Raw genomic sequence first — 56,822 nt, forward strand, 5'->3', positions numbered from 1 at the left:
ATGGTCTGGCGCCGACGGATGTGGGCGCGCTGGTCAACGGCAGCAACGTCGTGGTGGCCGAGCAAGTGGGCGACGATGATGGCCCGCTGGGCCGCGACCGTGACTACTTCACCTTCGAAGTGCCGGAAGGCCAGGTGCTGACCGCGATCAACCTGACGGGCTATGTCAACCAGCTCGCCAGCGACACCGCGGGCTTCATCGCCATTCAGGAAGGCACACAGATCGATACCAACCCGGTCACCGGTGAGAACTTCGGCAACCTGCTGGGTGGCCTGATCTACGGCACGGGCGAGCTGAACAACGACATCCTTGCGCTTCTTGCGGATGGTGGCGACGTTCAGGGCTCCAACTTCCCGGGCTTCGATCTGCCGCTCGAGGCGGGCAGCTACACCATCTGGCTGAACCAGGGCGCCGACCTGCCCACCACGGTGACGCTGGACTTCGTGCTGGCGGATCGCCCGGCGGATGTGACCCTGTCGATTGCCGATGCGGGTGACGTGGTCGAGAACGGCGACTTCGGTGTCACCGTGCTGGGCTTTGAGCTCACCGCGAGCGACAGCTTCGACGGCACGCTGACCGTGACCTATGACACCGCCATCGACACCGGGCTCACACAAGATGTGACCTTCGTTGGCGGCGTTGGCACGCTGACTGTGCTGGTGGACAACGACGATGTGGACGACGGGGCCGATCCGGTCACCGTGACGCTCACATCGGCGGTCGATGCCATCGGCACCGAGACCGTGGAAATTGTCAGCGGGTCCGAGAGCGGTGACGGCAGTGTCACCGAAGATGACGGCTCCGGCACGGGCGAGGTGACCAAAGGCGCTGTTGCGCTTGCCGTGAACGTGAATGGACCGGAAGTGACCACCACCGATGGTGTAACCTATGCGGCGGATGACGCCAGCAAATGGGCGAACTTCAACACCTACACCGACAGTGCAGGAGCGGGTGGCAACAACCAGGCGCTGCCAGGCGGTGACTACAACCGCGATGGTGTCACCAACGCCGATGACTCTCTTTACATCGCCGAGCGCTGGGGCGGGGCAAGTACGCCCATGACCTACACCACCGATGGCCTGGCGCCCGGTGAGTACATCATGACCCTGAAGTTTGCCGAGCTGTTTGACGTGAACTTCGTCAACGACAAGCGCATCTTCAGCGTGACCATCAATGGGGACGAGGTAATTACCGATCTCGATCTCTTCGACATCCCAGGTCTGGAAGTCGACCAGGCCTATGATGTGGATGTGCCGGTCACGATTGGCGCCGATGGCATCCTGAACATGAGCTTCTCCGCCTCCGCGGACAACGCCAAGATCAACGCCTTTGCGCTCTATGAAGCTGTGCAGACTACACCGGTCGTCCCGGGTGACGTGCTGTTTGCGGTCAATGTGGGTGGAAATGCGTTCACCGATGAAAGCGGTGTTGCATATGAAGCAGATGTGGCCGGTCAATGGACGGGCTCGGCGGGCACGTTCACCGACAACAACCAGGCAACCGGTGGTGACTACAACGACGACGGCACCGTCGATGCGGATGATACCGTCTATTTGACCGAGCGGTATGGCGGCGAATCTGGTACTCCGCCGTTGCAGTTCACGCGAGACACGGTGCCGGCGGGCGACTATTTCGTCACAATCCAGTTGGCCGAGATCTTCAACGGTGCGAGCAACCGCGTCTTTGATGTCACCGCCAACGGCGTCACCGTCTTTGACGATATCGACCTGCTGAATGATGTCGGCCTTGATCTCGCTACCGAAAACACTGTGCTTGTCACGGTGCCGGATGAAGGTGGCGGTGTCGGCACGCTGACGATCAGTGCAGCCGCCACGGCCGACAATGCGAAGATCAGCGGTATCGTGGTTCGTGAAGCTGTCGCTGACGTCCCGACCACGGATGTCGTGATCTCGGTCGCCGATGTGACCGCCGAGGAAGATGGTGGCGCAGCAAATGTGATCTTCACCCGCGAGGGCGATACCACGTCCGCTGTGACCATCACCTTCGCTCTGGCGGATGGCACGGGTGTTGCAGGCGTCGACTATGAGGTGCCCGCGACCAACACCGTGACCATTCTGGCCGGTGAGACGACGGCGAGCGCCCCGATCACGCTGATCGACAATGATGCGGACACGGAGGTGAAGGACTTCACAGTCACGATCACCGATGTCGACACAGCAGGGGGCGAATCCGCCAGCCTGGGTCAGGGCAGCGCCACCGTCACAATCGACGACGACGAGGACTTCGACCCGGCGGATATCGATGGGGATGGCGTGATCAACTATATCGATCCGCTGGCCTATGATGGCGACAACGGGCTGGGCAATGTGCTGGGTGTCGGAGGGTCGTTCCGTCAGGACTTTGACGTCGATACCACGGATGTCTTTGACGCGGATGGCGGGTTCACCGGCATTCTGGTCAACACTGTTGGCTTTATTCCGCCAGGAACGAGCGAGACCGATCCTTATGGCGATCGGACCACGGAGCCGGTCTTTGACGGCGGTGGCAATCTGATCGAAGGGGCCGAAATCAAGGGCGGCGCGCTGAAAATCGTGGCGACCGAGACAGATACCTTCGGCAGCGGGACACCAGGCAACCAGAGCAACCAGGTCAAGGACAACTATGTCCGCGGTGCGGATGTTTCTGGCGTCGACCTCTTCTCGGTCGAGGCAAAGGCGGCCAACCCGTGGCCAACCATCACAGGCGGTCAGAGCGGATTGCAGTTCGCGTCGCTCGGCATCACGATTGGTGCGGGTGGCACCGACGATTGGGTCAAGCTGGTCTATGGTGTGCGAAACGGTGGCGTGACCGTCGAGTTCGCATCGCAAGGCTCGCTGACCTCGGGCAACCAACTGGTGCCGGTGACCTATCCGGTCGACGCCACCGAAGCGGCGGCGGATCTGGTGTTCCGCTTCGACGTCAACAAGTCCAGCACAACGGTGGGTCTGGAAGGCCTGCCAACGCTGACGGGCTATGTCACATTGCTCGATGGTGCGGGCAATGAACTTCAGACGGTGAGCACCGATGAGAAGGTCATCACCGGGTCGCTTCTGTCCTCGCTCGACGGTCAAAACCCATTGACCGGAGGAACGGGTGGCGTGACCTATGGTGTGTCCGTCACCGAATGGAGTGGCGGTACCGGAAATGGCTTCACCGGCGAGTGGGATTACCTCGAAATCTCGGCGCCAGACAATGCGCCGGAAGTGGATGCGGGGATTGCGGATCAGGTCGCGACCGAGAATTCCGAGCTCGACTTCACCCTGCCGCTGGATGTCTTCAAGGACGACAACGGCGTGGCGAACCTCACGCTGTCGGCGACGCTGGATGATGACAGTCCGCTGCCTGCGTGGCTGAGCTTTGATCCCGACACGGGCCGGTTCCTCGGCACACCTGCGGATGGCGATGGCAGCGTGACCGTCAAGGTCACGGCGGACGACGGGACGAATCCGCCTGTCTCCACGACCTTCGAGCTGACTGTGAATGACATCCCCGGGCCGTTCATCTGGTACGCGGATGCCGACGAAGACGGTGTCGGGACACCAACCGACGAGATCGTGTCCTACGACCAGCCGGACGGCTATGTCTTGGCGGACAACGGGGTCGACAACGACGACGCAGACCCGACCGTCTACGAGGGCGCGCCCGAGATCAACGACCGCAAGGACAATGATCAGGACGGCGATGTCGATGAAGACAACACGCCGCCGGATGCGGTGGGTGACACCAAGGAAGGCTTGCCGTCAGGCGATGTGTTCTTCACCCGCACCGAGCTCATGGCCAATGACAGTGATGTGGATGGAGACGCGCTGACCTTCAGCCTCGTCCCGGACAGCGCCGTCGGTGGGACCGTGTCTTACAACTCCGCCAGCGGCATCATCACCTTCACCCGCACTGCCGGGCCTGATGAACCCGCGAGCTTCGACTATCAGCTGGACGACGGTTTCGACGGTATCTCGACAGCGACAGTGACTGTGACCGTCGACCCGAATGCAGAGCCGGTTGTCGAGCCGGTAGTGCTCTCCAACGACGCCGTCGACAGCTATAACCTTGGCCAGGACGACGCCGAGAGCAACATGATCGTCGACGAGGAGACCCAGGAGGTCACCTTGCAAGGCAATGCCTGGAAGAAGGTCGCTCTGAATACGGTGATCCCGGATGTCGAACCTTTGACGGTTCAACTCTTCGCAGTGCAAGCGGAGCCTGCGTCTGCCATCGGTGAAGACGGTCTGACCATCGTCGAGGGCATGGTGCTGCGGTTCACCGCAAACTCGCCGGAAATCCCCGAGCTGATGGCCATTGGCTTCGACAACGATGGCGCCTTCGGCAACGAGGGCACCGCCATCTTCCAGATCGGCGGGACCCAGACGTTCGGTGGCTGGAGCCAGGAGTTCAACCTCTATGATGAAACCAAGGTCGGCACGGATGTAGAGTTCGAAATCCCGCTCGACGCCTTCGCCGGTCTGCAGTTCGCAGACATGGTGTTCATCAACGACCAGGACGCAGAGCCGCTGACGGCATCGACGATCTACTCGGGTATCGAGATCGTATCGCCGCCGGCTGACCTAAATCGTGCGCCGGTCGCTGCGGAAGACAACCTGTCGATGGAAACCGACCAGCCTCTGGTCATCGGTGCCGCCGACCTGCTGGCCAATGACACCGATACGGATGATGACACCTTCACGCTGACCTCGGTCGGCAACGCGGTGAACGGTCAGGTCTCCGAGCTGAACGGCCTGGTGACCTTCATCTCCGATCCCGACTATGTCGGACCGGCGAGCTTCGAGTACACCATCACGGACAGTGCGGGTGGAACGTCAACCACGACCGTCAACATCACGGTTCTGCCGGAAGGCGGCGGCGATGTGCCGACACCAATCAACTTCAACGACAACCCGATCGAATCCTACGACGGCCAGGACTCCAAGCGGGGCACCGGCTTCACGATCGAGGATGGTGGCGCTGGCATCACGCTGGACGGCAACGTCTGGAAGAAGACGGCGATCACGGGTGGCTATACCATCACCGAAGACACGGTGTTGCGGTTCGACCTGACCATCATCAACCCCACGGGTGAGATTGTCGGCATCGGCCTGGAGAACGACAACTCCTTCCGGACCGATGACGACATCCTGTTCCAGCTCTTCGGGAGCCAGAACTTCTCGACCTGGACCAATCAGGACTACAACGGCGACTATACAGGCGCCGGGGAACCACAGTCCTACGAGATCGATCTGAGCGCCTATGCCGGTCAGTCCTTCTCGACGCTGGCCCTGATCAACGATGACGATGTCAACAACGCCTCCGTGGTCAGCTTCGCCAATGTGGCGCTGGTGGAGGTCGTCGATACCGGCGGCACCAACACCGAAGCGCCGCAGATCTTCGGCGGTGTCCTGCCGGACCAGACGGTCGACGAAGACGCACCGTTCGAGATCGAGCTGCCGTTCTTCGACACGGACACCCCGTTCGAGGATCTGACGTTCAGCTTTGTCACTGTCACGGCAGATGGCGAAGTGCCCGGGCTGCCAGGCTTCCTGATCGAGGAAGATGGCATCCTGACCGGCCAGGCGGACAACGATGATGTGGGCACATACTCCATCACCGTGACGGCAACTGATCCTGAAGGGAATTCGACCGACGGCACGTTCCTGCTGAACGTCGATAACGTGAACGACGCACCAACTGTTGTGGGTGTCTATGAAGATGTCGATCTGATCATCAACAACGAGGTTGTTCTGGCGCTGCCAGACGGGCTCTTTGACGACGTTGATGTGGGCACGGTCTTGATCTACTCCGCCGAAGGTCTTCCGGACGGGGTCACCATTGACCCTGCGACCGGGGAGATCAGCGGCACGCCAACCGAAAGCGGCGACTTCGAGGTGACGATCACCGCCTATGATGGTGAGATCGGCGGCCCGGATACGCTGTCGGCATCCACGACCTTCACCATGGATGTGGCCAGCGGCCCGCCACGTGAAGCGGTGCTGATCGAGGCCGAAGACTTCACGGCCTTCAGCGATCCGAACGAAGCCTTTGACGGGTTCTTCCGCAGCTTCGCGGCGCCCGCCTCCGGCAACCAGGTGATCCGGGTTAAAGTGGGTGGCGAAGGCTTCATCTCGACCGATCTGGATGCAGCAGGCGTTGTGCCCGGCTTCTACGACCTGTCGGTGATCCACTTCGATGAAACCGATGGTGCGGCAACCGTCACGATCAAGCTCGACCTTGGCGACGGTTCCGAACCGACTGAGATCGGCTCCTTCGTGATGGACCGCACGGATCTGCCGGGCCAGGGCACTGGCACGCAGGCTGGCAACATCAACACGGCTGTGTTCCCGACGGTGAATATCCCTGCGGGGGCCAAGCTGGTCATCGAAGGCGAAGCTGAAAGCGGCGAGGTGCTGCGGATCGACGCGGTGCGCTTCGATCCCATCGACAACACGCCGCCGACCATCAGCACACCTGCTGAGGCGACCGTGGATGAGGGCACATTGCTCGTGGCGGATGTGGATGCGACCGACCTTGAAGGTTCGGATGTCACCTACGATATCGTTGGCGGTGCGGATGCGGCCCTCTTCACCATCGATCCGGCGACGGGCGAGGTCTCCTTCCTGGCCGAGCCTGACTTCGAGACACCGCTCGATGCGGATCAGGACAACGTCTATGACGTGGTCGTGTCCGCCTCGGATGGCGATGTCGCCTCAGAGCAGGCGCTGGTCATCACCGTGGCCAATCTCGATGAAGCGCCCGAGTTCAGCAGCGCAACGGAGGTGGATGCGGTGGAAAACGACACCGCCGCCACAACCGTTGCTGCGGTGGATCCGGATGGGTTGACTGTCACCTACGCCCTCGCGGGCACCGGGGCGGATGAGGCGCTCTTTGCGGTTGATCCGACCACAGGTGTGGTGACCTTCCTCGCGGCGCCAGACTTCGAGACTCCGACAGATGCAGATCAGGACGGCGTCTACGAGGTGTCGGTCACCGCGGACGATGGCACATCGCAAACGACCACAGATCTGCAGATCACGGTCACCGATGCCAATGACGCACCCGTCGCCGATCCGGCACCGGAGGCGCAACCGGCGATCATCGATGCGCCTCTGTCGCTCTCGGTCGTGGGTCTCTTCTCGGATCAGGACGTCGGCGACACGCTGACCTACACCCTGATCAGCGGGGCGCCTGCGGGCATCACCGAGGTCGATGCGAACGGCAATCTCGTCGGCACGCCGACCGAGATCGGCCTCTTCAGCGTGGTCATCGAAGCCACAGACGGCACGGAGACGGTGCAGGCAACGCTGCCCCTGAACGTGGACGCGGCCGACAATACCTTCGGCCCGGTGGCACCGTCGCAAGACCTTGATGGCGACCTGGTGATCAACTCGGCGGATGACGACGTCGATGGCGACGGCATCCTCAACGAGGCCGACAGCTTCGCCTATGACGCGGACAACGGCACGTTGATCGCGGATGGCGAAAGCATCGAGCTCACCTTCGACGTGAACGGCACGCCCTATCAGAACGGGTTCACCGGTCTGCTGCAGGCAGGTCTCGTCGGCTCGTCCGATCTGAAGGACTTCAACGAGGACACCGGTGCCACAACTGTCGCTGGTGGTGTGCTGACCACAACCACAACCACGGGCGATACCGGCAACACCGATACGCCCGAGGATGACTTCCAACTGGGTGTGAAGAACGCCGACTTCACGGTCGAGGCACGGGTGCTCAACCCGTTCGAGACCGAGGCGGCGGTCAGCTTCGACCAGATCGGCATCCATGTGGGTGTGGACAGCACCGATTTCGTCAAGTTCGTCTTCGGCAACACCGTCGAGTTCTCCTCGCGGATCGACAACGCCGAGACCAAGGCGGGCGGCGGCAACCAAGACTTGCCTGCGGTGCTGACCGGCACGGAGGACTTCTCGGCGGTGGATATCACCCTGACGGTGAACTCCACCAGCGCGACAGCCGCGACCATCACAGCGGTGGCGACCTTCCTCGACACCAATGGGGACCCGATTGCCGGAGCCTCCGGCGTCAGCTTCGGTTCGCTGAACGTGACCGGGGCGTTGGCAGCCGCACTGGCGGACGAAACGGTTGGGGTCGGCACAGGGTTCACCCATGTGCACGCAGGCTCCAGCACGCCGTTCGATGCGCAGCTCGACAGCTTCAAGGTCACGGCCACCAGCAATGGCACGGCTGATCCGACCAACGCGCTGGCGGTGTTTGACGGCGAAGATGACATCTTCACCGGCAATACCTACGGCAATGACGCGGTGGGTTCGGCTGTCCTCGAAGTGATGACGGGCAACAACAACATCCAAAGCTCGAACTTCGGCGCGAACTCCTTCCAGCTGATCAACACCGGCGACAAGAAGATCGCAGCGGTCTTCATCGACGCGAGCACCGCGCTTTATCCCGACAGTGTCTTTGACCCTGACGGCAAGGGCGGTGACAACGCGGTGAAGGGCTGGGGTGTGAACTCCGGCGGGGCCGAGACGGGCGCCTTCATCACCGGCGGCACGGGCGGCTACTTCCTGCCCGGTCAGGACCCGCTGCCCAACAACACGGGCACGGGCCAGGACTCGAACGGTGGCTTCAAAGGCGCGATCCTCAAGTTCACCGATTTCGACAATGGGGAAACGGTCGGCTTCTCGGGTGACATGGACCCCAACTCCCTTGCCGGGCTCGACAAGGGTGGCACCGATGGTGTGGACACCAATGCGACCAACGGCTGGGATGTGGGCGGGATCTCCGGTCACGAGATCATCGGATCGACCTTCACGGTCCTCTTCGATGACGGCACCACCGCGACCGGCCAGCTGGCCAGCGATGGCAGCGCCTCGGGTTCGCAGGGTCTGGCCTCAGAGGCCGGGTTCACCTCCGACGCACCGAGCCTGCTCGTTAATGGCTTCGCACCGGGCGAGGTGGGCACCTACGGGGTCGATCAGCCGACGATCCTGGTCACCGGCGATCCGGGCGCAACTGTCCGCATCACCCTGACCAAGGGCTTCGATCCTGTCGGGAACACCTCGAACGGCATCGACGCGCTGGTCGCAGACCGGTTGGAGCGCTATGACTTCGACGCCTCCAACTCCTTCGACAACCAGAGCGTGGATGTGGTGCTGGACGAGAACGGCAGCTTCGATGCCACAGGGCTCTTCGACTACGACGACAACCTGGCCTACAACGGCACCTTTGCAGGTGACGATGTTGCAGACATCGGGTTTGTCGCCGCGGTCATCGACCCGTCGCAGGGCAACCTGCCGGTCAGCCCGGTCACCACACCGATCTACCTGGCCAACGAAGGCGGCCCGGTGGAAGGCGACCCGGTCGGCAACGATGGCACCAATGCTCTCGAGGTCTTTGCGGGTGAAACCGACCTGATCACCTCCGCCACCTACGCGGATGGTGTGACCGGATCGGCCGTGCTCGAGATCATGCCCGGCGCGAACGAGATCGACGACTCGAACTTCGGGGCGAACTCGTTCCAGGTGACCAACACCGGTGGCAAGAATATCTCGGCGGTGTTCATCGACGTGAGCGATGCGCTCTACGAGGATGTGGTGTTCGATCCCGACGGGGCCGGCGGCGACAATGTCGCCAAGGCCTGGGCGGTGAACACAGCAGGCGGAACCGGTGCCTTCATCACCGGCGGCACGGGCGGCTACTTCCTGCCTGGCGTCGACCCGCTGGCCAACACCACCGGCACGGGCCAGGCGTCGAACGGCGGCTACAAGGGCGCCATCGTCAAATTCACCGACTTCGGCAACGGCGAGACCGTCGGCTTCTCGGGCGACATGGACCCCAACTCCATCGCCGGGCTGCTCAAGTCCGGTGTGGACGCAGGCGCCACGGACGGCTGGGATGTGGGTGGCGTGTCGGGCCACGAACTCATCGGATCGCGCTTCACCGTGCTCTTCGATGACGGCACCACCGCCTCTGGCCAACTCGGCAGCGATGGCAGCGCCTCGGGCTCGCAAGCGCTCGCCGATCAGGGGCTGCCAACGGTCACAACACCGACCCTCGAGGTCAATGGTGTGGCTGCGGGTGGCACTGGCACCTACGGTGGCACGCAACCCACCATCATCGTCACCGGTGATGTGGGCGATACCGTGCGGATCACCATGACCAAGGGCTTCAACCCGGTGAACAACACCGCGGATGGCATTGCCCAGCTGGTTGAAGATCGTCTTGATCGCTATGACTTCAAGGCGAGCAATAACTTCGACAGCCAGTCGGTCGATGTGGTCATCGGTCCTGATGGAACCTTCGACGCCACGGGCCTCTTTGATTATGACGACGCAGTCGCCAACAATCAGGGAGACGGCACCTTCGCGGGTGACGACGTGGCCCAGATCGGGTTCGTCGCCAGCGTGATCGACACGTCGAACAACGACCTGCCGATCAGCGACGTGACCGCGCCCATCTACCTGACCAACGATGGTGGTCCGGTTGTGGGTGACCCGGTTCTGCCGACCGATGGGTACTTCGAGATCATCAACTCGGGCAGCAACAACGCCCGGTTCAAGATCCAGATCGAAGACACCAATGGCACCGGCGGCACCGATCCGGGCTCCTTCTGGAGCTACGATACGGCGGCGGATGAGTTCGGTAACCACGGTGGGTTCCAGGGTGACGGCTACTATGTCTGGAAAGAAGGCGCCACTGCCGGAACCAACCCGCCACAGGGCATCATCGAGTTCGAAATCTTCATTCCTGAAGGTGACGAAGGGGTCTACTCCTTCCGGGCGCGCGGGTCTCGCGATGAGAACAGACCCGGGGTGACCATTGCGGGCGATCAGGCCAACGATGTCTGGGTCCGGATCGATGATGATGCCGAGGCGTTGCAGGTGAACGAGACCAACTCGGTGTCGAACAACGGCTTCGTCAAGGTCTTCGGGGTCGGCACTGGCGGCTGGGGCAACACGGCCACCATCGACAGCGTGTCGGAAGAAGAACCCAACTTTGCGGCCCAGTTCGAGCTGTCCGCCGGGTTCCACACCATTGCGATTGCCGGTCGGTCGGGTGGCTATGCCATCGACTACTTCGACCTCTACAAGGGCGGTCAGCCGTCCCTGGGCGCGTCGAACTCCACCTTCACCACGGACAACCCGGGCGAGGTGGGCGACCAAATCGCATCGAGCATCAACCAGTCGTCGGACGACTGGGAAGAGTTCGGCGGCGGTGGCAGTGGCGATCTGGAGCTTGGTGTCAACGGGTCGCCCCAATACGTCGGGATGCGGTTCACCAACATCGACATTCCCGCCGACAAGGTGATCGCGGATGCCTACTTCCAGTTCGAAGCCAATGGCAGCCAGTCCGGCAGCGTGTCCTTCCTCATCGAGGTCGAAGCCACGGAAGCCGCGGCCACCTACTCTGCAGGATCGACACCGGATGATCGGACCTATCTGGCCGAGGACTTCGACTGGAACAATGTCGAGGACTGGACCGATGGCGAAACCTACCGGACGCCGGATATCTCAGACCTCATCGAGGCGGCGATCGGAACCGATGGTGTCGTGGACGGTGAACTGGGCTTCCGGATCACCCTCGCGGACGGCTCGGCCCAGAACAAGCGGGCGGCACATACCTTCGACTCCGACGGTGCCGCACCGGAGCTTGTGATTGTCTTCGAGGATGACTCGATCGCCTGATCGGACATCCCACACGACCTGAAGAGAGGCGCTCGTTTGAGCGCCTCTTTTGCATTCGGGCTGGCGCAGCTTGACGCGCATGATTTATGCGCATATATATGCGCATATGGCTGTTGCAAACCGCAAATCGACAAACCTGTCCCTCGATGCCTCTCTGCTGCAAGAGGCGAAGGCGCTGAAGGTCAACCTCTCGCGCGCCGCCGAGCGGGGCGTGCGCGCCGCCGTGGCCGAGGCCCGCACCGCCGCCTGGCAGGCCGAGAACGCCCCGGCCCTCGAAAGCTCCAACAGCTATGTGGAGGCCCACGGCCTGCCGCTCGACCGGCACCGCCAGTTCTAAATGGCGCGCCATGACGTCTACCCCAACCCCGATGGCCCGGGGTATCTGCTTGATCTTCAAAGCGATCTGCTCTCGGCGCTCAACACCCGCGTGGTCGCGCCGCTGATGCCACAGGCCAGCGCCCCGCAGCCCGCGGCCTGGCTGAACCCGATCTTCGAGATCGACGGTGAGGCGGTCGTGCTCGTCACCCAATTCATGGCCGCCGTGCCCTGCACGATCCTGCGCACCCCCGTGGCCAGCCTCGATGCCGAGCACGAGGTGATCATCCGCGCCGTCGATATGGTGATGCAGGGGTTCTGAACCCGCTCACCCCGGCGTGCGCAACAACCCCTCGCGCGCCAACAGGCCACGCTCCTTTTCCGCCAGCGTCCGGGCCCGCGCCGCCCGTGCACGCCGCCCGGCGCGCACCGCCTCCTGACCGGTCCTCTCCAGAAACGCCGTCGCCAGCTGCTGCAAGGCGGGCACCCGCGTGCTCGCATCGACCAGCACCTCGATGATCGCGCAAATCGCCATAACCTCCTCCGCCGTGCCGCGCAAGCGAATATGATCCTGCGCAATCGCCTCCGAAATCTCCATGTAGCCCAGCAACAGCGCCGTCACGGTCTGCCGGTCCGTCGATCCGTTCGGGCTTTTCAGCTGCACCGTGCTCGCCCGCATCCGCCGCACCTGCAACGCCCCGTCGGCAAAGCGCACGGTCACCCGGTCGTCATCCAGCACCATGCGCGCCAGCTGCACCCCGGCCAGCTTGCGGATCGCTGCGGCACTGTGCGGTTCCGCCTCCTCAAGGGCTGCGTAAAGGGCCACGATCCAGTCGCGCAGATGGCGGGGGTTACTCGACATATTCAAACACACCCGACCCCTCCGCGCGCAGCAGGCCCTGATCCAGCGTCGCGACCAAACGGCAGTGCCCCGCCAACTCGTTGATGAACCCCGCGCCCGGGCGCATCGGATCAGACAACAACAGCTGTGCCGCCGTCTCAGCCTCGAACACCAGCTCGAACCGCGCCGCCCGGTTTTCCGCCCGCAAGGTCACGGTGCGCGGCAGATCAGGCGCACGCCGGTCCGGGTGGATTGCGGCCAGCGCGCCCGGCAGTCGCCGTGCCGCGCGGGTGGGTGCGGCCTCGTAGCTCAGGCTGACCTGTCCTGGTAAAAACCCATGCACCTTGTTGCCGTGCACCAGAAAAACATGCGGCGGTTGCCGATTGAAATGTGCCTTGTCGGTGCCGCGTGCCGCGACCACGGTGATGTCCTCGCTCAAGACCCAGGCGCCCCATTCCCAGGCCACATCCTCGCCCCAGAACCACCGGCCCCAGTTGTGATCATGATAGCCGCGCGCATTCTCCAGCGAGATCTCTTCGCCGTCGAGGATCAGCGTGCCCGAGATCGACAGGACCGGCACCGCGCTCCACCCGATCCAGCCGCTGCCGAATTGCGCCGAGAGGTCCAGCGCGCCCGCCGACAGAACCGGGCGCGCAACCAGATCCGCCTCGAACCCGTCCTCGGGCCGCGCCACCTTGGCGTGCAAGGCGGTCCCATCGCGGGTCACCGCCATCGAAACGGTGCTGAGAAACAGCGCCTGCGTGTCCACCTTGCTCTCGGCGAAAGAGGCGATCTCGATCCCGCCGATCCAGTCGCCATTCGGCGCGCTCGCCAGCGCCACACCCACCGCTCGCGCCCGCGCATCCCAAGGCGGCCCATGCAGCGACAGGTTGATCAGCACAACGCGCCCGCTTTCGGGCAGGAAGACGTTGAGGTGAAACCAGTCCTTATAGGCCGCCGCCGTCGGATCGCTCAAAACCGGCGGCCGGAGCACATCAAAGGCTGTCACCGCAGGATCGGGCCGCTGTGCACCGCGTCCCCGGGCTCGATGTCATCGCGCTCCGGTGCGCTGCGCGCCAGCGCTTCGACCGATTGCACGATCTCCCGCGAGTGAATCCACAGCCCCATCAGCGTGTCGATGAAGGTGATCGCAGGCGGCACGGTCTTGCTGCGATGCACCTTGTTCTCCAGCGGGGCAGGGACGTTGTCGATGGTCTCGGCGAGATCATCGGCGAGCAGCAGGGCGAGGTCGTTCCGGATATGGTCGAGCACCGGGGCGGCGGGCATGCCTTCGGTCCAGCCGGTCACGCGCAGCGCGCTCCAGAGCAGTTCGCCGTTGTCCTTCACAGCGCTTGCTTCCAGCGCCCGGCGAATACGCGCGCCCTCCGCGGTCTTCGAAATCTCGCGGCCCGCCTCGGCAAGCCCCGCGAGGGTGGAGCCGATCACGCTGACACCGGAAGTGTAATGCAGGGTGATCAAACGGCTGGCGAGCGAGGAAAAGAGACTTGCGGTGGTGCGCCCCGCGTCCTCCGGCGGATCGATGAGGCGAATGTGTGCGCTGTTGGCCATGGTCGTACTCCTCAGGACGCTTTGGTGGCTTTGCGGGCAGCAGGCTTGCGCGCAGGTGCTTTCTTTGCGGCTGTCTTGGCTTTGGCAGCAGCCGGCGCGGCTTTGCGCTTGGCCGCCGCCTGTTTGGCCACCGTCACCTCCAGCGGCACCACCCCATCGCTGCAGCCATAGATCAGCACCGCCCCGCGATAGACGCCGACGGGCATGTCCTTCGGTGCCTCCAGCACCAGCGCGAACTCCAGCACCTCATCCGTGGCGAGCAGCGCCGTTGGCGGTGTGAAGGCCGTCTGCGCAAACCACGTGGCCCCGGTATCCGAAACAAGCGGCGTGATCATCGGCGTCACCATGGAATGTACGCGCTGGCGGTTCTCCACATTCACGCTGGCCTTCGCCTGTCCGCCCGGGCGCAGTTTGAGCGTGACACCCGCGCCCTCCACCTGCTGCACCACGGTGCCGGGCGTGACCGGGCCAACGATACCCTGCAACTGCCGCAGATACTGCATCGTCGCCTGGCTCAGGCTCTGTTGAAACGCGCTTTGCAACTTCATCAGCTCCTCAAACGGGCTCGAAGGCGTGCTCCCGTGGTCGTGGTCATGTGGCATGTCGGTCCCTCTTACTTCAGTCTTGCAATCACGTATTTCAGCACTTCGCGCAGGAATTGACGGTGACGGGTCTCGGCCATGAAGCGCAGCCCCTCCGCTTCGAAGGTGAGCGCGCGGGTGATGAAATCCTGCGCCAGTTCCCGTCCATGATCGATGGAGCCCGCCTCATGCATCGCCTGCAGAAGCCAGCGCACCTCGTCCGGCTCCTTCTCGGCGCGGGGCTGGGTCAGCAGCTTGATCGCACGCGCGCGTTGGCGCTTGGGCGCGGTGCGCAAGAAATGCAGCAACATGATCGTGCGCTTGCCTTCGTAGAGATCGCCGCTGATCTCCTTGCCATAGAGCACCTCATCCGCGGTGAGGTTCAGCAGGTCATCCTGCACCTGAAAGCCGATGCCCGCGAGATACCCCAGTTCCATCACGTCGATCAGCGCGTCTTCCAGATCGGCCACCATCGACGGGCCAGACCCAGCCACGACGCCAAGCCGCAAGGGCGCGATCATCGTGTACCAACAGGTCTTTTTATACGCCATGCGCAGGTAATCTTCGCTGTCGAGATCAAAGCGCGCGTTATGGATCCAGTCCAGTTCAATGGCCTGCCCTTCAACGGACTCGCGGCTGAGCCGTTCGAAATCCTTGAGAATCCGCATCGCCTTGCGCACGCCCAGTTGTTCAACGTTGTCGAGCAGCAGCGAGAGGCAGAAGACGAAGGTCGCATCCCCGGTGTTGATCGCAATCGGCACCCCGTGGCGACGAAAGAGCGTCTCATCGCCGCGTCGGAAATCCGAGATATCCTCGATGTCGTCATGCACCAGTGCGCCGTTGTGAAAGAGCTCAATGGCCGTCGCGGTGTTCTCCGCCTGCGCTTCGGTGCCGCCCATGCCCTGGCAGGCGGCATAGACCAGCGCGGGCCGCAGACCTTTGCCCACGCGGAACGGATAGTCGCTGATCTGATCGTAGAGCACATCCATCCCCGTCTCGCGCCGCGCATCGAAAAAGCGGGTCATCGCCTTTTCGGTCCGGGTCCGTGCGGTCTTGAGGGCTTGCTCGATGAGGGCCCGGTCGTAGGCTAGCTCGTTCAAAGGGGCTTCTGCGCGCAGGCGATGCCAAAGCCCGGCACGAGGTCAATCCAGCCGGTGTTCTCGAACCCCGCAGCCTCGAAAAGCGCCATGAACTGCTCCGGCGTGTGGAACCCGATCCAGCCCGGATCGGCCCAGAGCGCCAGGCCAGAGGACCGTTTCACGAACCATTCCGGCCCTGCGTCGATTACCGTGTAGTAGCCGCCCGGCCGCAGGGCACGGAAGATTTCGCGCGTTGCGGCAGGCGGGTCGGGGTAGTGGTGATGCGCAAGGCAGGAGTAGACCAGATCGAACCCATCGGTGAACACCTCGGGAAGATCACCCACATCCGATTGGAAAAATGCCGTATGATCGAAGGCCTTGGCGCGCGCCGAGGCATAGGCCGCATTCACCATCCCCGCCGCCAGATCAATGCCGACTGCTTCACCGTCTGGCACCATCTGCGACAACCGACAGAGCTCGCGCCCCGCGCCGCATCCCGCATCGAGCAGCCGGAAGTCCGGCTTGATCCAGGCCGACAGCTCCTCGACAGCGGCATTCATGATCGGGGTCGAAAAGGGCCGCACATAGGCATCGTAAATCTCGCCCATCCGATCAAACTCCGAGACCAGCGCGTCATTCTCTGTCGCGCGGCCCAGCAACACCGGCTTGGGATAGGTCTTCGAAAAATGCGGGCCCAACCCGTTGCGATCCAAGGGTTGGGGCAGGGTGCCCAGCGTCGTCCGCTCGATCAGCCCCGCGTTGCGGCCCTGTTCATAGGGCTTCATCACCAGCGCGGAATAGAGATGCATCGCCTGCACCAGCACGCCCTCGGCCATGATGCCGCCCGGCGCGCTCATGCGGTCTTCGCTTTCGACTTGGCTGGCGCCTTCAACCGCCGCAGCACCACCGGGATTTCACGGTCGCCAAAGGGCCGCACGCTCACGCTGCCATGGATGTCCTGATCCAGCTTCATCTTAGACGTGGGCTTGCCCTTCAGGGTGAAAACCACGTCCTCCCCATGCGCGACCATCCGGCCCGCCGGTTCAGCCACGACGCCCGCCGCCTTCAGGTTCTCCGAGACCTCCGGATCCGCCGCGACCTCCTGCCCGGTGTTGTTGGTCACCGCAAAGCTCGCCACCGCCTCCTTGCCCGCGGGCGCGGCGAGGATCAGCGGCTGGATCGCGGGCACCGCCGGTGGTGCCGTCGGCGGAACAGGCCGCGCCACATCCGTCTCGAGCCCTTGCTCGGCCAGCGTCCGCAGCGCGCCTAGGTAATCCTTCGTGACGTCAAATAATCCGGAATAATACTTCATGTTCAGGCGCATGGCCTGGCTGAAAAGGTCTTTCATCTGTGAGTTCGACATGGGTCACCCTTTGATCCCTGTCCCCGGACGCACCGACCGCCCATAGCAAGGCCGCACGCAATAGAAATGATCATACCAATGATGCTCGTAATCCGGCTGGTCGAAGACCTCCACGTGATGACAGCACGCCCGCTCGGTCTTGCCGACCTCAATGGTCCAGCGCAGGTAATGGCTGTTGCAGCCCACCACCCAGATCAGCGCTTCGAATTCGGCGCAATGCACCCCGTCATCCAGCTTGGTGTCAAACTCCGCACGTACCGTCCGCCGTTCCTTGGGCCCCAGCGTGAAGCTGTTGGGCGTCAGCTTCACCCGCCCCGCATCGGGGCCCGCCGCGGCCAGCGTGAATTTGCGCGGGCGGAAATCGGTGTTCGTGATCCGGATCTCGACAATTCCGGTGCTGCCCACGCAGAGCTGGCAATGCACCTCGCCCAGATCCTTCGGCATCCAGCAGGGCTCGGGGATGTCACAGCAGTTCGAGGACTGTCCCGCCGAGAGCGACGACAGGAACCGCTGCGCCGTACCCGCAAGGGTGTCAACCAACTCACCGGTCAGGTCAATCTGCCGCACCATCACGTCCGACATGGTGTCCATACTGTCGCGTATGTCCCGCGTGGTGATCTTGCTCTTCTTCATCGGCTGTCCCCTTTCTATTTCGGAGCGCTCAGGGTCAATCGGGCCACGAGGCGCAAATGGGCCATGACAATTGTCGTGTGAAAGCGTCGCCCGGCACCCAGCTGCGTCGCAGCGTTGAGCGGTTCGGGCAGTGCAAACTCCGCAGCCAGTGCGCGGCTGGCGCCCGGCGGCAGGTCGCCCTTCTCTTTCGAGGTCAGCTTCAGCCGCATCAGCCCCAGGTAAGACCGGCGCAGCCCCAGAATGAACTCGCCAAACACCTCCAGCGGCGCCTCCGCGTCCGAGGTATAGGCTGCCGAAAACGCGCCCGCCAAACCATCCGAGGCAAAGAGGCCGCCCACACCGCCGCTCGGCACCGGCAGCGCCACGTTCCCACGGTTCACCACGGTCAGCTGCGCCTTGACCCGGTCGCCCGGCCGTCCGCTCAGGCTGATCGACCGCGGTGAGAGCCGCAGCTTTTCCTTCACCGGCACATCCACCGTGACCGGGTATTCGCCGTCTTCCGTGACCAGTGTCGCCTTATGTGTCCCCGGCGGGGCAGACGGGCCGATCCGCGTCGCAATCCGCGTTTGGCCCTTGCGCGGCACCAACCGCGCACGCAGCTCCGCGCCCATTTCTTTCTTCAACGCGCCGCCCAGCTTCAGCACGCCGGATTGCGGCCCGGCAATCTCAAACTCACCCAGGCCGCGCCCCTTGCGCAGGGTGATGCCTTGCGCCAGCTCAGCCATCGTCTTCGATGAGTTCAATGCGGCTCACATTGCCTGCGATCTCGCGCGCGTTGCCGGGCGGGCCGCAAATCTCGCAGGGGTTCGGCACATAGTCTTCGGTGATCACCTGCGCCTCGCCACAGAGGTTGATGGCCAGCAACTCGTTGCCAAGCAGCGAGAGCCCCACCTTGAAATTCGCGGGCAGATGCGCCCGGATCGCGGGGATTTCCTTGATCCGCAGCGAGAAATCAATCGGGTCGACGCCCAGCTGCACCTTCGGCAGTTCGGTCACGCCAATCTTGATTTCGGGCAGTTCGCGCACCCGCAATTCGATGGTCGGCAGTTCCCGGATCCGAAGGTTGGTGTCCATCGACAAATCGCCGTCAATGGTGGTGCCGCCGCTGAGGTTTAGATCGATGTCGAAATCGTCAGGTACATCCACGCCCATGGCAGTCTCCTTCTTCAGGTCGGGCTGAGAGGTTGACGTAAGGTTAACAGATATTTGAGATTCTGCGAAGTCCCGCGCAAAATTGGCTGTTAGAGACTGCCGCGCTGCATGCGGATGGCTGGACCAACTGCCGATGCGCAGGCTGCCTCAAGTCGATTGGACCAACGTCTCACGAGACCCGGCTTGGGTCATAATTTACCATAACCATCCTTACAAATCGCTTGCTCTGGTCCCGGTGTCTTCGCTCGGGTCGCGCTCCTGGAACCGAGGACGCTGCGGCCATGAAAATGCCATCACCGCCCTGTAAAGCGATGTGCGGTCACGCCACTGAAGGGACAGGCAATGGGCACCTGGAGCGCAGGCAATTTCGGAAATGACACCGCCTTGGACTTTGTGTCGGGCCTCAAAAGCGTCTCTGATCTTGAAGCCACATTGAATAGGCTTGGATCGGCAACGGGCGCGCTGGAGGCCGATGACGCCGCAACCGCCCTCGCTGCCTGCGATCTGCTCGCCATCAGCATCGGGCGCGCGCCCTCAGATGCGCCAGACCTGCATGGGCTCGAGCTCGGCGAGGCGCCAGAAAACCTGCTGGAGCTGGCAAAATCCCTCGTCCAGCGCGTCAGACAATCATCCGAACTGGCAGAGCTTTGGGCCAAGGAAGACGCAGACGAGTGGCACGCCATCCTGGACGACCTGGTGATTCGGCTCACACCATCCGCACCCTATGCCCCGCCTCCGAAAGCTGCACAGCCAGAACTCCCCGATGACTTCCTCGGCTACTGCTACATCTGCTACGGCATGGTGATCGAACGCGATGGCATCTATTTCGAGCACACCGAAGACGGGCTGGGCACCTGCGCGACCTATCCACATCGAACCTGTCTTCAGGACAAGATCAACGCGCCCGGGCCCTACTGGACAGCCGATGGCGCCCCAACGCCGGTGACCCGGCAACAGCTGTTGCGCGACATGGGCTACGACGTCTAGCCCGCAACACCCGCGCTCAGTCACCCACCCTCATCGTCCGCCGGTGCCGCCCACAAGGGTGACCGACAGATCATCCCATGCTAAGCAGGCCAGAGACTGACGAGTTTGTATTCTGTGATGACATCGCCCCAACGATTCAACCCGATTAACGCCCTTCGCGGCGTATCGGCCATACCGGTGGATCTGAGGCCCCGTCGCACGCCCCCCAACCCTGACACGCGCGCGCCCGCGCCACCGTCCCATCCACAGGCGTGCCGATGACCGACGCCGCCTCCCCCGCCGCCAAAGCAGCCACGCACCGCCAACTGGTCGAAGCCTCGATCATCTTCGTCGGCAACGTCATCCTCTGCATCGCCTTCTTTCATCCCGACATTCTGGGATACGGCGACGTCGCCAGCGCATGGGACGATTTCAATGCGCTGCTGTCTCCGGATGAACCCTTCTTTGGCCCCGACAACCAGATTATCCTCCGCGTGTTGATGGCGCTCTGCACGGCAGCCCTCGTGGTCATCCTCGCGATGCTGAGGCTGATCGACCAGCGCGTCCTCATCACGTATCTCGCCCTGCCCGCCTCCGCCTATCTCGCCACGAAAATCAAGCTGGAATTCATCTTCTTTCCCTTCGCCCTGATCTCCACACGGTTGGGCTGGAAAAAGGAACTTCTCGTGCTCCTCGCGATCCTGAGCCTGGCACTCGGGCTCGGTGAGAACAACGGCATCGTCCTCTTATTCTTCCGGCTTGGCGTGCTGGTGTTTCGGCTCTTCCAGCCACATACCATCTTCGTGTTCGCGGCCGTGGCACTCATCGTGGTGATGGACGCCAATATCGAGCTGCTCTTTCCAATCTTCCCCCAGTTGAGCGTCTACAACTGGACCCGCAACGTCATAAACCCCGAATTCAGCCATTTAGAGACGCTGGTGGTCTTTGCATCGTCTATGGTGCTCTCGGCCCAACCCCCGCTCGACTTTATGTTCGGCTTGATCTATACCGCGTTTCTGCTCTTCGCGACCTTCGGGTGGCAGCTCTTCTCATTGCGCTTCTATGTCGAGGCACTGCGCCAACCCGAATTCCGCGCAGGCTTCCTCACGGTGATGTTCTTCACCTCGCTCACCCACGCCTTCCAGAGCTCGCGCTACTACTTCTTCTATGTCCCGATGATCGCCTCGGTGAACGCGGCGCGCACCAACCGGCTGCTGATCCTCGCCTCCTGGCCAATGACCACACTCCTGGTCCTCTACTATCGGTTCTATCTGGGATACTGACGCGCCTGAGTGGCGGTCACGCAGCCCCGGAGACCTCATAATGCTCCGCACGACCTGCCTGCCATTCGGGGCAATCGTCAAACGGCAGCGTCGTCACATCCGGCGTGTTCCAGATCAGCCGCCGCCACCCCGCGGGGGCCGCCCCCCGCCTCCACCGATGAAATCGCCCGACACCGTGCCTTTGAAACAGCGCGGGAAAAACGGGTAGGTATCTGTCGCAAAATAGACGTATTGCCCGTCGATCATGGCGCCGTTGCATTCATCCAGAGTGCCCGACCCCGCAACAAATTCGTAATCCTGCACGTAGGTGCCGTCATAGGCGCCACCCGGACCAGACGGGCGCACGCCGCTTTTCAACTGCCAGGACGATTGCACCGCGTCGCCCACATAGTGGATTTCGAACCCGTCCGCCGCATAACCAAAGAGCGTCCCGTCAAGCGCCTCCGTCACCGCAGAAGGAATGCCGTGATAGTGGTACATGCCCTGGCCGTCCACATGCGCGTTCTGCCCGTCCATGATCAGGCCGCCCATACCTTCCACATTCCATCCGGAAGACCGGTCGCGCGAATAGCCGCGCTCGGAGGACGGGTCATAGTATTCCGCCGTGCCCGGTCGCAGTGGGATTCCGGTCACCGTGATGCCCGAGATCCGCGCCCTGTGGGTGATCGATAACCGCCGCGACAGCCTTTTCGCCCTTTCGCGCCGCACCATCGGGCCGCGGGAGCAAGGACGACGCCTCTTGCGAAAGGGCCGAGACACCAACACCAAGCCGCTTACGGCGCTCGCACTCCGCTCTGCGCTCTTCAGCTTCCATCACTTCGAACATCCCGCGATAGTCGCAAATGCGCCGCCGCTCGATCCTCCCGAGCCGCACGTCCTGCCATCAAACCGGTGCCTACTCGCAATGCGGCAACGCTCTCGGGATCTTTGAGAACTCGCCTGGCCATGCGGTCCGCCGCATCGAGCGGTTCTTCGAGCAGCTGACGGAACATCGCCATCGCGGCGCCGGGGTTTCGTAACACCTTGCCAGCTGCCGCCGGCAGGCCGCGCTCGGCCTCTGCCATCTTTGGCGAGACCAAGGCACGGTCACGCGCCAACTTCGCTGCGTCACGATCCGCCTCAACCATCGGAGCGATCAACCATTCGCGCGCTCTGGATACTTCCGGGGCGACAGCTTAAACAGCATCAGCTCATGAGCAACCGATGGGCAAACAGGACTGCTATTGTCACCATCGGATTGCTCTGCTAACGCCGAATAAGTCATGAGCGCTATCTGGAGTGACTTTCGGAATGTGGTTGAGTGAATTGACAGACAATGTTCGTCTGAAACGACTTGCGAGAAGAATGCTCCCGAAAGGTGCGCGAGCGAGACTGAAGGCGGGCATACGCAGTAATCCAACGGATCGAACATCAAGGATGCTCGGCTTCCCGGCATGGGGAAGTCAATTTGGACAGGCGTTCTTCGTTGGTAGTTTCCTTATGCGCGGTAAGTCAGGCTTTTTTGTAGATGTTGGCGCAAAAGATGGTGTTTCAATTTCCAATACTCTCGCACTTGAGAAGCTGGGTTGGTCCGGAATTCTACTGGAACCTCATCCAGAACTGTTTTCTCTTTGTTGCCAACACAGAGCTGCGCAAAGTTTTAATGTTGCAGCCTCGTCAGATCACGGAAGCCTTGATTTTGTAGAAATGTTGGAGGAGCCTTTCGGACATTCCGGTTTGGTAAGCAGTTTTCGCGATCCTGATGTTCTAAAGTCGCAGAAACACAAGATCATCAAAGTCGAAGCAAGGCCACTAACCGAGATCCTCGATGAAGCTGGTGCGCCACATCATATCGACTACCTTGATATTGACGTCGAAGGTCACGAGCTTGAAGTGATAAAAGGAATTGACTTTAGTCGATATACATTCGGAGTGGTCGGTGTTGAGGCGAGAGTAAACACGAAGGAGTATGGAGACATTGCCACTTTTCTGGCCAAGTCTGGTTATGTTTCCGTTTGTAACTTGGGCTCCGATATATTTTTCACAAAGGTCATTGAGGATCCACTAGCCGCTTAGCTCAAAGCAGCGTCAGTTGATACGACGTCCGATCCTCCCCGGTGAAGTGGTCTGCCTTTGGCCGCTGCAGCGAATGGCAGCTTCCCGCCCTGAGTCCCGAGTCCAGGCAGCGCAGGCCTGACTTATCGAGGGTAGTTTTGGGAAACGCAAAAACGCGCCGTCCGAGTAAGGCAGCGGTCCTAAAACTCATCAAAAGTGGTGACAGTCGCGTTCTTACCCGACAAAAGTTGCATCTCTCGCCGGACAAGTTGGGTTTAATACCGGACGACACACATGAAGGGTGTGGCTGGGATGGTAGGATTCGAACCTACGGTACACTGTACCAAAAACAGTTGCCTTACCACTTGGCTACATCCCAACAACGGGCGCTGAATAAGCTGATGGACGCCCGCGTGCAAGACCTGATTTCGAAAAAATCCGCGCGGTGCGCCCTGTCTTGCCCTCATCAAAAATAGACCTTTGTTGGTTAATTTTCAACCAACGGATATACAGTGCGCGTCCAGTCAGAGCGCCACGTAAGGTGAAGCATCGAACGGCCTATTTAGGCACGAACGTCAATCAGGATCGCCCCACTGCGCTGCCCGAGTTCAACTGTTTGATGCGCGGATGCTGTCTCCGAAAGCGGGAACACGGACTGCACCGGGCAGCGTAAGGTCCCTTCAGCCAGTGCCGAGTGAAGCTTCGTGATTGCCAAGTGACGCTCCGTTGGGGGCAGTAGGTAGATCAGCGCGATGTCGATTGTCACCGCCTTGAATAGCAGCGGATAGAAGGGGAGCGCCGGGGTCATGTTCAGCGCGGAGCCATAGGCCGCAATGGTGCCATTGGGCGCGATCACGGATGTGTTTGTTTCGATGTTCTGGCCAAATTCGACGTCTATGATACGCGGGATCAGGTCGCCGCCGGTACTGGCCAATATCTGATCGGCAAGGTCTGGGGCGCTGTAGTTGAGCACCACGTCAGCCCCGGCCTCGGTGCAGCGCGTGACACCCGCGCCGCGGGCGGTGGCGATCACACGCGCGCCGCCCCATTTGGCAAGCTGGACAGCAAGGTGGCCGACGGTTCCCGCCCCGCCATGGATCAGCAGCGTCTGCCCCGCCACGTCACCACCGCCAAAGACTACATGCGAGGCGGTCAGGCCGGGGATGCCAAGCACCGCGCCGGTTTCCAGATCGACGCCATCGGGCAGAGGGACGGCCTGCTCGGCGGGCAGGATGATATGCGTAGCCGCGGTACCAAAGGCGCGCTGCCATTGGCCATTCCAGATCCACACGCGCTTGCCGATCAGCGCTGGATCAACGCCGGGGCCCACCGCAGCGATCACGCCGGATCCGTCGCTGTGTGGCACGATGAGCGGGAAGGGAGGCTTGGTCACCCCAGGCCGGCTGCCGGCGCGGGCCTTAACATCCGACGGGTTCACGCCGGAGAAGGCGAGCTCGACACAGACTTCGCCCGCAGCAGGATCAGGTGTATCAAGATCAAGGATCGAAAGCACATCTGACGCTGCGCCAAAGGTCCGATAGCCGACAGCCCGCATGGTGATCCTCCTCGATTGACTATCCGTGCCAACCATAGGGGTTTGGGGCGGGCCTGCAATCCGCTGCCGGGCGTGTGGGCTCAGTCGCGGATCTCGTCCGGTGCGACACCCCAGAGCCGTGCCTTTGGTGCCCAGCCGCGGTAGCCGCCAGATCGCAGTTGACACCACTCCGGTCCGCATTTGCCCAGCCGGGCGATCACGCCGCTCTCCAGCGCCGCTGTCACAGGGGCTTCCGGATCGGGCCGCATGCGCAGCGACAGCATGTTCTGTTCGACGATCACGGTGCGCACGCCAGACAACAACGAATAGTGAATCCAGCCACCTTGCCCTTCGCGGTCTTCTACGCGGCGCCAGTGGCCGTGCTCGGCGGTGATCTGCAGCGGCATGTCGCGGTGCTTGAACACCCAGTCGATCCGATGGGTGAGCGAAGGGCCGCGCCGGACGTTGCCTTCGGAGGCCTTCATCGAGACGAAACGGGGCAGGGGCAGATTCGTCACCGGGCCGGTGTCACGCGCCACCGGGGCCGGGGCGCTCAAAAGCAATGAGATCGCCGCGGCGAGGGCCCCAAGAAGGAATTTCGTCATGACACTGCCTGTTATTCGCAATTTACCCGATTGAGAACGCGAGGTTCTTGTGCCCCGTCGTCATCTCGGCCACCATGCCACGAAAGGGCGTGCTGCGCCAAGTCCGGGGAGGTGCAAAATGACGAAGCAAAGGTTGAGTGTTGTCGTCACGCGACGGTTGCCGGAGGAGGTCGAGACGCGGCTGTCAGAGCTTTTTGACGTCAAGCTGCGCGACGATGACACGCCGATGAGCCGGGCGGACCTCGCCGAGGCGATGAAAGGGGCGGATGTGCTGGTCCCCACAGTCACGGACGAGATCGATTCCGCGCTGATCAGCCAGGCGGGTGAACGCCTGAAGCTCATCGCCAATTATGGGGCCGGAGTCGATCACATCGATGTCGCCACCGCGCGGCAGCGAGGCGTGCTGGTCTCGAACACGCCCGGTGTCCTGACCGATGATACGGCGGATATGACCATGGCGCTGTTGCTGGCGGTCCTGCGCCGGATTCCCGAAGGGCTCAGCGTCATGCAGGCTGGAGAGTGGGACGGCTGGGCGCCCACGGCTTACCTTGGCGGGCGCGTCGCAGGGCGGCGGCTGGGTATTCTGGGCATGGGACGCATTGGCCAGGCGGTGGCGCGGCGCGCGGCAGCCTTCGGGATGCAGGTGCATTACCATAATCGGCGCCGGCTTCGCCCCGAGGTGGAACAGGCGCTGGAGGCGACCTATTGGGAGAGCCTGGACCAGATGGTTGCGCGGATGGACGTGATCTCGATCAATTGCCCGGCGACGCCCTCGACCTTCCACCTGATGAACGCCCGGCGGCTGAAGCTGATGAAGCCCGAGGCGGTGATCGTGAACACATCCCGCGGCGAGGTCGTGGATGAGGCGGCGCTGACACGGCTGTTGCGCGCGGGCGAGATTGCCGGAGCGGGCCTCGATGTCTACGAACGTGGCACCCATGTGAACCCACGCCTGCGGCAACTCGGCAATGTGGTGCTGTTGCCGCATATGGGCTCGGCCACGCGCGAGGGCCGGATCGAGATGGGCGAGAAAGTTATCATCAATATCAAGACCTTCGACGATGGGCACCGACCGCCAGATCAGGTGGTGCCCTCGATGCTGTGAACCCGGGCGAGAGGAGTGGAGAGACGATGCGACAGCTATGGATGACGGGCGCAGCCCTGTTCCTTGCAACAGGTGTGGCCGCCCAGCAGGCCGCCGACGCCGTGCAGCCCGAGGCAGCCACACAGGGCGCGTTCGAGGCGATCTCGCCAGAAGTGGCAGCGGCGCTCGAGGCCAAGTTTGCGGGGACGCCGGTCACATCTGACACCTGGATGGTCGCGGCCGCGAACCCCTGGGCTGTGAAGGCCGGGGCGGATGTGCTCGCGCAAGGTGGGACAGCCGCGGATGCTTTGGTGGCCGTGCAGGCGATGCTGGGGCTGGTGGAGCCGCAATCCTCCGGCCTCGGGGGTGGCGCCTTCCTTGTCTACTATGACGCCGGCAGCGGGACGCTGACCACGCTCGACGGTCGTGAGACCGCACCTTTGGCCGCAACGCCGCGGCTTTTTCAGGACGGTGCTGGCGAGCCATTGGGGTTCTATGACGCGGTTGTCGGTGGGCTGTCTGTTGGCACGCCCGGCACACCGGCGTTGATGGAGGAGGTGCACTTGCGCTGGGGCGCGCTGGAGTGGGCCGATTTGCTCGCCCCAGCTGCGACGCTCGCAGAGGAGGGATTTGCGGTATCGCCCCGGCTGGCAGGTCTGATCGCGGGTGACATGGACCGGCTTGGGCGCTTTGAGACCACGGCTGAGTATTTCATGCCTGGCGGTACCCCACTCGCAGCGGGTGATGTGCTGAAAAACCCGGACTACGCGGCGACCCTGCGGGCCATGGCCGAGGACGGCGCCCGCGCCTTTTACACCGGTGAAATCGCGCGGGATATCGTTGCAACGGTGCGCGGCGCCGAGGGCAACCCGGGCGTGCTCTCGACCGTTGATCTCAGCATCTACCGGGTGAAAGAGCGCGCGCCGGTCTGCGTGACCTACCGTGCCCATGATGTCTGTGGGATGGGGCCGCCCTCGTCAGGGGCGCTGACCGTAGGGCAGATCCTGGTGATGTTGGAGAGCTATGACCTGTCCGCCGGTCCGATGGATACCGAGGTGCGCCGTCTGATCGGGGATGCCTCACGCCTCGCGTTCGCGGACCGGGGCCGCTATATGGCCGACAGTGATTTTGTGCCCGTACCCACCGAGGGGCTGGTCGATACAAGCTATCTGGCGGAACGGGCGCAGCTGCTGTCGGGCGACGACGCGCTGCCCGAAGTGGCGCCCGGATCGCCCGCCTTTGATCACGCGCTCAACTGGGCCGATGACGCTTCCATCGAGCTGCCCTCGACCTCGCATTTCGTGATCGTCGATAGCGCGGGCAACGTGGCTTCGATGACCACAACCATCGAGAACGGCTTTGGCAGCCGGTTGATGGTGCGCGGGTTTCTGTTGAACAATGAGCTCACGGATTTCTCCTTCCGCTCCCACGCCGATGGGGTGCCGATCGCGAACCGTGTCGAGCCGGGCAAACGCCCTCGGTCCTCCATGGCGCCAACCATTGTCATGCGAGATGGCGCACCGGTTTTAGCCATTGGAAGCCCGGGCGGCAGCCGCATCATCGGCTATGTCGCGGAAAGCATCATTGCGCATCTCGACTGGGGTATGGACGTGCAACAGGCGGTTTCGGTGCCGCATGCGGTGAACCGGTTCGGCACATATGACGTGGAAGAGGGCACGGCGGCGGAAGGTCTGACCGAGGCGCTGACCGGCCTTGGTTATGAGGTCGAGGCGCGGGCGCTGACCTCCGGGTTGCACGCCATCGCCATCGGGGACAGCCTGCAGGGCGGTGCTGATCCGCGGCGCGAAGGTATCGCGCTGGGGCAATAACGGCTGAGACCAGGGAGGGGATCATGGTGCAACACGCAAGCCTGCCGCGCAATGATGCGGGCATCGCGACCGCACTCGGCGTCTTGAAACAGCAATTCGGCGAGCGGTTCCAGACCGGCCAGTCGATCCGCGAGCAGCATGGGCACACCACGACCTGGATCGAGAACCAGCCGCCTGATGCGGTTGTTTTTGCGCATTCGACCGAGGAGGTCTCGGAGATCGTGCGCATCTGTGCCGCGCACCAGGTGCCGATCATCGCCTATGGCACCGGCACCTCGCTGGAGGGGCACATCAACGCGCCTGCAGGCGGGGTGTGCGTCGATCTGAGCCAGATGGACAAGGTGCTGGAGGTCAATCCCGGCGATCTCGATTGCCGTGTACAACCCGGGGTGACGCGCGAGGCCCTGAACACCCATCTGCGCGATCAGGGGCTGTTCTTCCCGATTGACCCGGGCGCCAATGCGTCGCTCGGGGGGATGACGGCGACCAACGCGTCCGGGACCAATGCGGTGCGCTACGGCACGATGAAGGACAACGTGCTGGCGGTGGAAGCTGTGATGGCCGACGGTCGCGTGATCCGCACCGGGACGCGCGCGCGGAAGTCCTCGGCTGGCTACGACCTCACGCGTTTGCTGGTGGGCTCTGAAGGGACGCTCTGCATGATCACCGAGATCACGTTGCAGCTGCAGGGCATTCCCGAGGCGATCAGCTCGGCCAGCTGTTCGTTCCCGTCGGTGGACGCGGCCTGCCAAACCGTGATTTCGGTAATCCAATACGGGCTGCCGGTAGCGCGGATCGAGCTGCTGGACGATGTCATGGTCAAGGCGCTCAATGCCTACTCCAAGCTCGACTTGCCGGAGACCCCGCTCTTGTTGCTCGAGTTTCACGGCACCGAGGCCGGGGTGGTCGAGCAGGCGGAAATCTTCGGCGCCTTGTCCGAAGAGCATGGTGGCGTTGGCTATGCGGCCACGACCACGACCGAGGACCGCAGCCGGCTCTGGCAGGCGCGGCATGACGCCTATTGGGCGATGCTGCAATATCGCCCCGGCGCGCAGGGCATCGCCACGGATGTCTGCGTGCCCATCTCGCGGCTCGCGGATTGCGTCACCGCGGCGCAGGCCCGGGTGGCCGAGTTGGACCTCGTGGCACCCATTGTTGGCCATGCGGGGGACGGCAACTTCCATGTCTCGCCTCTGGTCGACATGTCGAACGCGGATGAGGTGGAAAAAGCCGCCGGGTTCGTCAGCTGGCTCAACGAGTTGGCGATCTCGATGGATGGCACCTGCACGGGTGAACACGGGATTGGGCAGGGCAAACGCCCTTATCTCGTCAAGGAATTGGGCGGCGCAACCGAGGTGATGGGCGCGATCAAGGTCGCGCTGGACCCGCAGAACATCCTGAACCCGGGCAAGGTGATCTAGAGGCGGGCACCGCTGGCGGGCGACCAAGGGTGGCCTGAAAGCCCACCCAACCTGCCAGCACAACCGTCAGCCACCGGCAGGTGAGGTGGGCTTTCAGGCCACCTCGTGCGCCATGTCGCTTTCCCCACATGACCGGTCGGGTGCAGTTTGGCCCGCTGGCGCCGAGGCGCTAATGCTAGCGCAACACCTGCGTGAGGGAGCCTGAGCCATGAAAACCCAAGTCAAAGCCCTTGTTGTCGGCGGGGGCGCTGTTGGCACCTCGATTGCGTACCATCTGGCGAAGGCGGGCTGGGAGGATGTGATGCTGCTTGAGCGGGACGAGCTCACGTCCGGCTCCACATGGCATGCTGCGGGGCTCTTGCCGTACTTCAATATGTCCTACGCGACGACCCATATTCACGACTATTCCATCCGTTTTTACAAGACGCTGGAGGAGGAAACCGGTCTCAACGCGGGCTTTGCCGTCGTCGGCAACCTGCGCATGGCGCAGACGCAGGGGCGGATGGATGAGTATATGCTCTACGCCTCGACCGCCGAGACCTGCGGCGTGCCCTACCAGTGGATGACGCCCGATCAGATCAAGGCGAAATGGCCGCTGATCCGGACCGAGGACCTGAAGGGTGCGCTCTATCACACCACGGATGGCTACATTAACCCCGCGGATGTGACGATGGCGATGGCCAAGGGCGCGCGGCAGCGCGGCGTGACGATCGAGCGGAAATGGCAGGCGGACGCGTTCCACTGGACCGGGACGCATTGGGAGGTCACTGCGACGAAGATGGGCGAGAAGGGTGGCAACCTGGTGCCAACCGACGAGCAGGTCGTGATCACAGCGGAGCATGTGGTGACCGCCTCCGGCAACCACGCGCAGCGTACCGCGCAGATGCTGGGTATCAAGATCCCCGCGATCCCGGTCGAGCACCAGTTTATCGTTATGGATCAGGATCCTGAGCTAGTGAGCTTCCGCAGTGAAGGCAACTTGGAACACCCTGTGATCCGGGACGCGGATGCGCAGTCTTACGTGCGGGAAGAACGCGGCGGGTGGATCCTCGGGGTCTATGAAAAGCACGCGCCCGCGCGGTTTGAATACGGCGTGCCGGACAGTTTCCGCGCCGATCTCTTCCAACTCGATCTCGAGCGCATCGAGGACCAGTACATGGCGATGAACCACCGTATCCCATCCTGCGAGGATTGCGGGCTGAAGGACGACTTCAACGGACCCATTTGCTACACGCCCGACGGCAACCCGCTGGTCGGCCCGGCACCGGGGCTCGATAACATGTGGCTGGCCGAGGGCTTCTCCTTCGGGATCACCGCAGCGGGCGGAACCGGCTATTACCTCGCGCAGATGATGGTCGAGGGTGAGGCGGAGATCGACATGGCCTCGCTCGATCCCAAACGCTATGGGCCGTGGATGACAACGGAGTATGCCGCGCGCAAGAACGAGGAGTGCTACGAGCACGTCTACATCCTGCACCACCCGGATGAAGAGCGGCCCGCCTGTCGGCCCTTGCGGACCTCTCCGGCCTATGACCGGCAGGCCGCGCGGGGTGCGCAGTTCGGACAGGTCAATGGCTGGGAGCGGCCAAATTACTATGCACCAGAGGGGTTTAGCGACCATGACGCGCGCTCGTTCCGGCGCGGAGGCTGGTGGCAATACGCTGTTGAGGAGGCCAAGGCGATCCGCGAGGGGGTGGGGCTCATTGACGCGACGGCTTTCACCAAGCACCGGATCAGCGGGCCGGGGGCGACGGCGTTTCTGGACTGGTTCACCACCAACAAGCTGCCCAAGGTCGGGCGGATCAACCTGACCTATGCGCTCACCGCTCACGGGACCACGCGCACGGAATACACTATCGTGCGGATCGCCGAGGATGATTACTACCTTGTGTCGGCGGGGGCCTGGCATGCCTATGATCAGGATTACCTCTACAAGGCAATCATGGAGAAGGAGCCAGAGTTTGGGCGGATCAACGAGCAGGACGTGACCACGCAATGGGGCGTTTTTGCCATCGCCGGGCCGAAATCGCGCGACGTGCTGAACGAGCTCGTCAAGGATGCAGACCCCACCACCGTGCTGTCGAACACGCGCTTCCCCTGGCTGAGCTATCGCGACATCGAGCTGGGTATGTGCCCGGTGCGGGCGATCCGCGTGGCCTATACGGGCGAGCTGGGATGGGAGCTGCACCACCCCATCGAAATGCAGAACTATCTCTTCGATCAGCTTGAAAAGGCTGGAGAAAAGCACGGAATGAAGCTTGTGGGGGCGCGGGCGCAGAACTGGCTGCGGCAGGAGAAGAGCTATCGCGCCTTCGGCACCGAGTTGGGCCGGGATGCCACGCCGCTGGAGGCGGACCTGCCGCGCTTTGTGGACCTCGGCAAGGACTTCCATGGCAAGGCGCGGATGGAGGCCACGGGCGTGCGCTCCAAATGCGTCACGCTGCTGATCGACGGGCCGGAGGATGCGGACCCCTGGGGTCGCGAGGCGCTCTACCACGGTGAGACGCGGGTGGGGCGGCTGACCTCGGGCGGCTATTCGGTGGCCTTTGAGAAGAGCATCGGGATGGGCTATGTCACCCCTGATCTGGCGGTGCCGGGCACCAAGCTGGAGGTGAAGATGTTCGACCGGCTCTGGCCCGCCGAGGTGGTCGAGGACAGCCCCTATGATCCGACCAACGCGCGCATCCGGGCGGACGGTTAACAGGGCGTTCGCGCAACACCGGCGGGGCCCCGGCGCCCCGCGGGCCAGTTTTGGGCGATGTCCCAGGGAAATAGGCCAAATGTGACGTCGGTATCACGTCGGTGTTGCGTCGGTATTACGTCGGTGCGCACGGCGGTGTTTGCACCCATTTGCGGGGTTAAGGCGGCGCGCGGTCGGGAAAGGTTGACGTTCGGTGAACGGGTGCGCGCGCTGCGGGTTCGGCGCGGATTGTGTCTACCCGGAAAGCACCTACCTGTGAGAGAGCATCCACGGGGCTGAAGGCGCATCTGGTGAAAGTGGGAACTTGGGTGATCATCGGCGCGGCGGTCGTGGCTCTGGCCTCGCTGCTACTCTGGAGGTTGATGGATCATGATCTGGAGCGGCACGAGAGCGCGCCTTTTGCATTTGCGGTGGAAGATCACCGGATTGCCGGAACGCTTTGGCTGCCCTTCACAGCGCCCCGCGCGGCGGTGGTCTTCGTGCATGGCGATGGGCCGCAGGACCGCACCGCTGGGGGTGGTTACGCGCCCCTGATCAACGTCTTTCTCGACCGGGGGATCGCGGTGGCGGCCTGGGACAAGCCGGGGGTGGGCGGGTCAGAGGGCAACTGGCTGCACCAGTCGATGGCCGCGCGTGCGACCGAGACCCGCGCGGCGCTGGCCGCGCTGCGGGCGCGCTTCGGGGCCCTGCCCATTGGCGCGGTTGGGTTTTCCCAGGCGGGGTGGGTCTTGCCCCGGCTCAGCCCGGAAGATGCGGAGTTCCTCGTGCTGGTGGGGCCGGCGGTCTCCTGGCAGGCGCAGGGCGATTACTTCACCCGGACCCGGCTTGCGCTGGAGGGCATGGCGGAGGGGGCGATCACAGAGGCGCTCGCCGATCAGGACCGCGCCGATGCGCGCGCCTTTGGCGCGGCGGCCCGGCCCTCGGATGCGCCGGAGGGCATGTCGCCGGACCGGTGGCGCTTTGTCCGGGAGAACCGCCTTGCGGATGCACGCCCGGCGCTCGCGGGTCTGGAGTTGCCGCTCTTTGCCATCTGGGGCGCGGCGGACCTGAATGTCGATGCCCGGGCGGAGGCCGCGATCTACGAGGCGCTGCTCGGGGCGCGGGATGTGGAGACGCAGGTGGTGCTCTGGCCGGAGGCGACCCACGGGCTGCTGAAGGCGCGGGCCTACAACTGGCAACTGACGGAGCAATGGTCGCGGGCTGCGATGCTGCGCTTCCTGCTCGAAGGGCGCCACGCCTTTGCGCCGGGGACGCTGGAGGCCATGACGGATTGGATTCTCGCGCGCGCGTCCCGAACCGGGGCGCTATGAAAACCGCGCGGGGCTCAGGGCGGTGACGGTCTCGGGGTCCAGCGCGGGTGGGGCGCCGGTGACGAGATCGGCCAGCAGTTGCGATGCTGCCGGGGCGGTCTGGACGCCGTAGCCGCCCTGGCCCGCGCACCAGATGAAGGCGGGGTGCGCCGGGTCGCGGCCCAGCACCAGCGTGCGGTCGGGGGCAAAGCTGCGCAGGCCCGCCCAGTTCGATTGCATCCGGGTGACCGGCTCGGTCACCATTTGCTCGTAGCGGGCGAGGCCTTCGGCGAGTGTCATCTCCTCGGCCCAGGCGTCGTGCGGCGCGACCGGGTCCTCATCGGCGGGCGAGACCAGCAAGGAGCCCGCATCGGGCTTGGCGTACCAGCGCTCGCCCACGCCGAAGAACATCGGCCAGTCGCGCACATCATGGCCACCCGGCGCGGGGATGCGCGCCATGGAGCGGCGGTGCGGCACGATCCCGAGCGGGGCGACGCCCGCCATCTGCGCCACCTGGTCCGCCCAGGCGCCTGCCGCGTTGACCAGCAGCGGCGCGGTGAAGTGGCGGTCCCCGCAGCGCAGCGTCCAGTGCCCGGCCTGGAAGCGGATGCTGTCGATGCGGCAGTTGGTCTCGACCGTGCCGCCCGCCCGGCGCAGGGTGCGCGCGAAATCCTGCAGCAGCCGATCGGTGTCGATGTCCTGTGCGTCGCTGTGAAACCCGGCGAAGGCGAGTTTCGCGGGGTCGAGGATCGGCACCTTTTGCAGGGCCTCGTCGAGCGGGATCGGCGGGGTGCCGAGTGTGGCGATATCCTGGGCGAAGGCGTCTTTTTCATGGGCTTGCGCGACGATCATCAGCCCGCGCGGGGTCAGGTAGCCGTTGTCCGAGAGGAAGGCCACGCTGGCGCGGTTGAGCACCTGCACGCTGGGCGCGCCGTAGTTGGGCTCGATCAGGGCCGCGGAGCGCCCCGAGGCGTGATAGCCGAGCGCGTCTTCCGCCTCGAGCACCGTGACATCGGCCGTGGCGGACAGGCGCGCCGCGGCGCTGAGCCCGGCGATACCGCCGCCGATCACGAGGATGTCGGTCACGCCTGCTCTTCGATCCGGTCCGTGGCGGGTGGGGGCGTCGGGCTCAGTGCTGCGAGGCGGGCGTAGAGATCGGGCGACATCTCGTAGCTGAACGCTGCCAGCGAGGGCACGAGTTGGTCGGCAGAGCGCGCGGAGATGATCGGTGTGGGGCCCATCGGGTGCGCGGCGGCCCAGGCGACGGCGAGGGTGGCGGCATCGGCGCCGACCTCGTCCGCCACGGCGCTGAGCCCGGTGGCGGCGGCGTGCATCCAGTCAAGGCCGTAGCGGGCGGCGTAGCGGTCATCCTCGGTGAGCCGCCCGGCGCCGCCGTTTGTGTATTTGCCGGTGAGCAGCCCGCCGCCCAGGGGCGAGTAGGGCGCGCAGGCCACGCCCTGATCGGCGCACATGGGCAGGATTTCCACCTCGGCCTGGCGCTTCACCAGGTTGTACATCGGCTGCAGGATGTCGATGGTGATGTCGAATTTCGCGGCGATGTTGATGGCCTTGACCACTTGCCAGGCGGCGAAGTTCGACACGCCCACGTAGCGGATGAGGCCCTGTTGTTTCAGCTCGGCCAGCGCCTCCATGCTCTCGTGCAGGTCGGTGTCGGGGTCGAAGCGGTGCATGTAGAGGATGTCGACCATATCCATATCGAGCCGCTTGCGCGAGATCGCGAAGCTGTCGTGGATGTTCTTCTTCGAGCCGCCGCCCGTGTAGGCGGCCTTGGTCGCGATGATCAGGCGATCTCGCTGGTCCCCGAGCATGCCGCCCAACAGCTCTTCCGAGGCGCCGTCGTTGTAGACATGCGCGGTGTCGAAATGGGTGATGCCCGCGGCGATACAGGCGTCGAACATCGCGCGCGAGGCGGTGGCATCGGCGCGGCCTCCGAACTGCATGGTGCCAAAGGCGAGGCGGCTGGCGGGGGTCCCGTCGGGACTTGTTAAGAGTTTGGTCATACGCTCAGAAGTGGCACGCGGGGCAGAGGCGTGCAACAGTCAATCCCACGCATGGATCAGAAGGAGCAGAGCATGATCGTCACACGGAAATCCGAGCTGGAAGGCACCGCGCGGGATGCGTCGGGGCCGGGGTGGACCAGCTTGCGCTTGTTGGTGAAAAGCGACGGGATGGGGTTTTCGATGACCGATACGCAGGTGATGCCGGGCGAGGTGCTGAGCTTGCAGTACAAGCATCACATCGAGGCCTGTTATTGCATCGGCGGCACGGGCCGGGTGACCGAGCTCGACACTGGCGCCGTGCATGAGATCGGGCCGGGGGTGCTCTATGCGCCGAATGAGCATGAACGCCACCAGGTCGAGGCCCTTGGGCCCGAGCCTTTGCATTTCATCTGTGTGTTCTCGCCTGCCTTGCAGGGCGATGAGGTGCATGGGCCCGATGGGAGCTATGCGTCGTCCTGACCGGTCACGCGGAGGGCCTGCAGGAAGGCGATGACCTTGGCGCGGGGCATTTCGCAGGGAAAGAGCCGCGGGCCGCTGCGCAGGCGGTAGAGGTTGAGGCTGATGTAGTCGTTGCCGCCCAACTCCTCGGCGACGAGTTTCACCGCGCGCCCGTCGCTGAAGAGCGTCTTGGTGAGCAGGTAGCGGCGGTGGGCTGCGGTGCCGGTGAAGCTGCCCTGGGGCAGGGCGTCCAGGAGTGCGGTGACCTCTGTGAGGTCGGTCGGGTCAGGATTTGCCGCCAATGGTCGGCTCGGTGCCTGCGCGCAGGCGGGCGATGTTGGCGCGGTGACGCCAGAACACCAGAAGGGTCAGGGCGATGGCGAGGAACAGCCCCTCGGGATGGCCGGTGAAGACCATCAGCGGGCTGCTGGCAGCGGCGGCAAAGAGCGCGCCCATGGACGAGATGCGCGAGGTCGCGGCCCCTGCGAGCCAGGCGAGGCAGCAGCCGATGCCGACGGGCCAGGCCAGCGCCAGCACAATGCCGAGGAAGGTCGCCACCCCCTTGCCGCCCTTGAAGCGCAGCCAGACCGGGTAGCAATGGCCCAGCATGGCCATCAGCCCGGCGATCTGGGCGGTGTCCTCGCCGCCGAAGGCGCGGGCGAGCAGCACCGCAATCACACCCTTGCCCCCGTCGAGCAGCAGGGTCAGCGCGGCGGCGGTCTTGCTGCCGGTGCGCAGCACGTTGGTGGCGCCGATGTTGCCCGAGCCGATGTCGCGCAGGTTGCCGAGGCCCATGATCCGCGCCAGCACCATGCCGAAGGGGATGGAGCCCAGGAGGTAGCCGAGGAGGGCCCAAAGGGCGAGGAGGGGGGCGGCGTGCTCGAAGAGGGGCATCAGGATTTCTCGTAGACGCTGGTGCCGCCGACGAAGGTGGAGAGCACCTTGCCCTGCATCCGGGCGCCGTCGAAGGGGGTGTTTTGCGATTTCGAGCGCAGGGTGGTGCGGTCCATCAGGAAAGGCGCGTCGGGGTCGAAGAGCACCAGATCGGCCGGCGCGCCGACGGTGAGCCGCCCGCAGGTCAGCCCGAGGCGCCGGGCGGGGTTGAAGGACATCGCGCGCCAGAGCGTCGGCAGGTCGATGAGCCCCGCGTGATAGAGGCGCATGGCAGCAGGCAGCAGGGTTTCCAGCGCCACGGCGCCCGAGGCGGCCTCCTCGAAAGGCAGGCGCTTGCTTTCTTCATCCTGTGGCGTGTGCATCGAGGAGATCACGTCGATCAGCCCGGATTTCACCGCTTCTGCCACGGCAAGCCGGTCCTGCTCGTCGCGCAGGGGGGGCTTGAGCTTGAAGAAGGTGCGATAGTCGGCCACGTCGAGCGCATTCAACGTCAGGTGATGGATCGACGTGCCCGCGGTGATGTCGAGCCCGTTTGCCTTGGCGCGCGCCAGCGCGGGCAAGGCACGGGCGCAGGTGATCTGGTCGGCGTGATAGCGCGCGCCGGTCATCTCGACGAGCGCGATGTCGCGATCGAGGCCCATGCGCTCGGCCATGGGCGAGACGGCAGGCAGGCCGCGCAAGCTCGCGAATTTGCCGGAGGTCGCGGCGGCGCCGTGGCTCAGCCCCGGCTCCTGCGGGTGGGCGATGATCAAGGCACCGAGGCCCGCCGCGTAGCGGAAGGCCCGCGCGGCCACCTTGGTGTCGGTAATCACGCGGTCGCAATCGGTGAAGGCGACGGCGCCCGCGTCCATCAGAAAGCCGATCTCGGTCATCTCGCGGCCCTGCCGCCCCTTGGTGAGTGCTGCCATGGGCAACACGTTGACGGGCGTTGCCTCGCTCGCGCGGCGCGCGACGAATTCAAGCGTCTCGGGGCTGTCGATGGCGGGGTCGGTGTCGGGGCGGGTGATCATCGTGGTGACCCCGCCCGCCGCCGCCGCGAGGCCCGCGGAGCGGTAGCTTTCCTTGTGCCGGTCGCCGGGCTCGCAGACCTTCACCCCGAGATCCACGATGCCGGGGGCAAGGTATTTCAACCCGCAATCGATCACACGCCCGGAGGTGAGGCGCGGCGCGTCCTTGGGCAGATGCTTGGTGATGCGCCCGTCCTCGACCACCAGGCCGCCGATCACGATCTCGTCCTGTTCGGGGTCGACCAGCCGGGCATTCAGAAAGGTGATCTTGCTCATCCGCCCACCCAGATCATCAGGCCGACCACGCCGAAGGCGACGAGCAGCGCGATCATCGCGATGCGGCCCGACATCTTGGGGTCTTTCGGTTCTTTCATCGCGAGGGCGCCTTTGTTGTCATGAGAGCAGCCACCAGAGCGCCAGCCCGCTGAGCACCACGAGTGCGAGTGCCACGAGGGCGCTGCCTGCGGGGCCGCGCGCCGGGGTGGGCGGCGTCATCTGGGCCGCGCCGCTGTAGGGTTTGGCACTGTCGGTGTCGATCGGCGGTCCGCTGTCCGCGGGCTGGGCCTCGGCATAGGTGCCGATGAGCGTGAGCGTGGCGGTGGGCGTGAGCATGGCCGCAGCCCCCTTGAAGCTTTCGGAGAAGAGCAGCAGGACGTAGCCGTCGAGCGCGTCGAGCTTGGCACGGTCTGTGTTGAGTGTGCTGTCTGCAACCGCGTAGCCTTCGGCGAGATAGCCCGCGAGCCCCATGCCGGTGAGGTCGCTCACGGGGAAGAGCTCGACACTGGTGGTGTCGAGATGCGGAGCGTCCAGAAGTTGACGCGCGAGGTCTGCTTTGGGCAGTGTTTTCAGCTGCTGAGCGATCTCGTCGGCGGCGGCATTGATCGCGAAGACGCGGATCACGCCGCGCTCGTTTGCGGCGATGTCGATGGGGGTGCTCATGCGGGTTCGGCCCGGGTCAGCTTGAGGTTCTGGGCGAGTAGGTCCATCGCGGCCATGCGCACGGCGACGCCCATTTCGACCTGGTCCTGGATGACGCTGCGGTTGATGTCATCGGCGAGCGTGCCGTCGATTTCCACGCCGCGGTTCATGGGCCCGGGGTGCATGACGATGGCGTCGGGCTTGGCATGGGATAACTTCTCGGCATCCAGGCCAAACCGATGGTAATACTCGCGTTCGCTGGGGATAAACCCGCCATCCATGCGCTCTTTTTGCAAGCGGAGCATCATGACGACGTCCACGTCTTTCAGCCCCTCGGCCATGTCGTGGAAGACCTCGACGCCGAATTCGGCGATGCCGGAAGGTAGCAGTGTGGGCGGGCCAATGAGGCGGAGGCGGTTCTCCATCTTGCCCAGCAGCAGGATGTTCGAGCGCGCCACGCGGCTGTGCGCGATGTCGCCGCAGATCGCGATCGAAAGCCGGTGCAGCCGCCCCTTGGCACGCCGGATGGTGAGCGCGTCGAGCAGCGCCTGCGTGGGGTGTTCGTGCCGCCCGTCACCCGCATTCAGCACGGCGCAGTTGACCTTCTGGGCCAGCAGATCGACGGCGCCCGAGTGCGGGTGGCGGACCACCAGCAGGTCGGGGTGCATGGCGTTCAGCGTGAGGGCGGTGTCGATCAGCGTTTCGCCCTTTTTCACCGAGCTCGCCTGCATCGCCATGTTCATCACATCGGCGCCGAGGCGCTTGCCCGCGATCTCAAAGCTCGCCTGTGTACGGGTGGAGTTTTCGAAGAACATGTTGATCTGGGTGAGCCCGGTGAGCGCGTCGGCATGTTTGTCGGGCTTGCGGTTGAGGGCGGCGTAGCGATCCGCCAGATCCAGCACCGTGGCGATCTCCTCCGGGCGCAGGGCCTCGATCCCAAGCAGGTGGCGGTGCGGAAAACTCATGGGCTGCAGCTCATCGTGATTTCCAGCGTTATAGGCAGCGCATGGCGGACGGGCAAGCGGGTCGGACAGCGGTTCATCTCGGGCAGGCAACGTCGTAGGCTGCGGCCATGGAATCATCCGAGTTTCATCACGCGTTGGCGCTTCTGGAGTGGCAGGTCGAACTGGGCGCGACCGAGGCGATCTCTGATGCGCCGGTCAACTGCTATGAGCTGCCGGAGACGGTGGCGAAGCCGAAGGCCAAGGCGCCCGCTGCGGCACCGCTGGCCGCGCCTGCGGTGGCGGCAGCTGCGGATCCCGTGGTGGAGGCAGAGCGCCTGGCGGCGGCGGCGCCGGACCTGGAGAGCTTACGTGCGGCACTTGCCGGATTTGAGCATTGTGCGTTGAAGCGGGGCGCGCGGAACCTGGTGTTTTCGGACGGGATCGCAGGGGCGCCGGTGATGATCGTGGGGGAAGCGCCGGGCCGCGACGAGGACCGCGAGGGCAAGCCCTTCGTGGGGCGTGCGGGGCAGTTGCTGGACCGGATGCTCGCGGCCATCGACATGGGGCGCGCCGAGGCGGCAGCGCCCGTCTATATCACGAATGTGCTGCCCTGGCGCCCGCCGCAGAACCGTGACCCGCAGCCCGAAGAGATCGCCATGATGCGTCCCTTTTTGCAGCGGCATATCGCGCTGGCACAGCCCAAGCTCTTGGTGATCATGGGAAATATCTCGGCGCAGACGTTGCTGGGCAAGCGCGGGATCACCCGGTTGCGCGGGACGTGGACGGAGGCTTGCGGGCTGCCCGCGTTGCCGATGTTCCACCCGGCCTATCTGTTGCGCCAACCGGCGGCCAAGCGGGAAGCCTGGGCGGACTTGCTGAGTCTGAAAGCGCGGCTGGCTGATGGTTGACCCGATTGTCCTGCTGGCCTTCATCCCGGCGGCGCTGGCGCTGAACCTGACGCCGGGGGCGGACATGATGTTCTGCCTCGGGCAGGGCGTGCGCGCGGGGCCGAAAGCGGCCTGGCTCGCGAGCGCGGGGATCGCGACGGGTGGGATGATCCACGTGCTGATGGCGGGGCTGGGGCTGAGCGCGGTTGTGGCCTCGGTGCCCTGGGCCTTTGACGTGATCCGCTGGATCGGGGTGGCGTATCTTCTGTGGCTGGCATGGCAGGCGCTGCGCCCGGCACCGCAGAGCGAGGCCGGGCCTTTGCCCCCGGTGCGGCAGGCGTTCCGCGCGGGGCTGCTGGTCAATCTGACCAACCCCAAGGTCATCCTCTTCGTGCTGGCCTTCGTACCGCAGTTCGTGCGCCCGGAGGCGGGATCGGTGCTCGGTCAGTTCCTGATCTTCGGCGCTGTGATCGGGGTGGGTGGTTTCGTGATCAACGGGCTGGTTGGTGTCTTTGCCGGATCGCTGGGCCAGCGGCTGGCCAAGGGCAGCCGGGTGCTCGACTGGATCACGGCGGGCATTTTCACCGCATTGGCCGCGCGCCTCGCCCTTCTGGAGAAAGCCTGACATGAGCCGCATTGACGAAAGCATCGAGTTCATCCCCGTCCGGATTGCCATTCTGACCGTCTCGGACAGCCGGAGCCTCGCGGAGGACCGCTCGGGCGATGTGCTGGTGCAGCGGCTGCTCGACGCGGGTCATGAACTGGCAGACCGGCGTATCCTGCCCGATGAGCGCGACCAGATCGCCACGCAGCTGCGCGCGTGGTGCAAGGATTCCGGGGTCGATGTGGTGATCTCGACCGGGGGCACGGGGCTGACGGGGCGCGACGTGACGGTGGAGGCGCACCGCGATGTCTATGAGAAGGAAATCGACGCTTTTGGGACGGTCTTCACCATGGTGTCGATGCAGAAGATCGGCACAAGTGCGGTGCAGAGCCGGGCGACGGGCGGTGTGGCGCTGGGCACATACCTCTTTGCACTGCCGGGCAGCCCGGGCGCCTGCAAGGACGCCTGGGACGAAATTCTGGCCCGGCAGCTGGACTATCGGCACCGCCCTTGCAACTTTGTTGAGATTTTTCCGCGCCTCGATGAGCATCGGCGACGGAAATAGCCGTTTGGCACGTAAGAATGCTGTGGATTGGTATATTTCCGCGCTAACTTGGGGTATAAGCGCCCGGGGGTAAGGTATTAGGAACACGGCGGAATGCGGTTTTTACGCCAGAGTATGATCGGGGTATTCCTCGCGGCGGTCAGCTTCGGGCTGCTCGCCTATGCGGGCTATGCGGTGCAGCAGGCCGTGCAGACACGTTTGAACGCCGAGGCGGTGGTGCCGCCCGCGCGTGAACGGATCTTTGCGGTGAACCTGCAGCGGGCCGAGGCCCGAACGATCACACCTGTGATGGAGACCTTTGGCGAGATTTCCTCGCGGCGCACGCTGGAGCTGCGCGCGGCGGTGGCCGGGCGGGTCACCGCCCTGCACGAAAATTTCGAGGATGCGGGCAATGTGGCCCGTGGCGATGTGCTGGTCCGGATCGATCCGTCCGAGATGCAGGCGGATTTCGACCGGCTGTCGGCGGATCTGGCGGATGCGGAGGCCGAGGTGCGCGATGCGGAACGCGCGCTTGACCTCGCACGCGCCGAGCAGGAGGCTGCGGAAGAACAGGTCACCCTGCTGCAGAAGGCGTATAACCGGCAGGTCGATCTGGCGGCGCGCGGGGTCGGCACCGCCGCTGCCGTGGAGAGCGCGGAGCTGAATGCGGCGACGGCCCGGTCAACGGTTCTGGCGCGGCGGCAGGACGTGGCGCGGGCCGAAGCGCGAATTGATCTGTCGGCGACGCAGCTGTCGCGCGAGCGCATTGCGCTGGCCGAAGCGCGGCGCAACCTTGTCGACACGGCGATTGAGGCGCCCTTTGCCGGCACGCTGAGCGAGACAACGGTGGTCGAAGGGCGGCTGGTTGCGGTGAACGAGCGGCTGGCGGACCTGATCGACCCGACGGACCTGGAGGTGTCGTTCCAGGTCTCGACGGCGCAATACGCAAGGCTGCTGCGCCCCGATGGCGGGTTGATCGACACGCGGGTGCTGGCTGCACTTGATATCACGGGGGTGGATCTGCAGGCCACCGGAGAGCTGTCGCGGGTCAGCGCGGGGGCTGGGGACGGGCAGACCGGGCGGCGCGTTTTTGCGCGGCTGACCCATGCGCCGGGGTTCCGGCCCGGAGATTTCGTGACCGTGCAGATCGAGGAACAACCGCTGGACAATGTGATCAGCCTGCCCGCCTCGGCGCTGGGGCCGGACCTGACGGTGCTGGCCCGGACGGAAAATGACCGGCTCGAGGCGGTGCCGGTGACGCTGGTGCGGCGCCAGCGCGACCAGGTTCTGGTGCAGGGCGAGGGGCTCGAGGGCCGCGATGTGGTCACCCGGCGCACACCGCTGCTGGGGCCCGGTGTGTCGATCCGGCCGCTGCGGCAGGACGCGCGTCGCGCGCCGGTGCCGCTTCCCGATATGCTGGAGCTGAGCGAAGAGCGCCGCGCGCGGCTGGTCGCCTTCGTGCAGAGCAGCGAGCGCATGCCGCCCGAGACCAAGGAGCGCGTGCTGGCCCAGCTGGCCGAACGCGAGGTCCCCGCACAGATGGTGGCGCGGATCGAAAGCCGCATGGGCGGGTAGGGGATGTCGCGGCACATCCCTCCGGCCGCGGGCGGCATCCTTTCCTATTTCACGCGGCACCGGACCGTCGCGAACCTCGTCTTCGTTGCGATGGTGGTGGCGGGGCTCTTTGCCATGCCCAACATGCGCGCGCAGTTCTTTCCCGACGCCACCTTTGACCGGGTGACGGTGACCACGACCTGGGACCAGGCCAGTGCCGAGGATGTGGACAGCGCGATCATCCAGGTTCTGGAACCGGCGCTGTTGCAGGTTGAGGGGGTGACGGAGAGCACCGCGCAGGCACGGTCGGGCAATGGCACGATCACGCTGGAGTTCGAGCCGAACTGGGACATGTCGCGCGCCGCCACCGAGGTGCAGGACGCGGTCGACACGGTGACGGAGCTGCCCGAGGATGTGGATGAGCCGCGGGTACGCCGCGCCATCCGCCGCGACCGGGTCACCGATGTGATCATCGCGGGCCCCGTCTCGCCCGAGCAGTTGGGGCTCTATGGCGATGAGTTCGTCAAGCGGCTCTTTGCCGCCGGGGTCACCCGCACGACCTTCCGGGGCTTTGCGGCGCCGCAGATCACGGTGGAGGTGCCCTCGGTCAAGCTCATCTCCAACGATGTCACGATGGCCGAGATTGCGCGGGCAATTGCAGCGGAGGTCGATACCGACCCCGCGGGCAATGTGACGGGGGCCAATGCACGGGTACGCACCGGCACCGAGAAGCGGGTGCCCGAGCAGATTGCCGGGATCGTGCTGCGCTCCAACCCCGATGGCTCGAAGCTGCGGGTCGGCGATATCGCGGTGGTGATGCAGGAGGGGCCGGACCGCAACCGCGCCTATTTCGTGGGTGACAACCCGGCGATCTCGATCCGCGTGGACCGCGCCGATGGTGGCGATTCCATTGCCGTGCAGCGCACTGTCGAGGAGATTGCCGCCGAGATGCGCGCGACCCTGCAGGAGGGGATGAGCATCGAGCTGATCCGGACCCGGGCCGAGGCGATCACCTCGCGGTTGAACACGCTGCTCAACAACGGGTTGGCGGGGCTGGGGTTGGTGGTGTGCCTGCTGTTTCTGTTCCTGAACGCGCGCACCGCCTTCTGGGTGGCCGCGGGCATCCCCGCAGCGATGCTGGCCGCCTTGGGGCTGATGTATGTGGCGGGGCTGACGCTCAACATGATTTCGCTCTTCGGGCTGATCATCACCCTGGGCATCGTGGTGGATGATGCGATTGTGGTGGCGGAACATGCCGACCACCGGGCGCGGCACTTTGGCGAGCCGCCGTTCGTGGCGGCCGAGCGCGCCGCCGGGCGCATGGCGCTGCCGGTTTTCGCGGCGAGCATCACCACGGTGATCGCCTTTACCGGGCTGCTGCTGGTGGGGGGCTGGTTCGGCACGATCATCCGGGACATCCCCTTCACCGTGATCGCGGTGCTGCTGGCCTCGCTGGTCGAATGTTTCCTGGTGCTGCCTAACCACATGGCCCATGCGCTGGCCGCGCAGGCCAAGGAGCGCTGGTACGACTGGCCGAGCCGGCAGGTCAATCGCGGCTTTGTCTGGGTCCGGCACCGGCTCTTCAAACCGATGATCGCCGGGGTGATCACGGCGCGCTATGCGGTGGTCTCGGGGCTGCTGCTGATCCTCGCGCTGCAGGTGTCGCAGTTCATCAGCGGCGAGGCGCAGTGGCGCTTCTGGAACGCGCCCGAGCGCAGCGCGGTCACCGGCAATTTCGCCATGGCCGAGGGCGCCCAGCGCGAAGACACCAAGATGATGATGGAAGAGTTGCAGCGGGCAACCGATGAATTGGCGGCGGAATACGAAGGGCGCTATGGGGCCAACCCGGTGGTCTATTCCATCGCCGAGATCGGCGGCAACGCGGGGCGGGGTCTGTCAGGTGCTGCGGCCAAGGATGACGATCTGCTGGGGGCGATTTCGGTGATGCTGATCGACCCGGATGATCGGCCCTATTCGAGCTTTGCCTTTGCCTCGGAGCTGCGCGAGCGCGTGACCGAGCACCCGCTGATCGAGGTGCTGTCGTTCCGCGGGCGGCGCAGTGGTCAGAGTGGCGATGCGCTGAGCGTGGAATTCTCGGGCCGCGACACCGACACGCTGAAGGCCGCGAGCCTCGATCTGCAGGAGGCGCTGCTGCGCTATCCCGAGGTGCTCGCCATGGAAGACAACCTGACCTATGACCGCGAAGAGCTGATCCTCGATCTGACGCCGCGCGGGCAGGCGCTGGGCTTTACCATTGACGGGCTGGGGCAGGTGCTGCGCGACCGGCTCGGCGGGATTGAGGCGGCGACGTTCCCCGACGGGCCGCGCAGCGCCACCATCGAGGTCAAGCTGCCCAAGGGCGAGCTGACCGCCGATTTCCTCGACCGCACGCAGATGCGCACGCCCGATGGGGTCTATGTGCCGCTGTCGGATATCGTGACGGTGCAGAGCCGCATCGGCTTCCGCACGATCAACCGGGTCAACGGTATTCGGGTCATTTCCGTCACCGGCGACATCTCGGAGGACAATCCGCAGCGCGCCGCCGAGATCCAGCAGGCGCTGCAACAGGAGATCTTGCCCCGCATTGCGAGCGAACGGCAGGTGGACTGGGAGCTGTCGGGGCTGGCCGAGGAGGAGGACCGGTTCCTCAGCGAAGCGCTGAACGGGCTGGTGCTCTGTCTGCTCGGCATCTACCTGGTGCTGGCCTGGGTCTTTGGCAGCTGGACGCGGCCCCTGTTGGTGATGTCGGTGGCGCCCTTCGGACTGGTGGGCGTGATCTATGGCCATATGGTCTGGGACATGCCGCTGAATATCTTCACGGTGGTGGGGCTGTTGGGCATGACCGGCATCATCATCAACGATTCCATCGTGCTGATCACCACCATCGACGATTATGCCGAGGAGCGCGGGCTGATCCCCTCGATCATCGACGGGGCGGCAGACCGGCTGCGCCCGGTGATGCTGACCACCATGACCACGGTGCTGGGCATGTTGCCGATGTTGCAGGAGACCAGCCGCCAGGCGCAGTTCCTGAAACCCACCGTGATCACGCTGGTCTACGGGCTGGGCTTCGGCATGGTCATCGTGCTGTTGCTGGTGCCCGCGCTGGTGGCGATCCAGCATGACCTGTCGCGCCAGATCAATGCGATGCGGCGCGGGCTGGTGGCGCCCGTCTCGGCGGTGCGCGCGGGCTTTGTCGCCCTCTGGGGGCTGATCGCGGTCTGGGGTGGGGCGACGCTGGGCTGGGCCATCATGCAGGGCAGCCTGTCACCAGTGGTGCTGGGGCTCTTTCCGGCGCTGGCGGGTTGGCCCGCGATGAGTGCGGCACTGCTGGTCTTCATCGGTGGCGCGGGTCTGCTGGCGCTGGCGGGCTATGTGCTGGCGGCCATCGCGCTGATGGTCAACCGGGGCCGGGGTGCGGTTTAACCGGCGGAGCAACCGCGCACATCAACGGCGTGATTGCTGCCCAGCACGGTGAGGCGGATCGCCGAACGGTCAAGCGCGATCGGCCCGCCGTTCACATGGATCATCTCGGAGACCGCGACCACATCGCTGCCGCTGCGCTGTGTATCGGATTCGCTGACCCAGACATCCGGCAGACCGGATTCGATGATCATCACCTCGGTGCCGCCGGTGTGCGGCACCCCCACGCGCGCCTCGATGCGGATGCCATCAGCGGTGGGTTCGATGTGGCAGCGCGCCGAGGTTACGCCCGCTTCGGCCGCCGAGTAGGGGCCCTGGGCGAGGGCGGCGGCAATGGCCGGGGTCGGGCGGGTCTGGTCGGTTTCGATCACCTCGTCGAAGTCCAGACGGTGCGGTATGCAGATGTCGGCGCAGACGCCGATGTCCATGGTGAGCCGCACCCGCACCGGTTTGCCCGGCTGCTGCGGTGTGATCGACAGCGGCACGACGAGCGTGTCGGAATAGCCGATGGAGCGCATGCCGTTCTCGTCAAAGACTTCGGGTTTGGGCCAGGAGACGGACACGCTGTGCAGGTTGCGCGAGCCGCGCCAGTCAAAGCTCGGCGGGATCCCGGCGTCGCCCGGCGCGCGCCAATAGGTCTTCCAGCCGGGCTCGAGGTCCATCTGCACGGCGGCCATGCGCGTGCCGTCCGGCTGCACCCAGCCGTGCAGCACCTGCGCCGTGACCGGCATGGCAAAGCGGTCCTGGGCTGCGGCGGGCAGGGCGGTGAGAGCGGTGAGCGCGAGGGTGCAGAGCGTTGATTTCATTCTCTCGATATGAGCGAGCCGCGCTGAAATGCCAAGTCACGATCCGGTTAGCCATGTTTCGCCGCCCGCGCGGCTATTGCCCTTGCACCCGCTCTGGTAGCAGGCCATGCTGAGGCCATGGGCGAACCCGTTCACGAGACAGACACGCTTGATCTGACCGGCGCGCTTCTGATCGCGATGCCGTCCATGGGTGATCCGCGCTTTGAACGCGCCGTGATCCTCATGTGTGCTTATTCGGACAAGGGAGCGATGGGGCTGATCATCAACAAGCCCAGCAGCGACGTGCGGATGAGCGATGTGCTGGACCAGCTGGAGATCGCGCCGTCGGACCGTGCGGCGCGGATGCCGGTGCATTTCGGGGGGCCGGTGGAGACCGGGCGGGGGTTCGTGCTGCATTCGGATGACTACGAATCCAGCCTGCACACGCTGCGGGTCAAGGGCGGGTTCGGGATGACCGCGACGCTGGATATTCTGGAAGAGATCGCGCGGGACCAGGGTCCGGACCGGGCGCTGATGATGCTGGGCTATGCGGGTTGGGGACCCGGTCAGCTGGAGGGCGAGATTGCCCGCAACGGCTGGCTGACCGCCGATGCCAGCCGCGCGCTGGTCTTCGAGACCGATGCGGAGGACAAGTGGTCCGAGGCGCTTGTGAGCCTGGGGATTGACCCTCTGGGCCTGTCGTCAGCGGCGGGTCGGGCCTGATTTTCCCGGTATTAGATGCGGTTCTGATGCTCCGTGGGGTGGATGTTTCGCTAGTCATCCGGGGTGCTCCACGCCTTTGATGTCTCGCCCGACTTCCCCCCGGAAGGCAATTTTGCTCCGTTGCACGTTGCATAAGAGAGGCGTTATTTCTGATCGCTGGCTCAGAAGCCTTATTACGCGCGCCCTCCAGGTCGGGCGATGCCCACAGTGCGGAGCGCCCGCGGCGGCGCCCCGAGACGCGTCAGTCTCGGGGCGCCGCCGCCCGCGCAAGCCGGTCGTTGATGGCGCGGCCCAGGCCGTGGTCGGGGATCGGGGCGACGGCGATGGGCTGGCCCATCGCGTCGAGGCGGTGCAGCATCTCGAAGAGATTGGCCGCCGCCTCATGCAGGTCGCCGCGCTCGGAGAGGTTGAGATCTGCCTGCATCTGGCCGAAGCCGAGCAGCAGCTCGTCGGGCTCCGCCGTTACTGCATTGGTGCGCAAGGCGGCGCGGGGCGCGTAATGCGAGGCGAGTTGGCCCGGTGCGGTGATCGCCACGGGAGTCGTCGATTGGTCCAGCGGGCCGCCGAGTGCGGCCTCGATGGCCTCTAAGGGCAGGCCACCGGCGCGCAGGAGCGTCGGCGCGCCGTCGAGCCCGATGATCGTGCTCTCCAACCCCACCGCGCAGGGGCCGTCATTGAGCACCGCTGCGACAGTATCGCCCAAACCGTCCACCACATGCGCGGCGGTTGTGGCGCTGATCCGGCCTGAAGGGTTGGCGGAGGGCGCGGCCACCGGTCCGCCAAAGGCGCGCAGCAGCGTCTGCGCCGAGGGCTGGGCGGGCACCCGCAGCGCCACGGTGGGCAGCCCGGCGGTCACCAGCCCCGAAAGACCGTGACCCTCCCGCAGCGGCAGCACCAGCGTGAGCGGCCCGGGCCAGAAGGCCTGTGCCAACCGGTCGGCGGTGTCACCCCACTGCACCAGCGCGCGCGCGGCGTCGGTGGAGGGCAGGTGCACGATCAGCGGGTTGAAGCTGGGCCGCCCCTTGGCTGCATAGATCGCCGCCACCGCCTCGCCGTTGCGCGCGTCGGCGCCGAGGCCATAGACCGTCTCGGTCGGGAAGGCGACCAGCGCCCCGCGGGCCAACAGGCCTGCGGCCTGATCAATGCCAGCCGCATCGGGGCGCAGAGTGAGAGGGCGGGTGGGGGTCATCCGGCTCCGTGACGCCGCGTTTCGGTTGCCGGGGGCGGCGATGCGGCTCATGTTTGATCGCGCAAACCCTTATAGGGTCGCCCGGCTGTTGCCAAGACAGGCGCCGGCGCGCCGCCGACTGGAGACGACGACATGCCTTATCACGCCCCCGTGGATGACTTTGCCTTTCTCTTCGCGCATGTGGTGGGCTTTGACGCCGTGCAGGGCACCGAGCGCTTTGCCGAGGCGAGCCCGGATGTGACGCAGGCGATCCTGACCGAAGCGGCCAAGCTTTGTGACGAGGTGTTGGCCCCGCTGCAGCGCCCGGGCGATCTGCACCCCGCACGGCTGGAGAACGGTGTCGTGCGCACCTCGCCCGGTTTTGCCGAGGGCTACCGCGCGATCGCGGAAGGCGGCTGGGTCGGCATGGCCGCCGACCCCGAGTTTGGCGGCATGGGCCTGCCGATGACGCTGACCTCGGCGGTGAACGAGATGATGAGTGCCGCGTGTCTGTCGCTGCAACTCGCGCCGCTGATGACGCAAGGCCAGATCGAGGCACTGGAGCATCACGCCTCGGACGAGATCAAGGCGCTCTACCTGCCCAAGCTCGTCTCCGGCGAATGGACTGGCACGATGAACCTGACCGAACCGCAGGCAGGCTCGGACGTGGGCGCGCTCAGCTCCAAGGCCGAGGACAATGGTGATGGCACCTACAGCATCACCGGGCAGAAGATCTACATCTCCTGGGGCGACAATGACTTCACCGAGAATGTCTGTCACCTGGTGCTGGCGCGGCTGCCGGGGGCACCTGCGGGCACCAAGGGGATTTCGCTCTTCCTCGTGCCGCGCAACCTGCCGGATGAGCAGGGTAACGCGGGGGTGGCCAACAGCCTCAAGGTCGTGAGCCTGGAGCACAAGATGGGCCTGCACGGCTCGCCCACCTGCGTGATGCAGTATGATGGCGCGACCGGCTGGCTCGTGGGCCCCGAAGGCGGAGGCATGGCGGCGATGTTCACGATGATGAACAACGCGCGGCTTGGCGTCGGCGGGCAGGGCGTGGGGGCCGCGGAAGGCGCGTATCAGCACGCGCTGGCCTATGCGCTCGACCGCAAGCAGGGGCGCACGGAAGGCGAGACGGGTGCGATTATCGACCATGCGGATGTGCGGCGGATGCTGATGACCATGCGGGCCGACACCTACGCGGCGCGGGGTATTGCGCTGATGTGCGCGGTGGCGATCGACATGTCCACGGCGACCGAGGACGACCGCTGGACCTCGCGCGCCGCACTTCTGACCCCCATTGCCAAGGCCTTCGGCACGGACATCGGCAACGAGGTCGCGGCCATGGGCATTCAGGTGCACGGCGGCATGGGCTTTGTCGAAGAGACGGGGGCCGCGCAATACGCGCGCGATGTGCGCGTGACGACCATTTACGAGGGCACCAACGGCATCCAGGCCATGGATCTGGTGGCGCGCAAGATGATGGACGGCGGCGAGGCGGCCTATCAGCTCATGGATGAGATCGAGGCGGCGGCGGAAGCGGCCCGCGATGTGCTGCCGGAGCTCGCCGAGCCCGTGTGGCAGGCGAGCGAATCCCTGCGCGAGACCACCGAGTGGATGATCAGCCAGAACCACCGCGTGCGCTTTGCAGGCGCCGTGCCCTACCTGCGCGCCTTTGCGCGGGTTCTGGGCGGACATATCCATCTGGCCTCAGCGCTGCAAGACCCGAAGGGCCCGCGCGCCAAGGTGGCGACCTTTTACATTCAGCGGCTGCTGCCGGACCACAACAGCCTGCTTGCGCAGGCGCAGGCGGGCGATTACGACGTCTATGCGCTCACACCGGAGGAGTTCGCCGCCTGATGAAAGACCAGCCCCCCGAAGGTCTGCGCTATCCCTGGGAAGCGCCGCCCGCAGAGGGGGAGGCTGTGGAGGTGGCGGACGGTGTGTTGTGGATGCGGCTGCCGCTGCCGATGAAGCTAGACCATGTGAATGTCTATGCGCTGGACGATGGTGACGGCTGGACGGTGATTGACACCGGGTTTTCCTCGAAACGCGGCAAGGCGCTGTGGCAGACGCTCATCGACGGGCCGCTCGGCGGCAAGCCGGTGCGGCGTGTCGTGGTGACCCATCATCATCCGGATCATGTCGGGATGGCCGGGTGGTTCCAGACCGCGCATGGCGCGGAGCTGATCACGACGCGCACCGCCTGGCTAACCGCACGGATGCTGACGCTGGACGAACAGCCGGTGCCATCGCCCGAGACGCTGGCGTTTTATCGCAGCGCGGGGATGGACCCGGAGATCTACGCGCAGCGCGCGGAGGAGCGGCCCTTCAACTTCGCGGACATCGTGGAGCCGCTGCCGCTGGGCTATACCCGGATCAAGCAGGGGGATAGCATCGAAATGGGCGGGCGGACCTGGGAGGTGCACATCGGCAATGGCCATGCGCCGGAACATGCGACCTTCTGGAGCCAGGACGATGACCTGGTGCTGGCGGGCGATCAGATCCTGCCGTCGATCAGCCCCAACATCGGGGTCTATGCAACGGAACCGATGGCCGACCCGATTGCCGACTGGCTGGAGGCCTGTGAGCGGCTGGCGGAGCTGGCACAGCCCGGGCATCTGGTACTGGGCGGGCACAAGCTGCCCTTCACCGGGCTGCCCACGCGGATGCGGCAGCTGATCGACAATCATCACGGGGCGCTGAAGCGCCTGCTGGCGTTCATCGAGACGCCGAAGACCGCCGCCGAGTGCTTCGCCCCGCTTTTCAAGCGCAAGATCGGCGCGGGGGAGTATGGGCTGGCGCTGGTCGAATCCGTCGCACACCTGAGCCACCTCTATCAGGATGGGCTTGCCACGCGGCACCGCCGCGAAGATGATGCCTGGGAGTATCAACGCAAAGGGTGAGCTATGGGTGAGAAGATCGAAACCTCGGCGGAGGCGGTGGAAGCGGATGCCTTGCCGCGCCGGCACGAGGTGCATTGCGATCCGGACACCCCGGCGCCCACCAAGACCGATGTGCCGAAACAGATCGCGGGTAAGCCCACGGGGCAGAAATCGCCCGCGCAATGGGCTTATGAGCGCATCATCCTTTACCTGAAGACCTTCGAGGAACAACTTGATAATACGCAAGAAGTTGCGATGGGGTTTACGGGCGGCGATGCGGGGGTGCTGCGGATCGAGGGCATGGGGTACTTTGATCCCGATATCGTGACCTTCTATGGCTCGGACGGCGCGGGTGGGCGCACGCAGCTGGTGCAGCATGTGAGCCAGCTGAACGTCATGCTGCGCGCGCTGCCGAAACCGGCAGAGAAGACCGAGGCGCGGCGCATTGGCTTTCGTCTGGCGCAAGATATCGAAAGCGACGTCTGAGGCGCATTTCGTCGCAACAGGTGGTGCGGAGAGGTGACATGGCGCGCCGAATCCAGTAGGGCTTTGGCGCAAAGACAACGGAAGGGCTGCGGCAATGGCAGAACACAAGCACGGCGAGATGGATATTGAGGTGCAAGAGAAGACCTTTGACGGCTTCATGCAGTTCACCACCCGGACCGTCATCGTGATCCTGGCGATCATCATCCTGATGGCGATCTTCATCACCTGATCCCGAACGCTGGCGGAGCGCCCTCCGATGCGGATACTTGCAATGCTGGCCCTTGTGGCTGCGCTGTCGGGCTGTGCTGTGTCGTCGCCCTTCGAGGCGTCACCCGAGGAGGTTGCGGCCAAGGCCTATGTGCCGGAGGGGCCGCCAAAGCTCACCATCTTCACCATGGTCAACAACACCACCGGCGCCGGCGGGCATACGGCGCTGATGGTGTCAGGCTCGCAGCAGGTGATCTTTGATCCTGCGGGCTCGTTCCAGCACCAGCTGGTGGCCGAGCGGGGCGACGTTCTCTATGGAATCTCGCCGGCCTGGGTTCAGGCCTACAAGAGCGCCCATGCTCGCAATTCGCACCATGTTGTCACGCAAGAGATCGTGGTGACGCCGGAACAGGCAGAGATCGCGCTGCAACTGGTGCGCCAGAACGGGGCGGTGCCGGGCGCCTTCTGCACCCGCTCGACAACGGCGATCCTGAAGCAGGTGCCGGGGTTTTCGGACATCGAGCCCACGTTCTATCCGGTGAAGCTGATGGATCAGATCGCAGGGCGTCCGGGCGTGGTGACGGATCGCTACTACGAGGACGACGAGGGCAACGTGCGAGACGGGATTGTGCCGGTCGAAGGGTAGAGGCGTAGAGCTGTAAGTCTCCGACGTCGATACATCTGAGTGAGGACCGTGCCCGGCCCGAGGGTGGGCAAGACAGGTCTTACGCTTCCACCCGATAGACGTAATCCGAGTGCGTCTAGGTCTGGTGTCAGGCGCCCATCAGCCACAACAACCCGAAGAGCGTTCCCGCCCCGGCAATGATCGCTGCCAGCACGTTTTTCGTGAGCAGCCCCACCACCAGCGTCACCGCGGCGGCGGACATGCGCGGCAAGTCGGCCTCGCCCCCGGTTGCGGCAGGCCAGACGACCTGGGGTGCGACAAGCGCGGGCAGGATTGCGACAGCGGTATAGCGCAGGTGGCGCAGCAGCCAGGCGGGCATGGGCCGGTCGCCGACGATCCCCAGGAAGGTGAAGCGCAGCGCGTAGCTGCCGATGCCCAAGCCGATGATCACGATCCAGAGGGTTGTGGTGTCAATCATGGGCCAGCCTCCTGCGTGCGAGCCAGACTTCCGCTTGCGCCCCCGCCATCATGCCCAGCGTGCCCGCGATGATCAGGCCCAGCGAATAGGGCACCGTGGCGGTGAGCAGGCTCACCGCGATGCCCACGAGCGCCGCAATCACATGCGCCGCGGTGCGCAGCATCGGCGCCACAAGGGCCAGGAAGGTGATCGGCAGGGCAAAATCCAGCGCCCAGGTCTCGGGGATTTGCGTCCCGACGAGCGCGCCGATCACCGTGCTGATGTACCAGAGCGGGACAATTGGGCTGAGCACGCCGGAGAAATAGGCCATGCGCTGCGGGACACTCATCTGCGGCTCTTTCTCGAACTGCGCCACCGAGCAGGCATAGGACTGATCGACCGTGAAGTACGCGGCAATGGCGCGCTGCCAGAAGGGCGCGGCGCCGATCCAGGGAGTGAGCGAGGCGGAATACATCGCCACCCGCAGGTTCACGGCCAGCGCCGAGGCCAGCACGATCACCGTGGGCGCGTTTTCCTGCATCAGCTGCAACGCGGTGAACTGTGCCGCCCCGGCGAAGACCACGGCAGAAAAGGCCAGCGTTTCCAGGACGTTCAGCCCGGCTTCGGTGGCGAGAACGCCGAACAGCATCGCAAAGGGCACCACCACGAGGATGAAGGGCGCGCCATCTGCAACACCCTTCCAATAGGCTCCCGCCGTCGTGCGTGTTTTCGATGTGGTGGAGGGCATGATATGCTTCTAGTGTGTCGCCCAAGGCGTAGCCCAGCCCGACGGAGGATGCAATTGGCCAAACTGGACGACACCCGCGATTACCTGATCGCACCCGATCCCGGTGCCGCGCGGCTGACGCGGGCGGTCACGGGCACCGATCACACCGGGGCTGCGGTTGAGACCAATGTGGTCGAGGAACGTCCGCTGACGATCTTTCTGAACGGTCAGGAGATCGTGACGGCGATGACCATCGGCGACTATCCCGACTATCTGGCGCTGGGGTTTCTGCGCAATCAGGGCATGCTGCGCGCCGATGACGAGATCACCCGCGTGGATTATGACGACGAGCTGGAAACGGTCGTGGTGCGCACCGCCCGGCAGACGGATTTCGAAGAGAAGCTGCGCAAGAAGACCCGCACGAGCGGCTGTGCCGTGGGCACGGTTTTTGGCGACATGATGGCCGGGCTCGAAGGTGTTGTGCTGCCGCAGACTGAGGTGCGGACGTCGTGGCTTTACAGCCTGAGTGGTAAGATCAATCGCACGCCGTCGTTGTATCTTGAAGCGGGGGCGATCCATGGCACGGTGCTCTGCTATGAAGATCGGCCGCTGGTCTATATGGAAGACGTCGGCCGCCACAATGCGGTCGACAAGATCGCGGGCTGGATGCTGGCCGAGGGCGTGAGTGCAGCGGATAAGATCCTCTACACCACCGGGCGGCTGACCTCCGAGATGGTGATCAAGACGGCGATGATGGGCATCCCGGTGCTGGCCTCTCGGTCGGGCTTTACGGCCTGGGGCGTCGAGATTGCCCAGCAGGTGGGGCTGACGTTGATCGGGCGCATGAAGGGGCAGCGCTTTGTCTGCCTCTCGGGTGAGGCGCGGCTCATGCGTGATGCGGACCCGGCGGCCGTTCCGGACGAGCCGCGGCGTGCGGGGCGGAAGGCTGCGGAATGAACCAACCTCTGGGCGTGATTCTCGCGGGCGGGCAGGCCACGCGCATGGGCGGCGGCGACAAGGGCCTCCTGCGCCTTGGCGGGCAGACCCTGCTCGACCGGGTGATCGAGCGGCTGTCGCCGCAGGTGGCGGGGCTCGCGCTCAATGCCAATGGCGATCCGGCGCGGTTTGATCGCTTCGGCCTGGCGGTGCTGGCGGACAGCGTGGCGGGGTTTGCCGGGCCGCTGGCGGGGGTACTGGCCGGGCTCGATTGGGCGGCGGAGCAGGGGGCGGAGACGATTGTCACCGCCGCCGCCGACACGCCGTTTTTTCCCGGCGATCTGGTGCCGCAGCTGCTGCTCGCAGGCGAGGGCATGGATCATCCGCTGGTGCTGGCGGCCACGCCGGATCCGGAGCGCGGCACCGTGCGGCATCCAACCTTCGGCCTCTGGCCCGTGGCTTTGCGCGATGATCTGCGCGCGGCCCTTGTGGGCGGGTTGCGCAAGGTTGTGCTGTGGACGGACGCCCATGGCGGTCGGCTGGCGCGCTTCCCGGTTGCGCGTTTCGATCCGTTTTTCAACGTGAATACCCCCGACGATCTGGCGCGTGCCGAGGCGTTGTTATGAAGCTTTACGGGGTCGTCGGGTGGAAAAATGCGGGCAAGA

51 protein-coding genes and 1 tRNA gene (2 of these 52 cut by a window edge) are annotated in these 56,822 nt (G+C 64.6%); 26 read left to right on the plus strand and 26 right to left on the minus strand.

Going from position 1 to position 56,822, the window contains the following annotated elements; all coding sequences use genetic code 11:
• The 3 genes from ACVC7O_RS05180 to ACVC7O_RS05190 form a co-directional block, all read left to right on the plus strand.
• Window positions 1-11,645, plus strand: the 3' portion of a protein-coding gene (locus ACVC7O_RS05180; protein ID WP_458325023.1) for a malectin domain-containing carbohydrate-binding protein. The gene continues 6,148 nt to the left of window position 1, outside the view; the window shows 11,645 of its 17,793 coding nt (coding positions 6,149-17,793); the start codon falls outside the window, past its left edge; its stop codon occupies window positions 11,643-11,645.
• 79 nt (window positions 11,646-11,724) lie between these two features.
• The gene (locus ACVC7O_RS05185) at window positions 11,725-11,982 is read left to right on the plus strand and encodes a type II toxin-antitoxin system CcdA family antitoxin (protein ID WP_458326039.1); all 258 of its coding nucleotides are present in this window, start codon (window positions 11,725-11,727) and stop codon (window positions 11,980-11,982) included.
• Window positions 11,983-12,282, plus strand: a complete 300-nt coding sequence (locus ACVC7O_RS05190; protein WP_458325024.1) for a CcdB family protein — start codon at window positions 11,983-11,985, stop codon at window positions 12,280-12,282. It abuts the gene before it with no gap.
• 6 nt (window positions 12,283-12,288) lie between these two features.
• Here the strand turns inward: ACVC7O_RS05190 and ACVC7O_RS05195 are convergent, their stop codons facing one another.
• Genes ACVC7O_RS05195 through ACVC7O_RS05240 form a run of 10 tightly spaced genes read right to left on the minus strand, consistent with a single transcriptional unit; the run spans window position 12,289 to window position 19,178 of the window.
• Window positions 12,289-12,822 (minus strand): hypothetical protein, encoded by a 534-nt coding sequence (locus ACVC7O_RS05195; RefSeq protein WP_458325025.1) that lies wholly within the window; start codon window positions 12,820-12,822, stop codon window positions 12,289-12,291.
• Window positions 12,812-13,777: a hypothetical protein gene (locus tag ACVC7O_RS05200; RefSeq protein ID WP_458325026.1), complete on the minus strand. Its 966-nt coding sequence runs from the start codon at window positions 13,775-13,777 to the stop codon at window positions 12,812-12,814. The genes ACVC7O_RS05195 and ACVC7O_RS05200 overlap by 11 nt, the downstream gene beginning before the upstream one ends.
• A gap of 29 nt (window positions 13,778-13,806) precedes the next feature.
• Complete coding sequence (locus ACVC7O_RS05205) at window positions 13,807-14,370, minus strand: hypothetical protein (RefSeq protein WP_458325027.1); 564 nt, start codon at window positions 14,368-14,370, stop codon at window positions 13,807-13,809.
• An 11-nt stretch (window positions 14,371-14,381) separates the two neighbouring features.
• Window positions 14,382-14,972, minus strand: coding sequence for a hypothetical protein (locus tag ACVC7O_RS05210; protein WP_458325028.1), 591 nt, complete (start codon window positions 14,970-14,972; stop codon window positions 14,382-14,384).
• An 11-nt stretch (window positions 14,973-14,983) separates the two neighbouring features.
• Window positions 14,984-16,051: a polyprenyl synthetase family protein gene (locus ACVC7O_RS05215; RefSeq protein WP_458325029.1), complete on the minus strand. Its 1,068-nt coding sequence runs from the start codon at window positions 16,049-16,051 to the stop codon at window positions 14,984-14,986.
• Window positions 16,048-16,887 carry a class I SAM-dependent methyltransferase gene (locus ACVC7O_RS05220; protein WP_458325030.1) on the minus strand — a complete coding sequence of 280 codons (840 nt, stop codon included), beginning with the start codon at window positions 16,885-16,887 and terminating at the stop codon, window positions 16,048-16,050. The genes ACVC7O_RS05215 and ACVC7O_RS05220 overlap by 4 nt, the downstream gene beginning before the upstream one ends.
• Complete coding sequence (locus ACVC7O_RS05225) at window positions 16,884-17,393, minus strand: hypothetical protein (protein WP_458325031.1); 510 nt, start codon at window positions 17,391-17,393, stop codon at window positions 16,884-16,886. The genes ACVC7O_RS05220 and ACVC7O_RS05225 overlap by 4 nt, the downstream gene beginning before the upstream one ends.
• 3 nt (window positions 17,394-17,396) lie before the next feature.
• Complete coding sequence (locus ACVC7O_RS05230; protein ID WP_458325032.1) at window positions 17,397-18,026, minus strand: hypothetical protein; 630 nt, start codon at window positions 18,024-18,026, stop codon at window positions 17,397-17,399.
• A gap of 14 nt (window positions 18,027-18,040) precedes the next feature.
• Window positions 18,041-18,769 carry a hypothetical protein gene (locus ACVC7O_RS05235; protein ID WP_458325033.1) on the minus strand — a complete coding sequence of 243 codons (729 nt, stop codon included), beginning with the start codon at window positions 18,767-18,769 and terminating at the stop codon, window positions 18,041-18,043.
• The gene (locus ACVC7O_RS05240) at window positions 18,744-19,178 is read right to left on the minus strand and encodes a hypothetical protein (RefSeq protein WP_458325034.1); all 435 of its coding nucleotides are present in this window, start codon (window positions 19,176-19,178) and stop codon (window positions 18,744-18,746) included. The genes ACVC7O_RS05235 and ACVC7O_RS05240 overlap by 26 nt, the downstream gene beginning before the upstream one ends.
• A gap of 342 nt (window positions 19,179-19,520) precedes the next feature.
• On the opposite strand from ACVC7O_RS05240, the gene ACVC7O_RS05245 reads away from it, so the two are divergent.
• Window positions 19,521-20,165 carry a DUF4259 domain-containing protein gene (locus tag ACVC7O_RS05245; RefSeq protein ID WP_458325035.1) on the plus strand — a complete coding sequence of 215 codons (645 nt, stop codon included), beginning with the start codon at window positions 19,521-19,523 and terminating at the stop codon, window positions 20,163-20,165.
• A 257-nt stretch (window positions 20,166-20,422) separates the two neighbouring features.
• Window positions 20,423-21,427, plus strand: coding sequence for a hypothetical protein (locus tag ACVC7O_RS05250; RefSeq protein WP_458325036.1), 1,005 nt, complete (start codon window positions 20,423-20,425; stop codon window positions 21,425-21,427).
• Between the two features lie 114 nt (window positions 21,428-21,541).
• On the opposite strand, the gene ACVC7O_RS05255 is transcribed toward ACVC7O_RS05250, so the two are convergent.
• Both ACVC7O_RS05255 and ACVC7O_RS05260 read right to left on the minus strand, forming a co-directional pair.
• Window positions 21,542-22,060 (minus strand): YHYH protein, encoded by a 519-nt coding sequence (locus ACVC7O_RS05255; RefSeq protein WP_458325037.1) that lies wholly within the window; start codon window positions 22,058-22,060, stop codon window positions 21,542-21,544.
• A gap of 170 nt (window positions 22,061-22,230) precedes the next feature.
• Window positions 22,231-22,491, minus strand: a complete 261-nt coding sequence (locus ACVC7O_RS05260) for a BID domain-containing protein (RefSeq protein WP_458325038.1) — start codon at window positions 22,489-22,491, stop codon at window positions 22,231-22,233.
• 232 nt (window positions 22,492-22,723) lie between these two features.
• Between ACVC7O_RS05260 and ACVC7O_RS05265 the strand changes: the two genes are divergently transcribed.
• Entirely contained in the window at window positions 22,724-23,482 is a 759-nt protein-coding gene (locus ACVC7O_RS05265; protein ID WP_458325039.1) for an FkbM family methyltransferase, read from the plus strand.
• A 283-nt stretch (window positions 23,483-23,765) separates the two neighbouring features.
• On the opposite strand, the gene ACVC7O_RS05270 is transcribed toward ACVC7O_RS05265, so the two are convergent.
• From ACVC7O_RS05270 to ACVC7O_RS05280, 3 genes are all read right to left on the minus strand, one after another.
• Window positions 23,766-23,840: transfer RNA gene (locus ACVC7O_RS05270), tRNA-Gln, on the minus strand.
• 183 nt (window positions 23,841-24,023) lie between these two features.
• Window positions 24,024-25,016, minus strand: coding sequence for an NADPH:quinone reductase (locus ACVC7O_RS05275; RefSeq protein ID WP_458325040.1), 993 nt, complete (start codon window positions 25,014-25,016; stop codon window positions 24,024-24,026).
• A gap of 80 nt (window positions 25,017-25,096) precedes the next feature.
• Complete coding sequence (locus tag ACVC7O_RS05280) at window positions 25,097-25,600, minus strand: SH3 domain-containing protein (protein ID WP_458325041.1); 504 nt, start codon at window positions 25,598-25,600, stop codon at window positions 25,097-25,099.
• A 118-nt stretch (window positions 25,601-25,718) separates the two neighbouring features.
• Between ACVC7O_RS05280 and ACVC7O_RS05285 the strand changes: the two genes are divergently transcribed.
• The 5 genes from ACVC7O_RS05285 (at window position 25,719) to ACVC7O_RS05305 (ending at window position 33,945) form a co-directional block, all read left to right on the plus strand.
• On the plus strand, window positions 25,719-26,705 hold the full coding sequence (locus tag ACVC7O_RS05285; RefSeq protein WP_458325042.1) for a 2-hydroxyacid dehydrogenase: 987 nt from the start codon (window positions 25,719-25,721) through the stop codon (window positions 26,703-26,705).
• A 26-nt stretch (window positions 26,706-26,731) separates the two neighbouring features.
• Entirely contained in the window at window positions 26,732-28,513 is a 1,782-nt protein-coding gene (gene ggt, locus ACVC7O_RS05290; protein ID WP_458325043.1) for a gamma-glutamyltransferase, read from the plus strand.
• A gap of 23 nt (window positions 28,514-28,536) precedes the next feature.
• Window positions 28,537-29,934 (plus strand): FAD-binding oxidoreductase, encoded by a 1,398-nt coding sequence (locus ACVC7O_RS05295; RefSeq protein WP_458325044.1) that lies wholly within the window; start codon window positions 28,537-28,539, stop codon window positions 29,932-29,934.
• A 208-nt stretch (window positions 29,935-30,142) separates the two neighbouring features.
• Window positions 30,143-32,635 (plus strand): GcvT family protein, encoded by a 2,493-nt coding sequence (locus ACVC7O_RS05300; protein ID WP_458325045.1) that lies wholly within the window; start codon window positions 30,143-30,145, stop codon window positions 32,633-32,635.
• A gap of 290 nt (window positions 32,636-32,925) precedes the next feature.
• The gene (locus ACVC7O_RS05305) at window positions 32,926-33,945 is read left to right on the plus strand and encodes an alpha/beta hydrolase (protein WP_458325046.1); all 1,020 of its coding nucleotides are present in this window, start codon (window positions 32,926-32,928) and stop codon (window positions 33,943-33,945) included.
• Here the strand turns inward: ACVC7O_RS05305 and ACVC7O_RS05310 are convergent.
• Complete coding sequence (locus ACVC7O_RS05310; RefSeq protein WP_458325047.1) at window positions 33,940-35,010, minus strand: NAD(P)/FAD-dependent oxidoreductase; 1,071 nt, start codon at window positions 35,008-35,010, stop codon at window positions 33,940-33,942. The genes ACVC7O_RS05305 and ACVC7O_RS05310 overlap by 6 nt on opposite strands.
• Window positions 35,007-35,945, minus strand: coding sequence for an aldo/keto reductase (locus ACVC7O_RS05315; RefSeq protein ID WP_458325048.1), 939 nt, complete (start codon window positions 35,943-35,945; stop codon window positions 35,007-35,009). Before ACVC7O_RS05315 ends, ACVC7O_RS05310 begins: the two co-directional genes overlap by 4 nt.
• Window positions 35,946-36,017: 72 nt before the next feature.
• On the opposite strand from ACVC7O_RS05315, the gene ACVC7O_RS05320 reads away from it, so the two are divergent.
• Window positions 36,018-36,404 carry an ectoine synthase gene (locus tag ACVC7O_RS05320; protein ID WP_458325049.1) on the plus strand — a complete coding sequence of 129 codons (387 nt, stop codon included), beginning with the start codon at window positions 36,018-36,020 and terminating at the stop codon, window positions 36,402-36,404.
• Here the strand turns inward: ACVC7O_RS05320 and ACVC7O_RS05325 are convergent.
• From ACVC7O_RS05325 to ACVC7O_RS05345, 5 genes are all read right to left on the minus strand, one after another.
• Window positions 36,389-36,685, minus strand: a complete 297-nt coding sequence (locus ACVC7O_RS05325) for a hypothetical protein (RefSeq protein ID WP_458325050.1) — start codon at window positions 36,683-36,685, stop codon at window positions 36,389-36,391. The genes ACVC7O_RS05320 and ACVC7O_RS05325 overlap by 16 nt on opposite strands.
• Window positions 36,669-37,277, minus strand: a complete 609-nt coding sequence (gene plsY / locus ACVC7O_RS05330) for a glycerol-3-phosphate 1-O-acyltransferase PlsY (RefSeq protein ID WP_458325051.1) — start codon at window positions 37,275-37,277, stop codon at window positions 36,669-36,671. The genes ACVC7O_RS05325 and plsY overlap by 17 nt, the downstream gene beginning before the upstream one ends.
• Window positions 37,277-38,560 (minus strand): dihydroorotase, encoded by a 1,284-nt coding sequence (pyrC, locus tag ACVC7O_RS05335; protein ID WP_458325052.1) that lies wholly within the window; start codon window positions 38,558-38,560, stop codon window positions 37,277-37,279. The genes plsY and pyrC overlap by 1 nt, the downstream gene beginning before the upstream one ends.
• 117 nt (window positions 38,561-38,677) lie before the next feature.
• Window positions 38,678-39,223, minus strand: coding sequence for a hypothetical protein (locus tag ACVC7O_RS05340; RefSeq protein WP_458325053.1), 546 nt, complete (start codon window positions 39,221-39,223; stop codon window positions 38,678-38,680).
• On the minus strand, window positions 39,220-40,167 hold the full coding sequence (locus tag ACVC7O_RS05345) for an aspartate carbamoyltransferase catalytic subunit (protein ID WP_458325054.1): 948 nt from the start codon (window positions 40,165-40,167) through the stop codon (window positions 39,220-39,222). The genes ACVC7O_RS05340 and ACVC7O_RS05345 overlap by 4 nt, the downstream gene beginning before the upstream one ends.
• A 107-nt stretch (window positions 40,168-40,274) precedes the next feature.
• Here ACVC7O_RS05345 and ACVC7O_RS05350 point away from each other — a divergent pair, with 107 nt between their 5' ends.
• The 5 genes from ACVC7O_RS05350 to ACVC7O_RS05370 all read left to right on the plus strand — a co-directional run bounded on the left by ACVC7O_RS05350 (window position 40,275) and on the right by ACVC7O_RS05370 (window position 47,161).
• Entirely contained in the window at window positions 40,275-41,054 is a 780-nt protein-coding gene (locus ACVC7O_RS05350) for a uracil-DNA glycosylase (protein ID WP_458325055.1), read from the plus strand.
• On the plus strand, window positions 41,047-41,658 hold the full coding sequence (locus ACVC7O_RS05355) for a LysE family translocator (RefSeq protein WP_458325056.1): 612 nt from the start codon (window positions 41,047-41,049) through the stop codon (window positions 41,656-41,658). The genes ACVC7O_RS05350 and ACVC7O_RS05355 overlap by 8 nt, the downstream gene beginning before the upstream one ends.
• A 1-nt stretch (window position 41,659) precedes the next feature.
• Entirely contained in the window at window positions 41,660-42,202 is a 543-nt protein-coding gene (gene moaB / locus ACVC7O_RS05360) for a molybdenum cofactor biosynthesis protein B (protein WP_458325057.1), read from the plus strand.
• Between the two features lie 93 nt (window positions 42,203-42,295).
• Window positions 42,296-43,756: an efflux RND transporter periplasmic adaptor subunit gene (locus ACVC7O_RS05365; RefSeq protein WP_458325058.1), complete on the plus strand. Its 1,461-nt coding sequence runs from the start codon at window positions 42,296-42,298 to the stop codon at window positions 43,754-43,756.
• Window positions 43,757-43,759: 3 nt separating this feature from the next.
• On the plus strand, window positions 43,760-47,161 hold the full coding sequence (locus ACVC7O_RS05370; protein WP_458325059.1) for an efflux RND transporter permease subunit: 3,402 nt from the start codon (window positions 43,760-43,762) through the stop codon (window positions 47,159-47,161).
• Here ACVC7O_RS05370 and ACVC7O_RS05375 read toward each other — a convergent pair.
• Complete coding sequence (locus tag ACVC7O_RS05375; RefSeq protein WP_458325060.1) at window positions 47,158-47,964, minus strand: protein-disulfide reductase DsbD domain-containing protein; 807 nt, start codon at window positions 47,962-47,964, stop codon at window positions 47,158-47,160. The genes ACVC7O_RS05370 and ACVC7O_RS05375 overlap by 4 nt on opposite strands.
• Window positions 47,965-48,081: 117 nt before the next feature.
• On the opposite strand from ACVC7O_RS05375, the gene ACVC7O_RS05380 reads away from it, so the two are divergent.
• Window positions 48,082-48,666, plus strand: coding sequence for a YqgE/AlgH family protein (locus ACVC7O_RS05380; protein WP_458325061.1), 585 nt, complete (start codon window positions 48,082-48,084; stop codon window positions 48,664-48,666).
• Between the two features lie 241 nt (window positions 48,667-48,907).
• On the opposite strand, the gene ACVC7O_RS05385 is transcribed toward ACVC7O_RS05380, so the two are convergent.
• On the minus strand, window positions 48,908-49,855 hold the full coding sequence (locus tag ACVC7O_RS05385; protein WP_458325062.1) for an L-threonylcarbamoyladenylate synthase: 948 nt from the start codon (window positions 49,853-49,855) through the stop codon (window positions 48,908-48,910).
• Between the two features lie 132 nt (window positions 49,856-49,987).
• Between ACVC7O_RS05385 and ACVC7O_RS05390 the strand changes: the two genes are divergently transcribed.
• The 5 genes from ACVC7O_RS05390 (at window position 49,988) to ACVC7O_RS05410 (ending at window position 54,058) form a co-directional block, all read left to right on the plus strand.
• Complete coding sequence (locus tag ACVC7O_RS05390) at window positions 49,988-51,694, plus strand: acyl-CoA dehydrogenase (protein ID WP_458325063.1); 1,707 nt, start codon at window positions 49,988-49,990, stop codon at window positions 51,692-51,694.
• Window positions 51,694-52,740: an MBL fold metallo-hydrolase gene (locus ACVC7O_RS05395; RefSeq protein WP_458325064.1), complete on the plus strand. Its 1,047-nt coding sequence runs from the start codon at window positions 51,694-51,696 to the stop codon at window positions 52,738-52,740. Before ACVC7O_RS05390 ends, ACVC7O_RS05395 begins: the two co-directional genes overlap by 1 nt.
• 3 nt (window positions 52,741-52,743) lie before the next feature.
• Complete coding sequence (locus ACVC7O_RS05400; protein WP_458325065.1) at window positions 52,744-53,205, plus strand: DUF6173 family protein; 462 nt, start codon at window positions 52,744-52,746, stop codon at window positions 53,203-53,205.
• Between the two features lie 94 nt (window positions 53,206-53,299).
• The gene (locus tag ACVC7O_RS05405) at window positions 53,300-53,434 is read left to right on the plus strand and encodes an aa3-type cytochrome c oxidase subunit IV (RefSeq protein ID WP_458325066.1); all 135 of its coding nucleotides are present in this window, start codon (window positions 53,300-53,302) and stop codon (window positions 53,432-53,434) included.
• Window positions 53,435-53,461: 27 nt separating this feature from the next.
• A complete protein-coding gene (locus ACVC7O_RS05410; RefSeq protein WP_458325067.1) occupies window positions 53,462-54,058 on the plus strand; it encodes a hypothetical protein in 597 nt (198 codons plus the stop codon).
• Window positions 54,059-54,185: 127 nt separating this feature from the next.
• Here the strand turns inward: ACVC7O_RS05410 and ACVC7O_RS05415 are convergent, their stop codons facing one another.
• Both ACVC7O_RS05415 and ACVC7O_RS05420 read right to left on the minus strand, forming a co-directional pair.
• Window positions 54,186-54,515, minus strand: a complete 330-nt coding sequence (locus tag ACVC7O_RS05415; RefSeq protein ID WP_458325068.1) for an AzlD domain-containing protein — start codon at window positions 54,513-54,515, stop codon at window positions 54,186-54,188.
• Window positions 54,508-55,242, minus strand: coding sequence for an AzlC family ABC transporter permease (locus ACVC7O_RS05420; protein ID WP_458325069.1), 735 nt, complete (start codon window positions 55,240-55,242; stop codon window positions 54,508-54,510). Before ACVC7O_RS05420 ends, ACVC7O_RS05415 begins: the two co-directional genes overlap by 8 nt.
• Window positions 55,243-55,290: 48 nt before the next feature.
• On the opposite strand from ACVC7O_RS05420, the gene fdhD reads away from it, so the two are divergent.
• The 3 genes in view from fdhD to mobB are tightly spaced (each overlapping or abutting the next) and all read left to right on the plus strand, a layout consistent with a single transcriptional unit that may run on beyond the window.
• Entirely contained in the window at window positions 55,291-56,178 is an 888-nt protein-coding gene (gene fdhD / locus ACVC7O_RS05425; RefSeq protein ID WP_458325070.1) for a formate dehydrogenase accessory sulfurtransferase FdhD, read from the plus strand.
• Window positions 56,175-56,783, plus strand: coding sequence for a molybdenum cofactor guanylyltransferase MobA (gene mobA, locus ACVC7O_RS05430; protein ID WP_458325071.1), 609 nt, complete (start codon window positions 56,175-56,177; stop codon window positions 56,781-56,783). Before fdhD ends, mobA begins: the two co-directional genes overlap by 4 nt.
• Window positions 56,780-56,822: the beginning of a molybdopterin-guanine dinucleotide biosynthesis protein B gene (mobB, locus tag ACVC7O_RS05435; protein ID WP_458325072.1), read on the plus strand. It continues 449 nt past the right edge of the window; only the first 43 of its 492 coding nucleotides appear in the window; the start codon lies at window positions 56,780-56,782; its stop codon lies beyond the right edge, outside the window. Before mobA ends, mobB begins: the two co-directional genes overlap by 4 nt.

This window comes from Roseobacter cerffii (assembly GCF_054226325.1).

Excerpts from the sequence above, each read along its gene's own strand:
- ACVC7O_RS05185 (WP_458326039.1), top strand. The coding sequence starts at position 11,725 with ATGATTTATGCGCATATATATGCGCATATGGCTGTTGCAAACCGCAAA.
- ACVC7O_RS05190 (WP_458325024.1), top strand. The coding sequence starts at position 11,983 with ATGGCGCGCCATGACGTCTACCCCAACCCCGATGGCCCGGGGTATCTG.
- ACVC7O_RS05195 (WP_458325025.1), bottom strand. The coding sequence starts at position 12,822 with ATGTCGAGTAACCCCCGCCATCTGCGCGACTGGATCGTGGCCCTTTAC.
- ACVC7O_RS05205 (WP_458325027.1), bottom strand. The coding sequence starts at position 14,370 with ATGGCCAACAGCGCACACATTCGCCTCATCGATCCGCCGGAGGACGCG.
- ACVC7O_RS05210 (WP_458325028.1), bottom strand. The coding sequence starts at position 14,972 with ATGCCACATGACCACGACCACGGGAGCACGCCTTCGAGCCCGTTTGAG.
- ACVC7O_RS05220 (WP_458325030.1), bottom strand. The coding sequence starts at position 16,887 with ATGAGCGCGCCGGGCGGCATCATGGCCGAGGGCGTGCTGGTGCAGGCG.
- ACVC7O_RS05225 (WP_458325031.1), bottom strand. The coding sequence starts at position 17,393 with ATGTCGAACTCACAGATGAAAGACCTTTTCAGCCAGGCCATGCGCCTG.
- ACVC7O_RS05230 (WP_458325032.1), bottom strand. The coding sequence starts at position 18,026 with ATGAAGAAGAGCAAGATCACCACGCGGGACATACGCGACAGTATGGAC.
- ACVC7O_RS05240 (WP_458325034.1), bottom strand. The coding sequence starts at position 19,178 with ATGGGCGTGGATGTACCTGACGATTTCGACATCGATCTAAACCTCAGC.
- ACVC7O_RS05245 (WP_458325035.1), top strand. The coding sequence starts at position 19,521 with ATGGGCACCTGGAGCGCAGGCAATTTCGGAAATGACACCGCCTTGGAC.
- ACVC7O_RS05250 (WP_458325036.1), top strand. The coding sequence starts at position 20,423 with ATGACCGACGCCGCCTCCCCCGCCGCCAAAGCAGCCACGCACCGCCAA.
- ACVC7O_RS05260 (WP_458325038.1), bottom strand. The coding sequence starts at position 22,491 with ATGGCAGAGGCCGAGCGCGGCCTGCCGGCGGCAGCTGGCAAGGTGTTA.
- ACVC7O_RS05275 (WP_458325040.1), bottom strand. The coding sequence starts at position 25,016 with ATGCGGGCTGTCGGCTATCGGACCTTTGGCGCAGCGTCAGATGTGCTT.
- ACVC7O_RS05280 (WP_458325041.1), bottom strand. The coding sequence starts at position 25,600 with ATGACGAAATTCCTTCTTGGGGCCCTCGCCGCGGCGATCTCATTGCTT.
- ACVC7O_RS05285 (WP_458325042.1), top strand. The coding sequence starts at position 25,719 with ATGACGAAGCAAAGGTTGAGTGTTGTCGTCACGCGACGGTTGCCGGAG.
- ggt (WP_458325043.1), top strand. The coding sequence starts at position 26,732 with ATGCGACAGCTATGGATGACGGGCGCAGCCCTGTTCCTTGCAACAGGT.
- ACVC7O_RS05295 (WP_458325044.1), top strand. The coding sequence starts at position 28,537 with ATGGTGCAACACGCAAGCCTGCCGCGCAATGATGCGGGCATCGCGACC.
- ACVC7O_RS05300 (WP_458325045.1), top strand. The coding sequence starts at position 30,143 with ATGAAAACCCAAGTCAAAGCCCTTGTTGTCGGCGGGGGCGCTGTTGGC.
- ACVC7O_RS05315 (WP_458325048.1), bottom strand. The coding sequence starts at position 35,945 with ATGACCAAACTCTTAACAAGTCCCGACGGGACCCCCGCCAGCCGCCTC.
- ACVC7O_RS05320 (WP_458325049.1), top strand. The coding sequence starts at position 36,018 with ATGATCGTCACACGGAAATCCGAGCTGGAAGGCACCGCGCGGGATGCG.
- plsY (WP_458325051.1), bottom strand. The coding sequence starts at position 37,277 with ATGCCCCTCTTCGAGCACGCCGCCCCCCTCCTCGCCCTTTGGGCCCTC.
- pyrC (WP_458325052.1), bottom strand. The coding sequence starts at position 38,560 with ATGAGCAAGATCACCTTTCTGAATGCCCGGCTGGTCGACCCCGAACAG.
- ACVC7O_RS05340 (WP_458325053.1), bottom strand. The coding sequence starts at position 39,223 with ATGAGCACCCCCATCGACATCGCCGCAAACGAGCGCGGCGTGATCCGC.
- ACVC7O_RS05345 (WP_458325054.1), bottom strand. The coding sequence starts at position 40,167 with ATGAGTTTTCCGCACCGCCACCTGCTTGGGATCGAGGCCCTGCGCCCG.
- ACVC7O_RS05350 (WP_458325055.1), top strand. The coding sequence starts at position 40,275 with ATGGAATCATCCGAGTTTCATCACGCGTTGGCGCTTCTGGAGTGGCAG.
- ACVC7O_RS05355 (WP_458325056.1), top strand. The coding sequence starts at position 41,047 with ATGGTTGACCCGATTGTCCTGCTGGCCTTCATCCCGGCGGCGCTGGCG.
- moaB (WP_458325057.1), top strand. The coding sequence starts at position 41,660 with ATGAGCCGCATTGACGAAAGCATCGAGTTCATCCCCGTCCGGATTGCC.
- ACVC7O_RS05365 (WP_458325058.1), top strand. The coding sequence starts at position 42,296 with ATGCGGTTTTTACGCCAGAGTATGATCGGGGTATTCCTCGCGGCGGTC.
- ACVC7O_RS05370 (WP_458325059.1), top strand. The coding sequence starts at position 43,760 with ATGTCGCGGCACATCCCTCCGGCCGCGGGCGGCATCCTTTCCTATTTC.
- ACVC7O_RS05375 (WP_458325060.1), bottom strand. The coding sequence starts at position 47,964 with ATGAAATCAACGCTCTGCACCCTCGCGCTCACCGCTCTCACCGCCCTG.
- ACVC7O_RS05380 (WP_458325061.1), top strand. The coding sequence starts at position 48,082 with ATGGGCGAACCCGTTCACGAGACAGACACGCTTGATCTGACCGGCGCG.
- ACVC7O_RS05385 (WP_458325062.1), bottom strand. The coding sequence starts at position 49,855 with ATGACCCCCACCCGCCCTCTCACTCTGCGCCCCGATGCGGCTGGCATT.
- ACVC7O_RS05390 (WP_458325063.1), top strand. The coding sequence starts at position 49,988 with ATGCCTTATCACGCCCCCGTGGATGACTTTGCCTTTCTCTTCGCGCAT.
- ACVC7O_RS05395 (WP_458325064.1), top strand. The coding sequence starts at position 51,694 with ATGAAAGACCAGCCCCCCGAAGGTCTGCGCTATCCCTGGGAAGCGCCG.
- ACVC7O_RS05400 (WP_458325065.1), top strand. The coding sequence starts at position 52,744 with ATGGGTGAGAAGATCGAAACCTCGGCGGAGGCGGTGGAAGCGGATGCC.
- ACVC7O_RS05405 (WP_458325066.1), top strand. The coding sequence starts at position 53,300 with ATGGCAGAACACAAGCACGGCGAGATGGATATTGAGGTGCAAGAGAAG.
- ACVC7O_RS05410 (WP_458325067.1), top strand. The coding sequence starts at position 53,462 with ATGCGGATACTTGCAATGCTGGCCCTTGTGGCTGCGCTGTCGGGCTGT.
- ACVC7O_RS05415 (WP_458325068.1), bottom strand. The coding sequence starts at position 54,515 with ATGATTGACACCACAACCCTCTGGATCGTGATCATCGGCTTGGGCATC.
- ACVC7O_RS05420 (WP_458325069.1), bottom strand. The coding sequence starts at position 55,242 with ATGCCCTCCACCACATCGAAAACACGCACGACGGCGGGAGCCTATTGG.
- fdhD (WP_458325070.1), top strand. The coding sequence starts at position 55,291 with ATGCAATTGGCCAAACTGGACGACACCCGCGATTACCTGATCGCACCC.
- mobA (WP_458325071.1), top strand. The coding sequence starts at position 56,175 with ATGAACCAACCTCTGGGCGTGATTCTCGCGGGCGGGCAGGCCACGCGC.